Raw genomic sequence first — 56,559 nt, 5'->3', positions numbered from 1 at the left:
GGCAGCGCCCGGACGTGGTTGCCAGCCGCTGGCAAGTGGCGGCGCAGGCGCGGGGCATCGATGTCGCCCATGCCGGTTTCTACCCCAACGTCGACCTGGTCGGCAGCCTCGGCTACATGGCCACCGGCGGCGGGGCGCTGGAGTTCTTGACCGGCAAGAAGCTCAACTACAGCGTGGGTCCGGCGATTTCGTTGCCGATCTTCGATGGCGGACGTTTGCGCGCTGAGTTGGGCGAAGCCTCCGCCGGGTACGACATCGCCGTGGCCAAGTACAACCAGACCCTGGTCAATGCCCTGAAAAACATCTCTGACCAGTTGATCCGCCGCGAGTCCATGGACAAGCAGCAGGCTTTCGCCGCCGAGTCGGTGGCCACTGCGCAGAAGACCTACGACATCGCCATGATCGCCTACCAGCGTGGCCTGACCGACTACCTCAATGTGCTCAACGCCCAGACCCTGCTGTTCAAGCAGCAGCAAGTGCAGCAGCAGGTTCAGGCGGCGCGCTTGAGCGCCCATGCGGAACTCGTGACGGCGTTGGGCGGTGGGCTCGGTGCCGGCAATGACGTGCCGAACACCGAACAGACTCAAGTGCCGAAAACCCCGAGCCTTTTGCGTTGAACACGAACCCTGTGGGAGCGGGCTTGCTCGCGAAAGCGGTTTGTCAGACGGAAAAAATGCTGACTGATACTCCCTCTTCGCGAGCAAGCCCGCTCCCACAGGTCCTGAGTCTGATCTTAATTTTTTTGAGCAGGATTTGATGACTCCCTTGCCCGCACCCTTGCGCTGGCTGTATTCCCTGGAATGGCGCCGGGGGTTCTTCGACTGGGCACGCAGCGACGGCGTGACCTGGGTCTACATTTTCAAGGTGCTGTTCGCGGCATTCCTGACGCTATGGCTGGCCATGCGCCTGGAACTGCCGCAACCGCGCACGGCGATGATCACCGTGTTCATCGTCATGCAGCCGCAAAGCGGCCATGTGTTCGCCAAGAGCTTCTATCGTTTTCTCGGCACCCTGGCCGGTTCGTCGGTGATGGTCGCGTTGATTGCGCTGTTTGCGCAGAACACTGAACTGTTCCTCGGTTCGCTGGCGATCTGGGTCGGTATCTGCACGGCCGGCGCCGCCCGCTGCCGCAACTTCCGCGCCTACGGTTTCGTCCTCGCCGGATACACCGCGGCGATGGTCGGCTTGCCCGCGCTGGCCCATCCGGAGGGGGCGTTCATGGCGGCAGTCTGGCGGGTGCTGGAAATCTCGTTGGGCATTCTCTGTTCGACCCTGATCAGTGCCGCCATCCTGCCGCAATCGGCTAGCGCGGCGATGCGCAATGCCTTGTATCAGCGCTTTGGCGTATTCGCCCTGTTCGTCACCGATGGCTTGCGCGGACGCAGTCAGCGTGAGGCATTCGAGGCCGGTAATGTGCGTTTCATCGCCGAAGCCGTGGGCCTGGAAGGCTTGCGCAGCGTGACTGTTTTTGAAGACCCGCACATGCGTCGGCGTAATGGCCGGCTCAGTCGCCTGAACAGCGAGTTCATGGGCATCACCACGCGCTTCAATGCCTTGCACCAGTTGCTCGAACGCTTGCGCAGCAGCGCAGCGGACACCGTGGTGGCGGCCATCAAGCCGGGTCTGCAGGACCTCGCCGAGTTGCTCGACGGCTTCAGCGGTCGTGCCCTGACCAGCGCCGATGCGGCACGTCTGGTCACAGTGCTGAGCGCCTACAAGGAAGGCTTGCCGGCGCGAGTGCGCTGTCTGCGGGCAACGTTCCAGCAGAGCGAGCCGAGCGATGCCGAACAACTGGATTTCCACACCGCGTACGAGCTGCTCTATCGCTTTGTCGACGACCTGCACGGTTATGCACAGACCCACGCATCCCTGGCCGATCACAGTCACGAACGGGAACGCTGGGACGAGCCGTTCACCCCGCAAACCAACTGGATGGCCGCTGCGGCATCGGGGATTCGCGCAGCATTCATCCTGGTGGTACTGGGCAGCTATTGGGTGGCAACCGCCTGGCCGAGCGGGGCGACCATGACCCTGATCGCCGCTGCGACCGTGGGCTTGTCCGCCGCCACCCCGAACCCGAAACGCATGGCCTTTCAAATGGCGTGCGGGACATTGCTCGGGGCGCTGATCGGCTTCGTCGAGATGTTTTTCATCTTCCCGTGGATCGACGGATTTCCGTTGCTGTGCGTGATGCTCGCACCGGTGATCGTGCTGGGCTCGTTCCTGACTTCGCGGCCGCAATATGTCGGTGTCGGCCTGGGCTTGCTGATCTTTTTCAGCACCGGTTCGGTGCCGGACAACCTCACGGTCTACAACCCCTACACCTTCATCAACGACTACATCGCCATGGTCCTCGGCATGCTGGTGTGCGCAGCGGCCGGGGCGATCATTCTGCCGCCCAATAGCCGCTGGTTGTGGCGCCGGCTGGAGCAGGACCTGCGCGCTCAGGTGGTGTACGCCATCAGCGGCAAGCTCAAGGGTCTGGCGTCGAGTTTCGAAAGTCGCACCCGCGACCTGGTGCATCAGGCCTACGGCTTCGCGGCGGGTCAACCGCAAGTGCAGCGGGACTTGCTGCGCTGGATGTTCGTGGTGCTGGAAGTCGGCCACGCGATCATCGAGTTGCGCAAGGAGCAGGCGATACTGCCGGTGCATCCGGCCTATGCCGAATCCCAGCCATGGCGCCAGGCGATCCGGGTGATGGGGCGTGCGCTGGTGCGGCTGTTCCTGCAACCGAACGGCAGCAACCTCGAGCGTGCGCTGATCGCCGTCGATCACGCGATCAGTCGTGTGCAGTCCACCGACGAGCCCTTCGCTCCCCATTTCGATACCTCGGCGTTGCGCCGGGTGAAGAGCTACCTGCACTTCATCCGCACCTCTCTGCTCGATCCGCAATCACCGCTCGCCGGCTACATGCATGCCAGTGCCAGCGGCAAGCCACAAGGACTTGAACATGCCTCGTGAAATCGCCTTCCACGGCGTGTACATGCCGACCATGACCCTGATGTTTTTCATTGCGGCGGCACTTGCCTGGGCACTGGACCGGTTCCTCTCCGGGTTCGACCTGTACCGCTTCTTCTGGCACCCGGCGTTACTGCGCCTGAGTCTGTTTACCTGTCTGTTCGGCGCCATGGCGCTGACTGTCTACCGTTGACTCTCTATCACTGAGAATGCCCCGATGAAAAAGTTTTTCAGCCTGCTCGCGACCCTGTTGGTGCTGGCCCTCGCGCTGTGGATCGGCCGCTCCTTGTGGGAGCACTACATGAACACGCCGTGGACCCGTGACGGCCGTGTGCGGGCCGATATCATCAACGTCGCCGCCGACGTCACTGGTGAAGTGGTGGACGTGCCGGTGCGCGACAACCAATTGGTGAAGACGGGTGATTTGCTGATGCAGATCGACCCCGAGCACTACCGCCTTGCGGTGAAGCAGGCGCAAAGCCTGGTGGCATCGCGCAAGGCGACCTGGGAGATGCGCAAGGTCAATGCCCATCGTCGCGCCGATATGGACAACCTGGTGATCTCCCGGGAAAACCGTGACGACGCGAGTAATCTCGCCGACTCGGCCCTGGCCGATTACCAGCAGGCCCAGGCGCAACTGGAAGCCGCCGAACTCAACCTGAAACGCACTGAAGTGCGCGCGGCGGTGGACGGCTACGTAACCAACCTCAACGTGCATCGCGGCGATTACGCGCGCATCGGCGAGGCGAAAATGGCCGTGGTCGACATGAACTCGTTCTGGGTCTACGGCTTCTTCGAAGAAACCAAGCTGCCCCACGTGCGCGTGGGTGATAAAGCCGACATGCAACTGATGAGCGGTGAAGTGCTCAAGGGCCATGTTGAAAGCATCTCGCGCGGCATCTACGACCGCGACAACCCGGAGAGCCGCGAGCTGATCGCCGATGTCAACCCGACCTTCAACTGGGTACGACTGGCGCAGCGGGTGCCGGTGCGCATTCACATCGATGAAGTGCCGGAGGGCGTGCTGTTGGCGGCGGGGATTACCTGTACGGTAGTGGTTAAGCAGGATGGTGGGGCTTAGCTGTCGGACCGGTTCGCCTGCTTCGCGAGCAAGCCCGCTCCCACATTTGATCTCCTTCGTGCGCAAATCTTGAGCTCACTGAAGATCCAGTGTGGGAGCGGGCTTGCTCGCGAAGGGTACAACGCGGTCCGTCAGGCAGGCGTCGCGCGTTACTCCTTGCAAAACGTCTCATGCAGATGCCGCCAGATCACCCGGCCATCCGTCTGTTTTTCAAACACGACCGTGGAGCGACGATCCGAGTGCAGCCCGGTCGCATCGGTCTGTTGCTCGCGGTAACTCACGGTCGCGCCGCCATCGTGCAGCGCGATGCCACGCAACTCGCTGAGCGCGATGCGGAACCCGAGCTTCTTGCCGCCCGCCAACGTGAACAATTCGTTCAGCGCGTCAAAATCCAAAACCCGACCGAGCGGCGAGACCATGGAAAACTGCGGCGAAAAACGGGTCAGCAGTTGTTCGAGTTCGGACATGTCCTGTTCTTCGGCCAGCCATTGTTCGATGGCCACGTGGGCCTGGATCACTTCGTCGAAGTATTCGGTGTAGTCGGTCATTGTGCTGTTACCTGAAGTTTTGTAGGGACTGTGCGGGCCTCTTCGCGAGCAAGCCCGCTCCCACAATTGATTGTGTTTCTTCAGGAACAACTCGGTCAAATGTGGGAGCGGGCTTGCTCGTGAAGGTGTCGACGCGGTCTCAGAGCTGCCCACGCAACCCGAACCGCTTCATCAACCCGGATTCGAGCAAGCCCTTGGGCAGCAACGTTGCCATCAGCGGCAACGCACGACTGCCATTGCCGAGACGAAGCAACCGTGGCGGTTTGGCCTGCTGCACAGCCTTGAGCAATCCGGCGGCAAACTCGCTGGCCGGAGTCGGCTTGTCCTGGGAAGCCCTGGCCCGGGCGCGTATGCCTTCGCGCAGGGGAAACCACGGCGATTGTTCACTGATCAGTTGTTCGGCTTCGTGGCCGGCATTTTTGGCGAAACAGGACGCGATGGCCCCCGGCTGGACTTCCATGACCCGCACGCCGAACGGCGCCAGTTCCATGCGCAAGGCATCGCTCAAGGCATGCACGGCAGCTTTCGAGGCACAGTAGGCACCGGCAAAGGGCGTGACCAGTACGCCGGACACGCTACCGATATTCACCACCAGCCCCTTGGCCCGACGCAGCACCGGGAACAAGGCGCGGGTGACGCCGACGATGGCGAACACATTGGTTTCGAACTGGCGCTGCATGGCTGGCACACCACCATCGAGCAGCGGCCCCATGGCGCCATACCCTGCGTTGTTGACCAGCACATCGAGGCCACCGGCCTGTTGGTTGATTCGCTCGCTCAAGGCTTCGAGCGCCGCGGCGTCGTTGACATCCAGTTGCACGGCCGTGAAGCCGGCGGCGGTGAGTGCCGCGACATCTTCGGCCTTGCGGGCACTGGCCCAGACTTCATAACCGGCGACCTTGAACGCATCGGCAAGGGCGCGGCCAATGCCGCTGGAACAACCGGTGATCAACGCAACGGGCATGGCGCATTCCTTGTGCAAAAAAATGGAGGAAGGATCAGTCGGAAAAACTACCGTGCAATCGCTCGGCGCGAAACTCCAGCGTCTCCGGACGGTAGCCTGGGCGCAATGGCGGCAGCGGCAAGCAGTCTTCCCAGTTGCCACCGGCCTGCAATTCGCCGGGGCCACGATAGCGCGGGGCGGTGTATTGATTGTCGGCCAGGTTCACCGTGTCGCCCGGTGCATAGGCCGCAACCCGCCAGCGCAGTTCCGTCAGCGGCACGTCATTGCCGTTATTCAGGGTCAATTGCAATGGGCGGTCGGCGGGACATTGCTGCGGCGCGTAACTGATGCGCAACTCCAGGCGTTGCAATTGCTTGAGTTCGCGGTGGTCCATCCAGATGACCCAGGTAGCGACAATGCCCAGCCCCACGGCGGCGGCCATGGAAACAGGCAAGGCCTTGGCCGGATAGCGCAGCAACAGGATCAGCCAGGTGATGACCAGCAGGACGCCGATGAACATGACGTAGATCTCGGGAATAGAGAGGGTCATCCTACCTAAGCACAGGTGGGGTTGGCGATGGGCGGGGTGTGTCGACGGTACGGAAGACCATCTGTCGGCCCTGTAATTTCTGACAGTAGCCGGGCACTTGATCGACAGGCTTAGATGAGCGGGAGTGATTCCGGAGCGGCTACTGTGCCAGCGACTCTGTCAATCCACCGCCACACCCCGAGCCTGACGGCAAGTGACCCTCGTGGGTTACCCGTACGCGCCGTGGGGTACTGGCGTGACATCGACGGCGTGCCCCCTCAGGCGAGGGTCAACCGTACGGCCCATGATTGGGCGGGCCGCGCGATTGCGCAGCGGGACCCGCGGCTGTTTCCGGACGCTTCGGCAGCGGCCAATCTGCAAACGACGTATGCCCTGTCCGGTGCAGTGTTGAGTACGGACAGCGTCGATGCCGGGTGGCGTGTGGCGCTGTTGGGGGAGGCGGGGCAATCGCTTCATACCTGGGATAGCCGGGGTTCGCAGCGCAGGATGCGGTACGACGCTCTGTTGCGCCCGGTATTGGTGTTCGAGCAGGCGGTGGACGGTGATGCGATTTGCACGGAGCGCTTGGGTTACGGCGCGAGCGATCAGGCTTCTGCCGAGCGCAACCAATGCGGCCAATTGATTCGCCACGATGATCCGGCGGGGACGCAGCGGTTTACCGAGTCTGGATTGCACGGCGCAGTGCTGGAGCAGACGCGGCATTTTCTGAAAGCAGTGTCGCTGCCGGACTGGCCTGAGCCGGTGGCGGATCGCGAGTTGCTGCTGGAACCGGGCGAGGGCGCCATCACTCGTTCGCAGGTCAATGCATTGGGCGAGGTCTCCCAGCAAACCGATGCCAAGGGTCACCGTCAGTTATTCCATCAGACCCTTGACGGCCAGTTGCGCGAGGTCCGCCTGCAACTCAACGGTACATCCACACCAAAAACCCTGGTCAGCGCCATCGACTACAACGCCCACGGCCAGACCGAACGGGAAGTCGCTGGCAATGGTGTGATCGCCACGCTGGAATACGACACGCAAAATGGCCGCCTGACCCGCCTCCAGGTCCGGCGCGGCAACACAGCCCTGCAAGACCTGCGCTACGCCTATGATCCGGTAGGCAATGTGCTGAGCATTGAGGATGCCGCGTTGCCGATTCGCTACTTCGCCAATCAGCGGATCGAGCCGGTCAATCGCTACGCCTACGACAGCCTGGGCCAGTTAATTGAAGCCACCGGCTGGGAAGCGGGCGGCCCCAATAAAGGCCCGCAGTTTTCGACCCTCGATGACCCGGCGCCCCGCGCCAATTATCGCCAGACCTATCACTACGACGCAGGCGGCAATCTGCTGGAGTTGGTCCACGAAGGTCCGCAAAGCCACGGGCATCGACTGGTCGCGGCGGCGCACAGCAACCGTTGCCTGCTGGTACTGGAGGGTGTGGAACCCGGCGAAGAGGATTTTCGCAATGGCTTCGACGGCAACGGCAATCTGCTGAACCTGCAACCGGGCCGGGCCCTGAGTTGGGACCTGCGTAACCAGTTATCCGAAGTGCGGCCCGTGGAACGTGAGGGCGGTGAAGATGACAATGAACACTATGTCTACGGCGCCGACGGTATGCGTGTACGCAAAATCCGTTCAACGCAAACCAATGCTCGAACACTTCTCTCCGAAGTTCGTTATCTACCCAATCTGGAATTACGCACTCATGCTGGCACGGGCGAAGTGTTGCAGGTGATCAACGTCCAGGCCGGACGCAGTAGTGTGCGGGTGTTGCACTGGGAGTCCGTACCGCCGAATGACAATGACAACGATCAGTTGCGCTACAGCCTGAGTGATCATCTGGGTTCCTGCGCCTTGGAACTCGACAGTGCGGGCGAGGTGATCAGCCAGGAGCGTTATCATCCGTTTGGCACAACCGCATGGTTTGCAGGAAGAGGGGAGGTTGAGGCGAGTTATAAAACGGTGCGCTATTCGGGGAAAGAGCGGGATGCGACGGGGCTTTATTATTACGGGTTCAGGTATTACATAGCCTGGTGGCAGCGCTGGTTGAGTCCGGATCCGGCGGGAAGTGTCGACGGGTTGAATTTTTATTGTATGGTACGAAATAATCCTGCCAGTCTTAAAGACTCAGATGGCAGAGAAAGTAATTTTAAGGAGCTTTTTAAGCCTGAGCATGGAGATCTGATTTTTGGACTGTCCAGCGTAGTAAGGAAACGGTATTTGAGTTGGTTCGCGAAATTGACATATCGCGGCGATGTACTGGCGATGTACTTTACAAGAAAGGATGCCGGGAATCTTGCAAGTAGCCTGGGCCGGTTTCGCTCAGCGTATTATGAAGCTAAGTTCTTTATGCGTCTATCCTCTCCCGGAGGCCGGGAGGAACTGGAACGTGTAATTTCCGCTGGAAGTCATGAGCTACGGGAGCGTGCAACCGTTAATGTGCAAAAAGGAAACGACTTTTGGCGGAAGAAGCATGCGCGGATCACCAGTCAAATCGTCGAGATTGAAAACAGGTTTTATGACCGTATAAAGTCAAGTCAAAGTTCGATTGCGTCGAGCAAGGTTTATTGGGGCTTTTCCAAAGAATTTGCATCTGAACTTGCCGGTGGCAGGTATTCTGCAAATGAAACATTTCAGAAATATATCGATGCTGAAGGTACAGTTTTTTATCATAAGTTCCTCAGTCGGGCGAGTAAGGCCGGATTGTCGACGATACTGAAATCTGAGGGTGGGAGTGCCGTTCATTTTATACTTGATGAGTTGGATATGAATCAGGTTGTGAAAAAAACCCAGCCATCGTTAACGTCGTCAGAGTTGCGTTATTTGTACCGCAATCGGTCTAAGGTGGTAGACAAAGTATTGTTTTATCAACAGGGCAAGCTTGTGGACGCACCCTGGAGGACAGACCGGGCGCTGTGGAGTCAATACATACCCAAAAATACATCGGGAGGGACTATGTCCCGGTGATTGTTGTGGTCAATCGAAGGTAATCAATGATTAAAAAAAACATCCAACCCGCTGCGGATAGGGAACGCAGCAGGTCGGATGGGGCCTTACTGATTAATCAATTACTGCGCGATAGTCTTCACCGAAACCCCACGCTCAACCGGCGTAGACCGCCCGTAGATATCCTCGAACCGCTCGATATCGTCCTCACCCAGATAACTTCCCGATTGCACTTCGATGATCTCGAGTGGAATCTTCCCTGGGTTACGCAAGCGGTGAACCGAAGCGATCGGAATATAGGTCGACTGGTTCTCGGTCAGCAGGAACACGTTCTCGTCGCAGGTCACCTCGGCGGTGCCGCTGACCACGATCCAGTGTTCGGCGCGGTGGTGGTGCATTTGCAGCGACAGGCACGCGCCCGGTTTGACCGAGATGTGCTTGACCTGGAAGCGGCCGCCCATGTCCACCGAGTCGTAGGAGCCCCACGGACGGTAGACCTCGCAGTGGTTCTGGGTTTCGCTGCGGCCCTGTTCGTTGAGGGTGTTGACCATCTGTTTCACGCCTTGGACCTTGTCCTTGTGGGCGATCATCATGGCGTCCTTGGTTTCGACCACGACGATGTTTTCCAGGCCGATCACCGACACCAGTTTACCGTTGCCGTGGATCATGCAGTTGCGGCTGTCCTGGATCACCACGTCGCCTTTGCTGACGTTGCCGTTGGCGTCTTTTTCATTGACTTCCCACAGTGACGCCCAGCAGCCGACATCGCTCCAGCCGGCGGTCAGCGGCACGACGCAGGCGCGTCGGGTTTTTTCCATTACCGAGTAGTCGATGGAATTGTCCGGGCAGCAGGCGAAGGTGGCTTCGTCGAGGGTGATGGTGTCGGCATCCTGCTTGCTGCGTTCCAGGGTCAGCACGCAGGTGTCGTAGATGTCCGGATCGTGCTTTTTCAGCTCTTCCAGGAAGCGGCTGGCGCGGAACAGGAACATGCCGCTGTTCCAGAAGTAACCACCGGACTGGACGAACTCGGTGGCGCGCTTCACGTCGGGTTTTTCGACGAAGTGCGAGACGCGGCTGACGCCTTCAGGCAGCAGCGAGTCGTTGGTCGACTTGATGTAGCCATAACCGGTTTCCGGCTTGGTGGCCGGCACGCCGAACAGCACCATTTCGCCGTTCTCGGCAGCGACGGTGGCCAGGGCCAGGGCGCGCTGCAGGGCTTTCTGGTCTTCCAGCACGTGGTCGGCCGGCAGCACCAGCATCAGCTCGTCGCGACCTTCGTTGACCAGCATCATCGCGGTCAGGGCCACGGCCGGCGCAGTGTTGCGACCGAACGGCTCCATCAGGATGCGCTGGGTTTCCAGTTTGCGCGCGGCCAACTGCTCGTTGACGATGAAACGGTGGTCCTTGTTGCAGACCACGATAGGCGTGTCCATACCTTCGAACACCAGGCGTTCCAGGGTTTGCTGGAAGAGGGTGTGCTCGCCGGTCAGGGCCAGGAACTGTTTAGGGAACTGCTTACGGGAAAGCGGCCAAAGACGTGAGCCACTACCACCTGACAAGATCACCGGAATCATGTTGTTACTCCTTGAATATCGATTGGTTAGAGCTACCGCGTTTGTGTCGTTTCACTCTTGTTTTTGTTCCGTGTCCGGATTGACGCCCCGGATCAATGTGGGAGCGGGCTTGCTCGCGAAAGCGGTGTGTCAGTCGACATCGTTGGTGAATGTCAGACCGTATTCGCGAGCAAGCCCGCTCCCACAGAGGGATGCGTCAACCCGGAAAATTGATTAGCGCGTCGACACCGGGCGTTTCACCCAGACCGGCGACAGGCTGCTGCCGTTGCCGGTGACGTACAGCACCGCGGCTTCACCGCGTTCCAGGGCGACCGGTTTCACGTCGCCGACTTTGGTTGCGCCGTCATAGAGCGCCAGGCTGACTTTCACCGGGTTGATTTCACGTTCGCCACGGCCCTTGGCGGCTACGTTCGGGACCACGTCGGTCTTGCCGTCGGCGGTTTTCAGGGTCAGCGTCTTGTCGCTGAGGTTCTGTACGCGTACCAGGGACTTCTGCTTGTTCTTGAACGGCGGCTCCTCGATCAGTTGCGGTGCGCCGCTGGCGTTGTTGACCAGGGTGTAATAGTGATCGCCGGCCAGTTTCACCGGCAGGGTCTGGCTACCGACCTTGGCGCTGTAGTCACCGCCCGGCATGAAGCTGAAGTCACTGCTGGACAGTGGCGCGACGTCACTCAGGTTGGTGCTGCCGACGGTGGCGCTGACTTCGGCGTTGCTGGCGTTGTAGATGCGCACGAAGGTCGAGCCTTTCGGTGCGGTCGGGCCGTAGAGTGCTGCGTCGCCACCAGCGAAGGCCTGTATCGACAGCACGCTGAGGCCGGCAACCAGAGCAAAGCTTTTAGCGAGACGACGCGGAGTTGTAGTGAAAGTCATGGTGTACCTCTCTTTCAGTTTTGCGCCCGGTCGGGCGTCTCGGATTTGTTGTTGATGGCTACGTTTTGTTGGCGCGCGCCGGCTTGTTTAAGCTCTGCGACCCACTGCGGGTCGGCGTCGCCGATTTCGTTGTTCACGGGCAGATATCGTTCAGGAAACTCCCAGATCAGCACCTGTGGCGGGCTGTTCTTGAAGGCATCGCTTTTCAGGTAGCTGAGCATCGGCAGAATCGGGCCGTGGCCGTCTTCGGCGTAATTGACCACGTCACTGTGCAGGGCTTGCTTGAGCGCACCGACGAAGTTCCAGTTGGGGTTGGCGCTGTAGCTGGTGCCGATCAGGGCCACCGGCACTTCGGTGTTGGCGAACAGGGCATCGTCACCGGCCGGTTGGTCATCCGCTGCCACGGTGTTGCGCTTTTGCAGCGACTCTTGCGCCGGCATCAGGTTTTCGAACAGTGGGTCCAGCGGCAGGAACAGACGCAGGTCGCCCTTGTGGGTGATTTTCTCCGCAGGCTCGGTGACGAAACGCTGTGGCTCGCCGCTCAGCGGGTACTTGTCGGCGATGGTTTGGGCCAGGCGGTTGGCGGCGATCTCGGCGCCTTCCGGGGTCCAGTGGGTGTCGGTGCGCAGGAACACTTGCTGGCCATTCTGTTTGGCCTGTTGCAGCGGGCCGAGCAGGTCAGGGGCCGGAATCCGGTCGGCGGCCAGGCGCTGGTGGAAGTCCTTGTAGAGGTTGGCGTGGATGCTCGCCGGTTTCACTTCACCGAGGTGTTCCGGGTACAGGCGCACCTTGGCTGGCACCACTGCCATAACCAGTTGCACGCCTTTTTCCTTCAAGGTCTGGCGCACGCCTTCGACCAGCGCGTAGTTGCCTTGCAGGTTCAGTTCTTCGTTGACTACCGGGTGGAATTCTTCATCGCTGTACAACCACTGGTCGCGACCGAGCACCACGCCCGGACGACCTTCATTGAACAGTTTGAAATCCAGCGCGGCCCAAAGATTGGTGCCCAGGCGCTTGATCGGGAACTCGTCGTCGTAGTGCGTTTCCACGGCTTTGGTCCAGCGACCGTTGAGCACCGTCGCATCGGCGTTGGTGCTGAAGCCGAAGAAGCTGCGCACCGACCACAGACCGAGCACCAGCAGGGTCACCAGGAACAGCGCGATGTAGAAGATACGTAATGAGCGGGTCATGGTCAGATCCCTCAGAACTGGAAGTAAAGGAACGGCGAGAAGCTTTGCGCCGAGAGTTTGAGAATCGAGGCGATGAACAGCAGCAGCACCAGCGCACGCATCACGTAGCGCGACCAGTCAGCGCTCCAGTAGGCCGGTTGCACCTGGGCTTCGACGCCGACGGTGTAGCCAGGCTGATGGATGCTTGCCGGGTTATCCCCTGGCACGGCCTTGATCGTTCCGGCTGTAGCGGCGGCCGGGCCGTCGGCGTCGACGTTCTCGGCAGGCTTGGTCTTGACCGGTGGCTGATTGCTGTAGAAGTCGCGCAGGCCGAAGAACGCCAACGTCACGTAGGCCACGATCAGCGTTGCCACTTGCAGGCCGGTGAGGCTGGCCTGGTTGAGTTCCGACAGCGACCAGTCGCCGAAGCTGAACATCGCGCCATACATGCGCCCCGCAACGTGCAGGTTTTCCGCGCGGAAGATCACCCAGCCCATCACCACCAGCAGGAAGGTCAGTGCCCAGCGAATCGGGTTGAAGCTGCGTGGCGAGGTGTTCAGACCGATGGCTTTTTCAATCGCCAGCCAGGTGCCGTGCCAGGCGCCCCAGACGATGTAGGTGATGTTCGCACCGTGCCACAGACCACCGAGCAGCATGGTCAGGAACAGGTTGCGATAGGTCATCAGCGTGCCTTTGCGGTTACCGCCGAGGGTGATGTACAGGTAGTCACGCAGCCAGGTCGACAGGCTGATGTGCCAGCGCCGCCAGAACTCGGTGATCGACTGGCTGACATACGGCTGCTTGAAGTTTTCCATGAAGCGGAAACCCATCATCAGACCCAGGCCGATAGCCATGTCGCTGTAACCGGAGAAGTCGAAATACAACTGCGCGGTGTACGCCAGCGCGCCGAGCCAGGCATCGCCCGTGGTCGGGTTTTGCAGGGCGAAGCAGTGGTCGGCCACCACCGCCAGGGTGTCGGCGATGAAGACTTTCTTGATGAAACCCTGCATGAACCGCGTGCAGCCCTCGGAGAATTTGTCGAGGGTGTGGGTGCGGTTGTTGAACTGGTCGGCCAGGTCGCGAAAACGCAACACGGGGCCGGCGATCAAGTGCGGGAAGATCGCCACGAATGCCGCGAAGTCGATCAGGTTGCGGGTCGCCGGGGTGTCGCCACGGTAAACGTCGATGATGTAGCTGATGGACTCGAAGACGTAGAACGAGATCCCGATCGGCAGCAGCACGTGGGTCAGGATGAAAGGTTCCAGGCCCACCGATGTCATCATCGCGTTGATGCTGTCGACGCCGAAGTTGGCGTACTTGAAGTAGCCGAGGATGCACAGGTCGACGGCCACACCGAGCAGCAGCCAGCGCTGCGCCGGTTTGGTCCTGACCCCGGCGGCACCGACTTTCAGGCCGATCCAGTAGTTCCACAGCGTGACGCCGGCGAACAGCGCGAGGAAGTCCACACGCCACCAGGCGTAGAACACGTAGCTGGCAATCAGCAACAGCAAATTGCGATAGCGTTGCCCGCTCAGGTAGTACAAGCCGAGAAAGATCGGCAGGAACAAAAACAGGAACACGTTGGACGAAAAAACCATCCCGATCTCTCCTTGTTTGAATCAACAGTCAAGGGCCAACGGCCCCCCCAAACCCCCCATGAAAATCTGAAGGGCGACACATCTTCACTGTGGGAGCGGGCTTGCTCGCGAAAGCGGTGTGTCAGTCGACATCAATGGTGAATGTCAGACCGCTTTCGCGAGCAAGCCCGCTCCCACAAGGGACAGCACTTGGCCTAAGAGCCTTTGCCTTTTTCATTGGCTGGGTCGTAGACCTTGGTCAGGTCGCCGCCGAGGCGGAAGGTCTTGAACGGTTGCATCTTGTGTTTCTTCGCCAGCACCTCGGGCGAGCAGGTGTAGAGCGAGCAGAACGGTTCGAGCCAGGCGAATTTCATGTCCTCTTTCAGGTCGGTCATGTCCTGTTCCTTGCCGTTCTTTTCCTCGAACTCATCCGGGTCTTTCACCCCGGACAGCACCCGGTCACCCAGGCGTTTGAGCGCGCCATTGTTTTCCTGGCGCAGATCCACACCGTTGACCTGGGCGAAACTGGCGATCATCGCCAGCGGTGGCAGGGCGTAGTTGTGGTAAGCCAGGGCCCGTTGCTGACGCTTGAGTTCATTGGGCAGGTAGCCGTCGGCGTCGACCTGGTTGGCGCCGACCTTGTATTCCTTCACCGCCCAGTCGAACAGGTCGCGACGGTTGGTGGCGATGGAGGTGGCCATCACCGACCAGGCGGCCCAGTACGAGTGGTTGTTGGTCTGGTCGAGCGGCAGGTTGTCCCAGTCGCTGACCACCTGGTCGGCCATCTTGCTGAACCAGGCTTCGATCAACTGCGCTTGCTGTTGATGGGTGGCCAGCGGGTGGGAGTCGGAAAACTTCAAGCGGATATACGCCGAAGCCATGCTGCCCAGCGCCCATTTGCGCATCGACTTGCCGGTGTGGTTGAAGTCCTTGGACATCAGCGCGTCGGCCTGGGCCCAGGCGGTCAACCAGTCGAGCGTGCATTCCAGCTGTTCCGGGCGACCGTCACGCATGAACTGCATCACGCGCTTGCTGGTGCCGCGCTCGATCTTGGTGATGTCGGCGGTGCTCTCGCGGAAGGCTTTTTCCGACTGCACGTTCAGGGTCGCGCGGGCTTTGTCCGAGCCTTCGTACTTGCTGCGAAATTGCAACGAGCCGGTGTATGGCGTCGGCATCGCATCGCAGCCTTCGCTTTTGTCGCCCGTCTTGAATTTATCCACAGGCGCAAAATAGCCCTGGGGTGGACGCAGTGGCGCAGCCGCTTGCGTGGCCCCGGCGAACATCGCCAGGCTCAGGAGCGTCGGTGCCAACAGAGTTGAAAAGTTCGGATAGCGCATAGCAGACCTCATTGCCCGACCGAAGCAGTACGCTGCTCGGCGCCCGGGAATACGTTGCGTTTGCAGATTTTCGCTTCGACTTTCTGTGGTGCGGCACCGGCTTCGGGGCCCTGGACTTCAACGGCCAGCAGGTTCTGCGAGGCCCAGTCTTCATCCGTGCGCAACTCGAAAGCGAAACGCCCGTCAGTCTCGGATGTTTCCGGTTTGTCGATCTTGATGTCCTCGTGGCGACCGTTCATGTACCAGAGGGTGGCTTGCAGGGTTTTCACCGAGGTGTCGGCGAAGCGGATGTCGACCTGGTGGCTGCTGTTGCGCAGGTCCATGTTCTTGCTGTTGACCATCAACTCGTTTTTGCCCGGCTTGAGCGTGGCGCTGCCGGACATCTGCGCATCCTTGCCTTCGCAACCGTTGTCCAGCAACGCCATCATCTGGCGGTAGATGGTTTCCTGGTCGAGGCGGTACAGCGGCGAGAATTCCCAGATGAGAATCTTCGGCGGGTTCTTCTGAAACTCGTCGCTGCCCAGGTACTGCAGCATCGAACCTTCCAGGCCGCCGCCGGGGAATGCCACGTTGAGGATGTCGGCACCGATGGCCTCTTCGAGGAACCCGGCGAAGTTGTAGTTCTTGCCGCTGTGGGAGGTACCCACGAGGGTGATTTGCGGATTGCCGGAATCGCCGAACAGATCGCCATCGCCCGCTTCGCCCTTCGGCTCGGTGGTGAACTGATCCATGTACTGGATCGCGTAGCTGGTGCCACAGAGTTGACCGGCCATGTTGTGCAGGGTTCCGGTCTTGCCCATGCGACCCGACTTTTTGGTCTCGAATTCGCGCTTGGGAATGTCGGCGAATTCAGGCAACTGCTTGACCTTCTCGGCGACGATTTTCGCCGTGCGCTGGGCACCGTATGGCGTCCAGTGCTGGTCGCCACGGAAGTAGAAATCGTGGGCGGGCAGGGTGTCGGGCAACGATTCGTTGGTCAGCGGCGAAAGGTCCGGGACCACATAACCCATCTGCGCGAAACGACCGAGCATGGTCTTGTAGTTCTGCAGCGCCTTGTCGTAGTCGAAGCTGGCTTTCTCCGCCGGGTTGAGCTTGTTGCGGTTCACCAGGCCACGGGTCGGCTGGTACACGATGACCAGTTCCACGCCTTTGCTCTTGAACGCATCGTGCAGTTGTTTCATGCGTTTGTAGCCGGCGGGCGTGGTGTCGAATTCGGTGCGCAGGTCTTCCTGGGTGCGGAACAACCAGTCGCCCTGGGCCTGTACCAGCGTGGTGAAGTTCTGCTGGTAACGGGTGGTGTAGTTTTTTGCATCGTGGGCGGCCGGGCACAGGCTGCAGCACGGTTCGGCACTGAACTTCGGTGCCTGGACTTCATCGGCACGCGCACCGCCGCTGGCCGCGAGAATGCCGGCGGTCAGGGCCGACAGGCTGAGTAATTTGATCAAGTGTGGGTGCATAAGATTGTCCTCAGTCCCGCATTTCGGTCTGGCGTTCGACAGGGTCGATCAGCACGGCTTTCTGCTGGCGCACCAGCAGGTCGAGAATTTCATCCTGACGATCGCCAAGGATGCCGGTGAAGCTGATGCCGCTGGATTTGGTCGGTGCGAGCATCGACACGCGATACAGCTCGACACTCAGCGGCGAGTCGATGGACAGCGGCCCGCTGCCGTTGGCCGCCAGCTCACCACCGACCACGATCAGCGACACCTGGGCGTCGAACGGGTCGAGCTTGATGTCACGGTCGGTGTTGCTCAGGTCCTTGATGTGCCCGTAGACGCCGGTCAGGCCGTTGGCCATGGCGACGTTTTCGTAGAGGCGAATGTTCACGCTGTTACGAATACGGATGCCGTGGCGCTTGTTGCTCAGCACACGGTTGCCCCACAACAGGTTGTCGGCACTCTCGTAGAGGGTGATGCCGTCGGTGTGGTTCTGGTAGATCTCGTTGTGGGCGATCAGGTTGTTCACGCTGTTACGGTCGATCACCAGCCCCGAGAGGTGGTTGTCGTAGCTGCGGTTGTTGAAGATGAAGCTGTCGTTGACCTCACGGGAAATAATGATCCCGTGCTTCTTCTTGGTCCCGTACACCGTGTTGTCGGCGATGATCAGACCATGGGAACGGTCGTGCGGGTCGATGCCGTAGACGATGTTGTCTTTGTAGGTGTTGCCCTTGACCACGAAGTCGCGGGTTTCATAGCAGTAGAAGCCGTACCACATGTCCGAGAATTCGGAGCCGACGATCCAGCCGGTCGGTTCAGGACGCTTGAGCACCTTGGCCATGTTCGGCGTGTACTGGGAAATACTCACGCCATAGGACTTACTGTTGGCGTAGCCGAAACTGGCGATCTTGCTGTTGGCGATGTAAGTCTCGGTGCCGCCCCAAGCGAGCAGGAACGGACGGAACTCCTTCGGAGAGTTGAACGTCGCCGGGCCGTTGTCCTTCTCGCGCCAGCCGGTGATTTTGGTGTCGCGCACGAACAGCTGGCCGTCGTTGACCAGGAACGAACCGGCCTCCTGGGACAGGCGCAGTTCCCGGGTCTGCTTGTCGATTTCCAGAATGCCGTGGCGACCGACCACGATCGGCAACTTCGCCAGGTAAACCCCTGGCGCGGTTTCGATGACGTACTTGGGTTGCTTCTTCGCCAGGTCCTTGAGGTTCATGTAGCCGTCGTCGACGAAGATCGCCTGAGGGATGCCGTGCTGACGCACCACCCACTCGGCCATCTTGTTGTCGCCGCCGATGAAGTCCTTCAGGGCGTCTTCCTGCATCATCCGGCGCACGCTGATTTTACCGGCCTTGCTGCGCACGATTTTCGCGGCGATGGCTTCGGCGGTGTAGCCCGAGACATCCGGCAGTTTCGGCGTGGCCAGTTCCAGCGGCGCGGTCGGTGCGCTGCTGACGGTATAGGTCTTGGCCTGTTGCAGTTCCTTGGCGATGGTGGCCGCGTGTGCCGGTTTGGCCGGCTCTACATTGGCCGGCTCTACATTGGCGAAGCCGGCCGAGCTTGCCAGCAGCATCGCGCCGGCCAACAAGGTGAGCGAACCTCGCTTCGAATTGTTCATGTCGGGCACTCCCTTCGCGGCTTGCATCAGAAGCGCCAGATCACGTCGATGAACGCGCGGTGCATATACGAATCGACTTCCTTGCCGTAGGCATCGCCCGGCTTGAACACACCGCCACGGAAGCGCACCAGGGCCGAAGGCTCATCGATGGACTGGCTCAACGCCGCTGGCAACAGGCCTTGCTTGAAGTACTTGGTGACCACCAGGTCCATCTCCTGACCGAGGTCTTTCTCGCCATCGTTCAGCGGCAGCGAAGTGCTGGAGAGGATTGCGCCAGTTACGTCGTCGGTGTTGTTCTCGACGGCGTTGATGCCATTGCTGCCGACCGGCTTGTTGCCGTCGACGCGCCAGAACTTGTGGTAGATCAGGCTGGCGTCGTATTCATCGTTGAGCATCCACGAGCCGAACAGGGTGGCGGTCTGCATGTTGTTCATTTCGCCACGGAAGGCTTCGCCGAAACGGTGTACCCGCGAGCGGGTGCCGGTGTAGTTCGAGCGATTGCTTTCCAGGCCGTTCTGTTGGTAATCGGCGCTGGCGCGGGCATAGGCGGCACCGACTTGCCATTGCGGGTCCAGGCGCAAACGCACGCCGACATCGGTGGCCCAACCGTTAAGGTCATCACCGTGCTTGGCTTCGGTCGGGCGTGTGCCATCGGCATTCAGCGGGTTGACCGTGTCGGTGTCGCCGCGCATGCCGGTGATGCTGCCCCAGTAGTTGACCGTGTTGGTGTTGCGCCAGTTATAGGCATCACTGTCGGCGGTCAGGCCGATCCAGCTGATGTCGCCGTTCTGTTTCTTGTCCAGCGAATCGGCCGGCACACCTGGCTCCGGGAAGTCGAGCTTGCCGTTGTCATGGGTGTGATGACCGCGAATGCCGACCCAGTTGCCGGGCGTCCACTGATACGCGGCATCGGCGTAGGCGTGCAGGCGATCCTTGTCTTTCGGTGCCAGTTCCTTGAGGTCGGTGCGGTACTCGCTGAAGCGTTCGGCGATACCGACGTTGGCGCGCAGCAGGGTGGTATCGAAAGTCCAGTTCAGGGCTTCGATGTTGGTGTCGCGCCATTGGCCGTCGTCATTGCGCAGGCGTTGGCGACCGAGCTTGAGGATCTCGCCGGGGTAGGGCGTGAAGCCGCTGTAGCCGACCCAGAACTCGCGCATGGCCAGGTAGTTTTTCTTGGTCTCGCGATCACCGTTGTCGGTGGTCTGGGCACCATCGGACTGTTGCAGGGTGTCGGTCTCGATGATGTCGGTGGACGTCACCGCCTGACCCATGGCGTAGGCACTCCACGCGCCGCTTTCGCCGTAGACCCAAGGGCGCAGGTCGAGACCGACGCCATTGACGTCGCCACCCGGGGCGGTGCCGAGATCGCGGTCGTCTTCGGACTGACCGGTGATTTTCACTTCGAGGCCAAAGTTCTTGGTTTCAGTGATCGCAGCAAGCGTCGGGCAGGACCAGATCAGCGCGAATGTCAGGCCGATGCCGGCCTTCATGAATGGATTCAATTTCATTTGGATTCCTCGCTGGCTTCTTCTTGCAGGGCGTTCAGCTCCGGCGTGTTCGGGCTCAGGGCACCGCGCACGGCCTGTTCTTGTTTCAACAGGCGTTGGGCTTCGGCCAGCCGGTCGGGTGGCAGTTGCGTTTGGATTGTTTGCGCAAGCTCGGTGGCTTGCGGAGTGTTCTGGGTCAGGGCCAGTTGGCTGAAGACATAGGCATTGAGCGGATCAGGCTTGGTGCCCTTGCCTTGGGAAAACAGTTGGGCGATGGCGAAGTCGGCGCTGTTCTGGCCGTTGCGCGCAGCGGTCAACAGATGGTCGAGCGCTTTCTGCGGATAGACCTTGCCCAGGTAGCCACGGCGATAGATCTGCCCCAGGTAGTAATCGGCGGCGACTTCGCGGCCGACGGCTTTCTGGAAGTGCGCTTCGGCGACCTTGGCGTCGGCCGGCACCAGTTTGCCTTCGTAGTAGAGCTTGCCCAGCAACAGTTCGGCGCGGGGCTGGTCGGCGGCGCGACCGTTGTCCAGGTACTTCATCATCTGGTCGACGTCGCCCAGTTCGGGGAAGTCGTAGAGCAGTTGCGCAAGGGAGACCCACGAGGCCGGGTAGCCCGGTGCGATCGGTTCGAGCAGCGACTGTGCGGTTTTCTCGTCGGTCTTGCCCAGGGACGAATCGGCGAGCACGCGGGCGACGCTGTCGACGCGCTGCGCCGAAACGGTGCCGCGAGCGTGAGCCGCTTGCAGCTGTTTGATCAGCTCGGCCTGTTGCTCTGGCCTGGCCTGTTTCTGATAGACCGTGGCCAGCTCGACGTAGCAGATGTCGTTGGTGTTGAGCGCGGCCTTGCAGATTTTTTCCACATCATTCAGATGCTGGTCATAGGTGCCCTGGGTGCGATAGAGCAGCACTTGCGCCAGACCGGCTTCCGGTTTGTTCTCGGCACGCCATTGGCTGATTTGCTGCTGCGCATTCACGTTGGGAAAGCTGTGCGGGTATTGCAGGTACAGCATTGCGAGCGGGATCAGCGTGTTGCCTTCGCCCGCGGCGGCGGCTTTTTTCAACAGGGTTTCGGCTTCGTGCTGCTCGGCTTCGGTGGAGCCGGGCTTGGCCACCAGCAGACGACCGAGGCGTGCCTGGGCGCGCGGCGAAACGCTGGCCGCGGCGCGGTAAGTCGCCTCGGCCTGTTTCATCTGCGCCGGGTCACGGCTGTCGGCCTGAATGTCGGCCAGACCGACCTGGGCTTCGCTGTAGCCCAGGTCTGCCAGTTGCCGGTAATTCTGCGCCGCGGTGACGGTGTCACCGCGCTTGAGCGCTTCGTTGGCCAGGCGCTGGTCGGGCAGGCCGGCGCAACCGGCAAGGCTCACCGCCAATGCAACGGCACACAGAGACCCCATGTGGGAGCGGGCTTGCTCGCGAAAGCGGTGCGTCAGTCGGCACTGATGTTGAATGTCAGAACGCATTCGCGAGCAAGCCCGCTCCCACAGGGGCTGCGGTGTATTCAGGATAGGTGGAGTCGTCACAGGCATGTCCTCCGGTTACAGACCAACAGCCATGGCTTTGTCGATCAGCCAGTTCAGGTTCGGGCCACGGTCGCTGTTCACTTCCACCGGACGACCGGCGAGGGAGCTGTCCAGGGTTTCGTCCGGCTGGATCAGCACGCGGATGTCGGAGGACAGGTCGGCACTTTTCAGGCTGGTGCTGCTGACGATCTTGCCGGTGCGGGTGTGGTCTTCGCCGGCGATCTGGAAGCGCACCGAAGTACCCGGGCGCACGTCGCTGAACTGGCGATAGGAGAAGCGCGCTTCTACGTTGGCTTCGCCGCCCCGCGGGACCAGCTGGAAGATCACGTCACCCTTGCTGGCGTACTGACCGTTGGCGACCATTTGCTGGGCCACGGTGCAGTCGCAAGGCGAGGTCAGCGTGCCGGTCATTTGTTTGCCGAACAGTTCTTCAACCTTGGCCGGTTGCAGTTGGTCTTCGTCCAGATGGCCCTTGAGCACGTCGAGCATGCTGGTGCTGAAGGTCGCCAGCGGTGCACCTTTGGCGGCTACGCCGTCGGGCTTCACCAGGCTCTGCACGGTACCGTCGCGAGGCATGGTGATGTTCACGCCAGGCACGCTGACCAGGCCGGCCTGGGCGTGGCTGACGAAGTACATGCCGTACACCGATTTGAAAACAAAACCGAACGCGGCCAGGCCAACCACGAAGACCCCGAGGCTGAAGGTCACGGCTTTCATGCGTCCGAACGCAGTCATGCCATGGCCGCCGTCCTTGACCTTGCGCGCCTTGGTGAAGTTGTCGCGCTGCAGGGTCGCGAGCATTTCACCCACGCTGACGATGTCGCCGGCCAGGTGCGAAGTGATCAGGTGGCGCAGGGTCGAGATGTCCCGTGGTTCCAGGTTCTGGAACTGGCAGCCGGCGCGTCCGGTCTCGCGATCGAAGGAGCGGACCTGCAACTCGACGTCCATGGCCAGGCCGAGGTTGTCGATGACGAATTGCAGGCGGGCCTTGTACACGTCACCCATTTTCAGCGGCAATTGACCGGCGTTGAACGCCAGGCCACCGGCGGACAGGTCGATCACCCGGGCTTCGACCGGTGTCCGGTCAGGGCCGAAGAAACGCAACTTGGCCGGGATTTTCACTCGGGCGTGTTGGCGCTGGGCTTCGGATTCGTGCACTACGTTGGCGTTGACGGCGGTATTCATAAAGGCGATTTCCTGGTTAATTCAATAAGGGGGCGGTCAGACCATCAACAGCAGCACGGCGACAAAGATGCTGCCGGCAGAGAAGGTCATGGTCCGAGACGACCAGGTGTTGAACCAACGTTGAAAGCTGGCGAGATCACGGGTCAGAGAAGTGGGCTGGCGAGTCCAGGACTGTTTGTCGAGGCGGAAGAACACGTAGATCTTCACCAGTGCACCGACGATCTGGTTGTAATAGAGAATCGCCGGGTAGGCCGGGCCGATCCGGTGGCCGGAGCACGACAGCAGCACGGTCAGGATCAGGCGGGTGATGCCGATCCACAGCAGGTACACCAGGATGAACGCGGTGCCGTACTTGAAGCTGGCGATCAGTGCCACGGTCAGGCCCAGCAGCGAGGTCCACATCGACACGCGCTGGTCGAACAGCACCACCGAAGTGAACACGCCGAGGCGTTTGATCCCCAGGCCCAGGGCACGGGAGTTCTGCCGCAGGTTGTTGCCGTACCAGCGGAACATCAGTTTGCGGCTGGCCTTGATGAAGCTCTTTTCCGGCGGGTGTTCAACGGTGTTGATCGCCGCGTCGGGCACGTAGAACGTGTCGTAGCCCAGGCGCATCAGGCTGAACCAGCTCGACTTGTCATCGCCGGTAAGGAACTTGAAGCGACCCAGGCGCCAATGTTGCAGCGAGTCGCTTTCCACATCGGCGATGAAGTCCGGGTTGGTGACCACGGTGGCGCGGAACACCGACATGCGGCCAGTCATGGTCAGCACGCGCTTGGACAGGGCCATCGAGCACATGTTGATGTGGCGCTGGGCGAAACGCAGCTTGTGCCATTCGCTCATGATGTAGCCGCCGCGCACTTCGCAGAACTCGTTGGTGGTCAGGCCGCCGACATTGCCGAACAGCTGGAACCACGGCACAGTCTTGAGCACCACGCCCTCGGCCAGCACGGTGTCGCCATCGATCACCGCGACCACGGCGCGATCATCCGGCAGGTGCCGGGAGATGGCGCGGAAGCCGTAGGCCAGGCCATCGCGTTTGCCGGTGCCGGGAATGCGCACGAAGTCGAGCTTGACCCGGGACGGCGGGTTCATCCGGTTCCACAGGCTTTTCACCAGCAGTTCATCGGACATTTCCACGATGGAACAGACCACGGTGGTCGGCAGGCCGCAGTCGATGGCTTCGCGGATCACCGAGCTGTAGACCTGCGCAGTGGTCAGGGCGTCGATGCGGAAACTGGTGACCATCAGAAACACGTGGGACGGGTCAGCCGCTTTGCCCAGCTTGCGCACTTTGCGCCGCAGGTACGGGTAGACGATGTATAGAAAAATCATGCCGCGCACAAAGTGGGTGGCACCCATCGAGTAGCGCCAGATGCCCACGGCGCCAATCAGGAAAATGAAGTCCTTCGACTCGGAGTCGAACGTGGACACGGGCAACGCCATGGCGAGGCCCATCAGTAAACTCAGGTAGAACAGCCAACCGGCGGCCTGGAGTAGGCCGTGTTTTAGCCTGTGCATAATCGGAATCCTAAAGTCAGTTGCAAGCCCCAAGCTTCAAGCCCCAAGCGAGGAGCTTTGAACTTGCGGCTTGGAGCTTGAAGCTTGCGGCTGCTTTACCAGCAGATACCTTCGGCGCGGCCAGTGGTGCTGGTGGCCTTGGACATGAAGCCGACCAGGTCGATCACTTGCTTGCCCTGTGGAACTTCCTGCACCAGCGCGCGGAATTTCTCGTCGCGGTTGCCGAGGATGATCACGTCGGAGTTGTTGATCACCGCGTCGAAGTCGGAGTTGAGCAAGGATGAGACGTGAGGGATCTTCGACTCGATGTAGTCCTTGTTGGCGCCGTGAACGCGGGCGTACTCGACGTTGCTGTCGTAGATGCTCAGGTCATAACCCTTGCCGATCAGCATTTCCGCCAGGTCAACCAGCGGGCTTTCGCGCAGGTCGTCGGTGCCGGCTTTGAAGCTCAGACCCAGCAGGGCGACTTTGCGTTTGTCATGGCTGGAAACGATGTCGAAAGCGTTCTGCACCTGGGATTCGTTGCTGCGCATCAGCGAGTTGAGCAACGGGGCTTCCACGTCCAGGGAACCGGCGCGGTAGGTCAGGGCACGCACGTCTTTGGGCAGGCACGAACCGCCGAAGGCGAAGCCCGGGCGCATGTAGTACTGGGACAGGTTGAGGGTCTTGTCCTGGCAGACCACGTCCATCACTTCGCGACCGTCGACGCCGACTGCCTTGGCGATGTTGCCGATTTCGTTGGCGAAGGTGACCTTGGTGGCGTGCCACACGTTGCAGGTGTACTTGATCATCTCGGCGACCGCGATGTCCTTGCGGATGATCGGTGCGTCGAGCTCTTCGTACAGCGATTGCAGAACGTCGCCGGACGCTTTGTCGAATTCGCCGATGACGGTCATTGGCGGCTGGTCGTAGTCGGCGATGGCGGTGCTTTCACGCAGGAACTCAGGGTTCACGGCCACGCCGAAATCAACGCCGGCTTTCTTGCCGGAGCAGTCTTCGAGAATCGGGATGACCACGTTGGCCACGGTACCCGGCAGCACGGTGCTGCGCACCACGATGGTGTGGCGGGTGGTCTTGTCACGCAGGACGAAACCGATTTCGCGGCACACTGCCTCGATGTAGTTCAGCTCCAGGTCGCCGTTCTTTTTGCTCGGCGTGCCCACGCAGATCATCGACAGGTCGGTGTCGCGAATCGCCTCGGCGAAGTTGGTGGTGCCACGCAGGCGACCGGTCTGGATACCCTGGGCCAGAAGTTCGCCCAGGCCAGGTTCAACAATCGGCGATTTGCCGGCATTGATCATGTCGATCTTGTCTTTGGCCACATCGACGCCAACGACGTCATGACCCCGTGCAGACAGGCAACCGGCACATACTGCGCCGACGTAACCCAAACCGAAAATGCTGATGCGCATCGCAATTACCTCTGTATTGATCAAGCCATTAGATGGCCGGAGTTAATGGTGTTCAGCGGTGATAGTGCACTCGCAAGTACGCCGTGCAGGCGCAACGATGCCGTGTGCTGGCATATAAGTTACGAGTGTCTAAATAAATGCACTCAAGGTGTGCGCAACTAGGCCTTGTTGTTATGAATTGCCCTGTTATGCAGCCGATCCTCTTTTCAAAAGATCCAGGTGCAAAGGTCTTGCACGCCTGATCTCAGGCCGAAAGCCCGTGGATCAAGCGGTCTGGTGCTCGGGTGAGCACGTTTGTAGGGGCGCTGCCTTGGCCTTGTAGGGGATAGTCATATCGCGTTATCTCCTGTCCGCTCGCTGTTGTCCAAATCAGTGATTAGTCGGCACAAGTTATTATTACAACTTCGCTACACGAATCGCTTATCTGCGTAAGTTATCTCGTACACGCTCGGCGAGAATCGTTACCGGTGGTATGAGCGGCGCGTTTGGACATAGTTCCAGTCCACTCATCATGAAATCTGAAATTTTTTGAAATATTGAGAAAGATGGCACTGCTCTCAAATTGATAGCACTTGCCGTTTCGCCCTTTATATATAGGCGGATAATTGGGGTGGATAGTTATTTGCCACTACTGTTAAAAAAAGTCAGTGCCACTACGCAAAAAAATCATTGAAGTCGAGTGAAACTAAAGTTAGGAAACTGAGTGGTGAATTTTTGGCGCCATAAAAATGGCGAAATGGCGGGGGAAGGCTGAAGTTAATCAAGGGTCGGCGCACGAAAGTTGTGGAGGTCGTGCGCCGACTGGATGCATCACTCTGGTGCGTGATCGCGCAGGAACACCAGATTGTCCGGTTTGGATTGTTCGGCGCTGTAGCGATAGCCTTGAACGTCGAATTGCTTGAGGGTCGCCGGATCGTTGATGCGTTCTTCGATGACGAAGCGGCTCATCATGCCGCGGGCCTTTTTCGCGTAGAAGCTGATGATCTTGTACTGGCCGTTCTTCAGGTCCTTGAATTCGGTATTGATGATTCGTGCGTTCAAGGCGTTGCGTTTGACCGCCGAGAAGTACTCGTTGGACGCCAGGTTGAGCAGTACGTCATCGCCTTGATCAACCAGGGCTTCGTTCAGCCATCCGCTGATGCGTGTGCCCCAGAAAGCATACAAGTCCTTGCCCCGGGCGTTGGCCAGTTTGGTACCCATTTCCAGGCGATAGGGTTGCATCAGGTCCAGCGGGCGCAGTAGTCCGTACAGTCCGGACAACATGCGCAAATGCCGCTGGGCATAGTCGAAATCGGCTTCGCTGAAGGTTTGCGCATCCAGGCCGGTGTACACGTCGCCCTTGAAGGCCAGCAGCGCCTGCTTGGCGTTTTCCGGGGTGAACGCGGGCGTCCAGCTGCCGAAGCGCGCGGCGTTGAGCCCGCCGATCTTGTCGGAAACGTGCATCAATTCGCTGATCTGCGCCGGGGACAACTCGCGCAATTGCAGGATCAGCTCCTGGGAATGGTCGAGGTACTGCGGCTGGGTGAAGCGCTGGGTCGCCGGCGGTGTTTCATAGTCGAGGGTCTTGGCGGGTGAAATCACCATCAGCATGAAGTCGTCTCCTTTAATCGTGGCGGCGATTCTAGGGGGTTGTCCTCTCTGACTCCAGCTATCGGGGTCATAGGTGATCAATGGTTCACCACAAACCTTGTGGGAGCGGGCTTGCTCGCGAAAGCGGTATTTCAGTCACCACATATATCGACTGATCCACCGCATTCGCGAGCAAGCCCGCTCCCACAGTGGTTCTGTGTTGCTGCGGGAATTGGGAGTGGATCAGCTATAGTGCCGCGCGGGTTTTGTTATGGAGACATCCCATTGCGTATCGCTTTTCTCATCTCGATCTGGCTACTGAGCTTCGGCGCCATCGCGGCACCGGGCGATGTGGCGACGCTCGATCGCAGCACCTGGCCGGAAAAGCTTGGCAACCCGACACTGTTCGATGTGGCGTCGAGGGCCGAGATCCTCATGTTTTCCAGCGTATTGCTGGCCAGCGAGTCGCTGGATGAGCCCGCCCTGGCACAGCACCTGGGGCTGCGCACGATCAATCTGGAGTCGGTCAACCGGGTTCGCCAGCGCATGTGGCAACGGCTGCTGGACAACTACAACTACGCCCAACAGAGTTGCGACCAGGATGCCTCTTTCTGTTTTCTGGTCGAGGACATGCCTACCCTGCGCGAACAGGCCAGCAAGTTCCAGGTCAGTGCAGACAGCTATTACATCAAGTGGGCCGAGCCGAGCCGTGCGTTCCACACCCAGTACCTGGACGAACAGTTGCGCAAGGCTGCGCTGTTCCCGCAAACCAGCAGCGAAGTCGATCGTTTTGGCGACTATGAGCGCACCGGCGACGAGATGCATGACCGGCTGTTTCTGCTGACCTTCGACAGCGCCGCCAACGCCGCGCCGGACAATACGGCCTGGGTCACCGAGTACCTGCGCAAGTCGAACATGAACGGCACGTTCTTCGTTCTCGGCAAGGACATCCAGGCCCGTTTGGCAGAGCATTCGGTGAGTAACCTGCAGTCGACCTACTCGACCCAGTGCATCGGCGTGCAAGGCTGGGAGTTCCGTTCCCACAGCCACTGGCAGGACTGGCAGGACTCGGTGCGCCGCAGCGCCGAACTGGTCAAGAGCAAACTGCCGGAGAACTACGTGCCACTGTTCCGTCCGCCCGATGGTCAGCGCCGTTCCGATGCCGAAGGCTTCTTCAAGGCTCAGGGTTTGCAGGTAGCGCTATGGGACATCGACGCCCAGGACGGCGCCGGCAAACTCAAGGGCAACCAGAGCGCGCAACGGGTGCTGACCTTGATGCTGCTGTGGCGGCATGGGGTGATCAATTTCAATGCGAAGCAGGATGGCGTGAAAACGGCTTTGCCGTGGCTGGTCACGCAAACGGCGCCTGTCGGGATCGGCTGGGAAGATTGCCAGGATGCATTTCGCTGAAAGCGGCGAAAGCCAGTAAACATTGGGTTTATGGCGATTTTGGAAGGGGATTCGTTGCAGGTGGACTTCCGACTTTAAACGGGTGATGGCAGTCCGCCAAGTGTTATTGGTCACTCTGAAAAATAAACTTCAAAAAAGCGTCAAAGTACTTTTTTCTGTCACACGTTTTGGAGTATTACGAAGACAGACCGCCGAAACCTGCAACACAGGTGGCGTCTCCCAAGACCCAGCTTTGTATGCAGTTCACTTGAGTCCCCGCAGGTGAAGTTCGGCGGCCCTTCGAGGCGCAGCACCGTCAAGGTATTGCGTCGACTGGCTCCCACAAAGGTGACCGAGTATGGATGATCACGGACGTAGCTCTTCTTCCAACCAGCCAATCCTTTATGTACTCGATACCAACGTATTGATTCACGATCCAAACGCGCTGCTCAACTTCGAAGAACACCACGTCGCGATCCCGATGACCGTGCTTGAAGAGCTCGACAAGCTCAAGAGCGGGCCTCACAGCGTTGCCGCAGAATGCCGCCAAGCCATCCGGCTGATCGACAAGACACTGGGCGATGCCTCACCCGAGGATGTCGAGCAGGGTGTTCCGATCCAGCGTGGCAAAAGCGGACCCAAGGGTTTGCTGTCAATTCTGATGATCAGGAATGCCGAGCCGAACCTGATTCTGCCCGAGCACCTCAATGACAACAAAATCATCAACCAACTGATCGACCTGCACGCGCGCGACCCGAAGAAGCCCGTGGTGCTGGTCACCAAAGACATCAACATGCGCCTCAAGGCGCGCGCCTGCGGGATCGAGGCCGAGGACTACAGCACCGACCAACTGGTCGACGACGTGTCCTTGCTGCCCAATGGCTACCACAACATGACCGGCTCTTTCTGGGACCGCGTCAGCAAGGTCGAAACCCGTCAGGACCACGGCCGCACCTGGCACCAGGTGCAGTTGATCGACAACCTGCCGGCGGTGCACATCAATGAATTCATCATTGATGAGCAGGGCTTTGTCGGCTGGATCAAGGAGATTGAAGAAGACCGTTTGCTGATTCTCGACTTGCACCAGGAACCGCTGCTGCACCAGGAGGCCTGGGGCCTGAAGCCGCGTGATATCTATCAGAGCCTGGCGTTGTACGCCTTGCTCGATCCGGACATCCACCTGGTCAACCTCTCGGGTGCCGCAGGCTCGGGTAAAACCATCCTGGCGCTGGCCGCTGCGATTGAGCAGACCATGGTCAGCAAACGCTATCGCCGCATCATTGCCACCCGTAGCGTGCAGGGCCTGGACCAGGAAATCGGCTTTCTGCCCGGCACCGAAGCAGAAAAAATGGAGCCTTGGCTGGGCGCCATCACCGACAACCTCGAAGCCTTGCACATGGATGACGAAAGCACCCATGGCAGCGTCGACTACATCCTCAGCAAAGTGCCGTTGCAGTTCAAATCCCTCAACTACATCCGGGGTCGCAGCTTCCAGCAGAGCCTGATTTTGATCGACGAATGCCAGAACCTTACGCCGCACCAGATGAAAACCATCATCACCCGTGCCGGCGCCGGTTCCAAAGTGGTGTGCCTGGGCAACCTGGCGCAGATCGATACCCCTTACCTGTCCGCGACCAGCTCCGGGCTGACCTACCTCACTGAACGCTTCAAAGACTTCCCGAACGGGGTGCACATCACCCTGCAAGGGGTGCCACGTTCGATCCTGGCCGAATACGCCGAATCGCATCTGTAACTGTCCACTGGAACCGGGCGGCTTCACAGCCGCCCGGTTTTTTTGTGCCCGACACAATCTCCCTTGTAGGAGCGAGCCTGCTCGCGATGGTGTGTCAGTCGACACAGCGGTGAATGACACTCCATCGCGAGCAAGCTCGCTCCTACATTTAGGGGATGGTGGTGACCTGATAATCAGGCGTGCGGAAAATTGACCCGCAGGTTTACAATCGATGCTCCTGATCAGGAGTAATCCCGTGCTGACTCATCTCGATTCCCAAGGTCGCGCCAATATGGTCGACGTCACTGAAAAAGCCGTGACGTTCCGTGAGGCGACGGCCCAAGCGCTGGTACGCATGCTGCCCGAGACCCTGCAGATGATCGTCAGCGGCGGTCACCCCAAGGGTGATGTGTTTGCCGTGGCGCGCATTGCCGGCATCCAGGCGGCGAAGAAAACCAGCGATCTGATTCCCCTGTGCCATCCGCTGATGCTGACCGGCGTCAAAGTCGAGCTCAGTGCCGAAGGCGATGACTCGGTGCGTATCGTGGCGCGCTGCAAGCTGTCCGGGCAGACCGGCGTCGAAATGGAAGCCCTGACCGCTGCCAGCGTTGCCGCGCTGACCATCTACGACATGTGTAAGGCCGTGGATCGCGGCATGACCATCGAAAGCGTGCGTCTGCTGGAGAAGGTCGGCGGCAAGAGCGGACATTTCCAGGCGGAGCAGCCATGAACGTGACCGTGAAGTTTTTCGCCCGTTATCGTGAAGCGCTGGGGCTGGACTCGGTGAAGGTCCAAGGCGATTTCGCCACCGTCGACGACGTCCGCGCACTGCTGGCCCAGCGTGACGGTGCCGAGGTATTGAGCGAGCAAAACCTGATGTGCGCCCGCAACGAAGACCTCTGCCAGCTAGACGAGCCGGTGAGCGATGGCGATGAAGTGGCGTTCTTTCCGACCGTGACCGGGGGCTGATCCATGGCGATTCGCGTGCAGTCCACCGCGTTCGATCCGGGGGCCGAAGTCAACGCCATGCACGATGCCAATGTTGGCGTCGGCGCGGTGGTGAGTTTTGTCGGCTACGTGCGCGACTTCAATGACGGCCTCGACGTGGCCGGGATGTTCCTCGAACACTATCCGGGCATGACCGAAAAAGCCCTTGGCAAGATCGCCATCGAGGCCGAACAACGCTGGCCGCTGCTCAAGCTGGAAGTGTTGCACCGCATCGGCGCCCTGGAACCGGGCGAACCGATCGTCTTCGTCGGCGCCGCCAGCGCTCATCGTCAGGCGGCATTCGACGCCTGCGCCTTTGTCATGGATTACCTGAAAACCCGCGCACCGTTCTGGAAGAAAGAAAACACCAGCGACGGGCCGCGTTGGGTCGAGGGCCGTGACAGCGATCATGCGGCGGCGGATCGCTGGAAGCAGTAAATAGCCTGTTGATTCTCGGCGAGTCTTACCGGCCCCTTCGCGAGCAAGCCCGCTCTCACATTCGACCGTGTTCTTCCTGAAAGAACTCGGTTAACTGTGGGAGCGGGCTTGCTCGCGAAGGGGCCATCAAATACACCCAACCCCTACCTGACTCGCCATCCGACCGTCGGATGCGCGCAACCCCGTTTGCCTGATTGACGGTTAATACATAAAAGTCCAAGATGGAATTATAAGTACAAAAAAAGGTTTCCACCCGTTTCAGCTTTTTCTTCTGTCTTGCCAAACCAACAATAACCGCGAGAAAACGAACATGAAGAAGTTCCCCCTCATCACCGGTCTGGCCCTGAGCCTGTTGGCGTGCAGCTCTGTGTTCGCCGCCGAGAAAACCCTGCGTATCGGCATCGAAGCCGCGTATCCACCGTTCGCCTCGAAAACCGACAAGGGCGAAATCGTCGGTTTCGACTATGACATCGGCAACGCCCTGTGCGCGCAGATGAAGGCCAAGTGTGTGTGGGTCGAGGGCGAGTTCGACGGTCTGATTCCTTCCCTGAAGGTGAAGAAAATCGACATGGCGCTGTCGTCCATGACCATCAACGAAGACCGCAAGAAGTCGGTGGACTTCACCCACAAGTACTATTTCACCTCGTCGCGCCTGGTCATGAAGGACGGCGCGGTGGTGGATGACCAGTACGCCAGCCTCAAGGGCAAGACCGTCGGCGTGCAGCGCGCTACCACCACCGACCGTTACGCCACCGAGGTGTTCGAGCCCAAGGGCATCAACGTCAAGCGCTACAGCAACAACGAAGAAATCTACATGGACCTGGCGGCCGGTCGCCTCGACGCGATTTTTGCCGACACCATTCCGCTCAATGACTTTCTGTCGATGCCGCGTGGCCAGGGTTATGCCTTTGTCGGGCCGGAGCTGAAAGATCCGAAATACGTGGGCGAGGGGGCCGGGATTGCCGTGCGCAAGGGCAACACCGAACTGGTCAGCGAGCTGAATACGGCCATTGATGGCATTCGTGCCAGTGGCGAGTACCAGAAGATTTCCGAGAAGTACTTCAAGTCCGACATCTACGGCGATTGATAGTCCGCTTTCGCGAGCAAGCCCGCTCCCACACTGGTTCTGTGTCCGCAGTTCTAATGTGGGAGCGGGCTTGCTCGCGAAGGGGCCCTGTCAGGCAATACAGCTTTCAGCCCTTCAATTCCTTCAAATGCTTGTACACCGTCGCCCGGCCCATGTTCAGCACATTGGCCACGTAGTTCGAGGCGCTTTTGCCCTTGAACGCGCCTTCGGCGTGCAACGCCAGCACCAGCTCACGCTTGTGATCGCGGGTCAGCAGGTTCAGGCTCAGTTGGCGCTCTCGCAGCCAGGCGTGGAGGAAGGTGTTGATCCGCTCCTGCCAGTCATCTCGGAACAGTGCATCCGGTTGCGGGATCAGCTTGGTCGGCGACAGGAACAGATCCAGGGCCGCCTTGGCATTCTCGAACAGCGAAATATTCAGGTTGATGCACAGCACGGCCAGCGGATGCCCCTCGCTGTCGCGCAGGACGGTGCTGAGGCTGCGAATCTTCTGACCATCCCAATTGAGCTTTTCGTACGGCCCGATGTTTCGTTCGTTGACATCGTCGCTGAGCATGTCTTCCAGCGCCGAGTCGTCGCCGATTTCCCGCTTGGACAGGTTGTTGGCGATGTAGTCGACCTTTTGCGTGCGCAGGTCGTGCAGCACCACTTCGGCGTGGGGGAAAAACAACGTGGCGATGGCGTCGGCGATCGCGTGGAAGTTATCCAGGGACGTGTCGTTCAGGGCCGAGTCTTTTTCGGGGGCGTTCATTGGTGGAACTCCAGGCAGCGTCAACGCCCCATCAAAGGGGCGTTGAAAGTGTGCCGTAATCGTGTGGGCGCGTCACCTGAGGATCAGGATCGGCCGAGGCGGGCGGGGGAGAGCATTTCGGCGTTCAGGCCGAAACGGCCGAGCGATTCGGGCAGCGCCGCACCGCGCACCAGTGCCGCGCTGGCCTGGCCCATGGCCGGCGAAGTCTGGATGCCATAACCACCTTGTGCCGCGACCCAGAACAGCCCCGGCACCTGTGGATCGAAACCGGACAGCAGGTCGCCGTCGCTGACGAAGCTGCGCAGGCCGGCCCAGGTCCGGGTCGGGCGGCGAATGGTCAGGGTCGTGGCCTCTTCGATCTGGTAGATGCCCATGGCGATGTCCAGCTCTTCGGGCTGCACATCGTGGGGGTCGACCGGGTCGGCGTTGGCCGGCGAGCCGAGAAACATCCCGGCGTCGGGTTTCATGTAGAAGGATTCGTCGAGGCTGACCAGCATCGGCCAATGGTGGATGTCCACGCCCTCCGGGCCGGCGAAGATGAACGCGGCACGGCGTTTCGGTTGCAGGCCCAGCGGCTGCGCACCGGCCAGTTCGCCAATCTTGTCGGCCCAGGCGCCGGCGGCGTTGATGATGACCGGGGCGCTGAACGTCTGGGTGCCGGTCTGGACCTGCCATACACCTTGGCCGTCACGGCTCAGGCTGACGACTTCGCTGTCGGTATGCACTTCGCCCTGGTTGCGACGAATGCCGCGCAGGTATCCCTGATGCAGGGCATCGGTGTCGATGTCGCTGGCGGTCGGGTCGTAGATGGCACCGTGGACCTTTTCCCGTCGCAGGATCGGCACCAGCGCGCAGGCTTCGTCGACGCCGAGCAATTGCATTTCCGGCACCGTGGTTCTGGCGCTCTGGTACTGCCGGTTCAATTCGTCCGGGTCACCGGTGAGGTCCACGGTCATTTCGCCGCGCGGGGTCAGCAGCGGGTGTTCGCAGAAACCGCTGGGCGGGTTGTCGAAAAAGTCCCGGCTGGCCAGGGTCAGCGCCCGCACTTGTGGGGTGCCATAGGCTGCGGTGTACAGCGCGGCCGAACGGCCGGTGGAGTGATAGGCCGGATGGGATTCGCGTTCGAGCACGATCACGCGGCCGTGCTGCGACAGCCAGAAACCCGTTGAAGCACCGGCAATCCCGCCGCCGATGATGATGAAATCTGCCTGGCTCATGAACGTCTCCTGATAACGCGCGATGCCAATGGTTCGGTACCTTGTAGGAGCGAGCTTGCTCGCGATGGTGTGTCAGTCGACACAGTGGTGCCTGATCCACCATCGCGAGCAAGCTCGCTCCTACAGGGCGGGGGGGGTTAGTGCTGCAGGCGGTAGATCGCATTGGCCAGCGCAATGTCTTCCAGGCCCAGGCCGATGGAGCGGAAAAACACATGGCGGTCGTAGTCGGGGCGCTGCACCTTCTCGCTGAGCAGGTCGGGCAGGTCGCCGACAATCGCGCTCCTGTCCCAGCCGTGTTGTTCGGCGGCGATCAGCATTTCACCGGCCGAGCCCGGGGTGGTCGGGCGATAGTCGCAAAACACCTGCATGTCGTTGAGGCTCTGCGGTGGCACTTCGTGGGCACGCGGTGCGTTGGTGCTGATGGAGGTGATCAGTGCCGGCTTGCGCAAGCTCGACGGATCGATCACCGGACCGGCGGACGAGGTGCAGAGCATGATCACGTCAGCGTCCTGAACGGCAGCTTCGCGGCTGTCGACGATGTTCAGGCGTGGCTCGATGTTTTTCAGCAGGCTCACGGTTTCGGCATCTTCGTTCAGGCTCGGCGAGTACAGGCTGATGCTTTGCCAATCGCGCAGGCCCTTCACGTAATGCAGGTGCGCCTGGGCCACTTTGCCACTGCCGATGATGGCCAGGCGATTGGCTGCGAGCGGCGCGAGGGCATCGACCGCCACAGCGGTGGTTGCGGCGGTGCGGGCCGTGGTCAGCTCTCCGGCATCGCACAGCAGCAGCGGCTGCCCGCTTTGCATCGACATCAACAGCGTCCACGCCGTCACCAATGGCCCCTGTTCACGGACGATGTATGGCGAAGTCTTGATCCCGTACACGCCGTCTTCGGCCAGCACACCCAGGTAGTTGATGAAGTCGCCGGCACCGTGCGGGAACTCCACCAGTTGCTGCGCCGGTTGCACCGCTTGCCCTGAGGCCAGGTCGCGGAACAGCTTGCGCAGGATCTGCGGCACATCGACTCGCGCCAGATACTCGCGGGCCTGGGCTTGGGTGATCACTTGGGGCGTGCTGGACATGGTCGGCTCCGGGATTCGAGTTAAACTAATTTGTCCATTATGGACTTTTAGTTCTCTTGGGCAAGCTCCTGTTGAAAAAAACGGGCGAAAAAAAAGCGCAGTCCGTTTCCGGCTGCGCTTGTCTTTTCAGCGTCGCTTAATGAGGACGCTTACGCTCAACCGCCCGCAACAGGTGGGTCGGTGGTGTTTCACAGCTGATCTTGCGCCCCAGCTTTTCCTCGATGGACGGTAGCTGGTAGGAGTCGTCTTCACCGGCAAAGCTGATGGACACGCCGTCGGCGCCGGCACGCCCGGTACGACCGATGCGGTGCACGTAGTCGTCCGGCACTTCCGGCAGGGTGAAGTTGATCACGTGGCTGATGCCGTCGATGTGGATGCCGCGACCGGCCACGTCGGTGGCGACCAGCACGCGGATCTTGCCTTCGCGGAAACCTTCCAGGGTCTTGATGCGCTTGTGCTGCGGCACGTCGCCGGACAGTTGCGCGGCGTTGATGCCGTCGCGCACCAGGCGTTCTTCGATGCGTCGCACTTCATCCTTGCGGTTGGCGAAGACGATGACCCGCTCCCAACCGTTGTCGTTGACCAGGTTGTAGAGCAGTTTGTATTTGTCGGCAGCGGCCACCGCGTAGATGTGCTGCTCGACGTTTTCGTTGGCCACGTTCTGCGACTCGATCTCGACGATCGACGGGTCGGTGGTCCATTGCTTGGCCAGGTTCATCACGTCTTCGGTGAAGGTCGCGGAGAACAGCAGCGTCTGACGCTCGGACTTCGGTGGCGTCTGGCGAATGATCTGGCGCACTTGCGGGATGAAGCCCATGTCGAGCATGCGGTCGGCTTCGTCCAGTACCATCACTTCGACCATGTCCAGATGCACGTCGCCGCGCTGGTTGAAGTCCAGCAGGCGGCCCGGCGTGGCCACGAGGATGTCGCAGTGGCGGGCTTCGAGGTGCTTGAGCTGCTTGTCGAAGTCCATGCCGCCGACGAACGTCATGACGTTGAGGCCGGTGTACTTGGTCAGGTCGGCGGCGTCCTTGGCGATCTGCACCACCAGTTCGCGGGTCGGCGCGATGATCAGCGCCCGTGGCTCGCCCATGTAGCGCTCTTTCGGCGGCGGGGTCTGCAGCAACTGGGTGATGATCGAGATCAGGAACGCAGCGGTTTTGCCGGTACCGGTCTGGGCGCGGCCGATGGCGTCTTTGCCCGCGAGGGTGAAGCCCAGCACCTGTGCCTGGATCGGCGTGCAATACGGGAAGCCCAGGTCCTGGATGGCATGCATCAGTTCAGGGGCGAGCTTGAAATCGTGGAAGCGGGTTTTGCCTTCCTGGGGTTCGACGACGAAGTCTTCGAGTTTCCATGGGATGACGGGCGCCTTGGGCTTGGGTTCACGGCGCGGTCTGGCGGGTTTCGGCGTTTCGCTGAGCGGCTGCTCCGGGGCTGTTATCGCCGCAGGCTGGTCAGCTGTTGCGGTCTTCGGATCATGCTTGGGTGCCGCCGTGGCGGTGGCTCGTTCAGACTGAATACCGTCGGTGCGGTGGCCGGGAGCGTGAGACGCAGGGCTGGGAACTGGCGCGAGTTGCTCAGTCTCGCTTTTACCGAACATTTTCTTGAGTGCTTTGAGCACGGTCATCTCATCAATTGGTTAAGGAATGTACGCCGGCCAGTGTAATGCAAGAATCGGGCGCGGCGTAGTGGGATGGATCAAAGGGCGCTTTTAAACAGAAATGCTTAACGCAAGCGCTCGGTGAGCCAGACGCCGATGTCGCGAATTTCTTCGGGTAACACTTCGTGACCCATTGGGTATTCCTGCCATGTCACGGTGACACCATGCTGCTTCAGATACTCGTAAGCGGTACGTCCCATCGAATTTTGCACCACGTCATCGTACTGACCATGCAGTGATAGCACCGGGATGCGTTGCTGGCTTGCCGACAATTCCAGTTCGTCGCTGAAGGTGGGGGCATAAGTAGAGAGGGCAACTACGCCACCCAGTGGTCCCTGCCATTTCAGAAAAGCGGTGTGGAACACCACGGCGCCGCCTTGGGAAAAACCTGCCAGGAAAATCCGCGAGGCGTCTATTCCGCCGGCCCGCTGCGTCTCAACCAATTCGATGATCCAGTTGGCCGACTCTTCGAGTTGTTCACGATTGATCGCGCGCGCCGGGCTCATGGCCAATATGTCGTACCAGCTCGGCATTTCGTAACCGCCATTGATGGTCACGGCGCGGCTCGGTGCCTGGGGCAAAACGAAGCGGGTGCTCAGCAGGCTTTCCTGTAGCGCTTCGGCCACCGGCAGGAAGTCATAGCGGTCGGCGCCCAGGCCATGCAGCCAGATGACGCAGGCGTCTGCGGTCTTGACGGGTTCTAGAATCAAGGGGTTGGTCATGGCTGCTCCAATGTTGTGCGTGCGCGCTCATTAAGTGCGTGATCGAAGTGCGCGTCTGGTTGATCCGTTAAGAAAGTGTCGCAAGGTTACAAGTTTTGCTATTGACCTGCAGCTGAACCGCTTCCGCGGGCGGTGTGGTACGGGCTTTGCTATGGCGAAGCTTGTATGAAAAATCCTACGTCTGTCGGTAACACTATCAGGCCAAGGTTGTTAGTGGGATTGAAAAGAATCCGGTGATGGATGTTCGCCAAAGGCCGCTACGGGCTTCGCGAACGTGAAAGGGCTACAGCCCGTTCGGCCGACTGGTGAGAGTGAGCTTTCCATTATGTGGATTTTCTCCTACTAGACTCATAGCTAACGTCTTACGTCGGTTGACCCCAAAACAAGCCAACACGGGTCGACTACGCCTCAAAAGGGTGCGACTGGACTCACGCTCCGACACAACAAGAGCAAAACTGGAGGTTTGAATGAAGATGTTGAAATCCACCCTGGCTATCGTGACTGCAGCCGCGGTACTCGGTGTCAGCGGGTTTGCCCAGGCGGGCGCAACCCTGGATGCAGTGATGAAGAAAGGTTTCGTGCAGTGTGGCGTCAGCGATGGCCTGCCAGGCTTCTCGGTTCCGGATTCCACCGGCAAGATCGTTGGTATCGATGCTGACTACTGCCGTGCGGTAGCGGCTGCTGTCTTCGGCGACGCGACCAAGGTCAAGTTCAGCCAGTTGAACGCCAAGGAGCGCTTCACCGCGCTGCAATCCGGCGAAATCGACATCCTGTCGCGCAACACCACCATGACCAGCTCCCGTGACGCGGGCATGGGCCTGAAGTTTCCGGGTTTCATCACCTACTACGACGGCATCGGCTTCCTGGTAAACAACAAGCTGGGCGTGAAAAGCGCTAAAGAACTGGACGGTGCAACCATCTGCATCCAGGCCGGTACCACTACCGAGCTGAACGTTTCCGACTACTTCCGCGGCAACGGCCTGAAGTACACCCCGATTACCTTCGACACCTCCGACGAAAGCGCCAAGTCGCTGGAATCCGGTCGTTGCGACGTACTGACCTCCGACAAGTCCCAGCTGTTCGCCCAGCGCAGCAAGCTGGCTTCGCCGAAGGACTACGTGGTTCTGCCGGAAACCATTTCCAAGGAACCTCTGGGCCCGGTCGTGCGTAATGGCGACGACGAGTGGCTGGCCATCGTGCGCTGGACTGGCTACGCGATGCTCAACGCTGAAGAAGCCGGCATCACTTCGAAGAACGTCGAAGCCGAAGCCAAGGCCACCAAGAACCCTGACGTTGCCCGTCTGCTGGGTACCGACGGTGAATACGGCAAAGACCTGAAAGTGAAGAAAGACTGGGTCGTGCAGATCATCAAGCAAGTGGGTAACTACGGCGAAGTGTTCGAGAAAAACCTCGGCAAGAGCACTCCGCTGGAAATCGACCGCGGGCTGAACGCTCTGTGGAACGCTGGCGGCATTCAATACGCACCACCAGTGCGCTGATGGTTCTATCACCCGGTGGGCCAACCGCCGGGTGATGTTCTGTTCCATTATTTCCGGGGCACTTCATGCAAAATTCAATCGGCGCACCAAAGCAGAGGCTCAGCCTCAGCGATCCACGAGTGCGTGCGTGGGTATTCCAGATCATCACGATTATCGGGGTGGTCTCGTTAGGCTGGTTTCTGTTCGACAACACGCAAACCAACCTTCAGCACCGGGGCATTACCTCCGGTTTCGACTTTCTGGAGCGCAGTGCCGGTTTCGGCATCGCTCAGCACCTGATCGACTACACCGAAGCGGACACTTACGCCCGGGTGTTTGTCATCGGCCTGCTCAACACCTTGCTGGTGACCTTCATCGGCGTGATCCTGGCGACGATCCTCGGCTTCATCGTCGGTGTGGCGCGGCTGTCGAAGAATTGGATCATCGCCAAGCTGGCGACGGTGTACGTGGAAGTCTTCCGCAACATTCCGCCATTGCTGCAGATCCTGTTCTGGTACTTCGCGGTGTTCCTGACCATGCCGGGGCCGCGCAACAGCCATAACTTCGGCGACACCTTCTTCGTCAGCGCCCGCGGCCTGAACATGCCCGCTGCGCTGATGGCCGATGGTTTCTGGCCGTTCGTGGCCAGCGTCGTGGTGGCCATCGTCGCCATCGTGCTGATGAGCCGCTGGGCCACCAAGCGCTTCGAAGAGACGGGTGTACCGTTCCACAAGTTCTGGGTCGGCCTGGCGCTGTTCCTGGTGATCCCGGCCTTGTGCGCGCTGATCTTCGGCGCACCCTTGCATTGGGAAATGCCAAAGCTGCAAGGCTTCAACTTCGTCGGTGGCTGGGTACTGATCCCGGAACTGCTGGCCTTGACCCTGGCGCTGACGGTGTACACCGCCGCGTTCATCGCCGAGATCGTGCGTTCGGGCATCAAGTCGGTCAGCCATGGCCAGACCGAGGCGGCGCATTCCCTCGGCCTGCGCAACGGTCCGACCCTGCGCAAGGTGATCATCCCGCAAGCCCTGCGCGTAATCATTCCACCGCTGACCAGCCAATACCTGAACCTGGCGAAGAACTCCTCGCTGGCGGCCGGTATCGGTTATCCGGAAATGGTCTCGCTGTTCGCCGGCACCGTGCTCAACCAGACCGGCCAGGCGATCGAGGTGATTGCCATCACCATGAGCGTGTACCTGGCGATCAGTATCAGCATTTCCCTGCTGATGAACTGGTACAACAAGCGCATTGCGCTGATCGAGCGGTAAGGAAAAGCGCATGAGTACTCATACTTTCAAACCTGACATGCCACCTCCTCACAGCAGCATCGGTGTGGTGGCGTGGATGCGCGCGAACATGTTCTCCAGCTGGCTCAACACCCTGCTGACCCTGTTTGCGTTCTACCTCATCTACCTGGTGGTGCCGCCGATCCTGCACTGGGCCATCCTCGACGCCAACTGGGTGGGCACGACCCGCGCCGACTGCACCAAGGAGGGCGCCTGCTGGGTGTTCATCCAGCAGCGTTTCGGCCAGTTCATGTACGGCTATTACCCGCCGGAACTGCGCTGGCGCGTGGACCTGACGGTGTGGTTGGCGATTGTCGGCGTGGCGCCGTTGTTCATCTCGCGCTTTCACCATAAAGCGGTGTACGGGCTGGGCTTCCTGGTGCTGTACCCGATCTTTGCCTACTTCCTGTTGCATGGCGGCATCTTCGGCCTGACCAACATCGCGACCAGCCAATGGGGTGGCCTGATGCTGACCCTGGTGATCGCCACCGTCGGCATCGCCGGTGCGCTGCCGTTGGGGATTGTCCTGGCCCTGGGCCGTCGTTCGAACTTGCCGGCGATTCGCGTGGTCTGCGTGACCTTCATCGAGTTCTGGCGCGGCGTGCCGTTGATCACGGTGCTGTTCATGTCCTCGGTGATGCTGCCGCTGTTCCTGCCTGAAGGCATGAACTTCGACAAACTGCTGCGGGCCCTGATCGGCGTGATCCTGTTCCAGTCGGCCTATGTGGCCGAAGTGGTGCGTGGTGGTCTGCAAGCGATTCCCAAGGGGCAGTACGAAGCGGCCGCGGCGATGGGCCTGGGCTACTGGCGCAGCATGGGCCTGGTGATTCTGCCGCAAGCCCTGAAGCTGGTGATCCCCGGCATCGTCAACACCTTCATCGCGCTGTTCAAGGACACCAGCCTGGTGATCATCATCGGCCTGTTCGACCTGCTCAACAGCGTCAAGCAAGCCGCCGCCGACCCGAAATGGCTGGGCATGGCCACCGAAGGCTATGTGTTCGCCGCCCTGGTGTTCTGGATTTTCTGTTTTGGTATGTCGCGCTATTCCATGCATCTGGAACGCAAGCTCGACACTGGCCACAAGCGCTGAAGCGCCGTACCTAATTTAGGAAGTTCTTTTATGAGCGAAGCAATCAAACAGCCTGTGGGCCCTGAAGGCATTATTCAGATGCAGGGCGTGAACAAGTGGTACGGCCAGTTCCACGTGTTGAAAGACATCAATCTGAACGTCAAGCAGGGCGAGCGTATCGTTCTGTGCGGGCCGTCGGGTTCGGGCAAATCCACCACCATCCGCTGCCTCAACCGCCTGGAAGAACACCAGCAGGGCCGCATCGTGGTCGATGGCACGGAACTGACCAACGACCTCAAGCAGATCGAAGCGATCCGCCGTGAAGTCGGCATGGTGTTCCAGCACTTCAACCTGTTCCCGCACCTGACCATTTTGCAGAACTGCACCCTGGCGCCGATGTGGGTGCGCAAGATGCCCAAGCGCAAGGCAGAGGAAATCGCCATGCACTACCTGGAGCGCGTACGCATTCCGGAGCAGGCGCATAAATACCCGGGGCAACTGTCCGGCGGTCAGCAACAGCGTGTGGCGATTGCCCGCGCGCTGTGCATGAAACCGAAAATCATGCTGTTCGACGAACCGACCTCGGCACTCGACCCGGAGATGGTGAAGGAAGTGCTCGACACCATGATCGGCCTGGCCGAAGACGGCATGACCATGCTTTGCGTAACCCACGAAATGGGCTTCGCTCGCACCGTGGCCAACCGCGTGATCTTCATGGACAAGGGCGAAATCGTCGAACAGGCCGCGCCGAACGACTTCTTCGACCATCCGCAGAATGAGCGCACCAAGTTGTTCCTGAGCCAGATCCTGCATTGATCGAACCCAGGCACTGAAATAAACCCGGACATGTTCCGGGTTTTTTTTTGCCTGTAGGAGCGAGCTGGCTCGCGATGGACGTCAACGATAACGCTGGTTGGCAGGTACCCCGCGGTGCTCTCGAGTCCATCGCGAGCCAGCTCGCTCCTACAGAGGCATTGCCCTCGTGGAACATGTTGACTACCATGTCAGAAAATTCATCCTATGATTGGATGAGAGGGCGAATTCCGTGTCAGAAATCTCTCCATTGGTAAAACGATCCCTGGTCGATCAGGCTCTGGACCAGCTGCGCCTGCGGATCAACCAGGGCGTTTGGGCTGTGGGCCAGCGTTTGCCCACCGAACCTGAGTTGTCCGCCGAACTGGGCATCAGCCGCAACACCGTGCGCGAAGCCATGCGGGTGTTGGCGTTTTCCGGGTTGATCGAGATCCGCCAGGGCGACGGCAGTTACCTGCGTGCGGTGGTCGATCCGCTCGATACCTTGAAGGCGCTGTCGCGCTGCTCCCTTGAGCAGGCCCGGGAAACCCGGCACATCCTTGAAGTCGAGGCGATCGGCCTGGCAGCCATGCGCCGCACCGATGAAGACCTGGTGGCATTGCGCGAGGCGCTGGGTGTCAGCGGCAGCCACTACCACGGCGATCTCGATACCTACATCGCCTGCGATCTGGTGTTTCACCGTCGGTTGGTGGACGCCGCACATAACCCGACCCTCAGCGAGTTGTATCGCTATTTCTCCAGCATCGTCGGCGCGCAGTTGCGCCAGACCCTGAGCATCGTCCCGCGCCGCCAGGAAGTGTTCGACCTGCATATCGAGTTGCTCGATGCCGTCGAACAACGCGACGCGGAACGGGCCAAAGCCCTGTCGAGGCAGTTGATCAATGAACCTTGAAACCGAGAAGTCCGTGCACCGCGGTGATTTATCCACAGCCCGAAAACGTTCGGCAGAGTTGAACGAGCTGCTGATCGACGCCGAGGCCGATGACGAACAGGTCCAGCAAGCTCATCCGGTCCTGCGTCGGCCGTGGCTGTTGCTGCTGGGCCTGATCCTGGTGGCGCTGAACCTGCGTCCGGCGCTGTCAAGCATGGCGCCGATGCTCAGCGAGGTCTCGAAGACCCTCGGCTTGTCGGCGTCCACGGCGGGATTGCTGACCACGCTGCCGGTGCTTTGCCTTGGCCTGTTTGCGCCACTGGCGCCGCTGCTGGCGCGTCGCTTCGGTGCCGAGCGGGTCGTGTTGGGTATTCTTCTGACCCTGGCTGGCGGGATCATCCTGCGCAGTTCGTTCGGCGAGATCGGCCTGTTTGCCGGAAGCGTGCTCGCCGGTGCCAGCATCGGCGTGATCGGCGTGTTGTTGCCAGGCATCGTCAAGCGCGATTTCCCGAAACAGGCCGGGACCATGACCGGCGTCTACACCATGGCCCTGTGCCTGGGGGCGGCGATGGCGGCGGGTGCGACCGTGCCCCTCAGTGAGCATTTCGACAAGAGCTGGGCGCTGGGTCTTGGTTTTTGGGTTATCCCCGCGTTGGCGGCGGCCGTGTTCTGGCTGCCGCAAGTCGGCCAGAAACACGGCGCGCACAACGTCGCCTATCGCGTTCGCGGTTTGCTGCGTGACCCGCTGGCCTGGCAAGTGACCTTGTACATGGGCCTGCAATCGTCCCTGGCCTACATCGTGTTCGGCTGGTTGCCATCGATTCTGATCGGGCGCGGCCTGACCCCGACCCAGGCTGGGCTGGTGCTGTCGGGCTCGGTGATCGTGCAACTGGTCAGCTCGCTCGCGGCACCCTGGCTGGCGACCCGTGGCAAGGACCAGCGGCTGGCGATTGTGATCGTGATGGCGCTGACCCTCGGCGGCTTGTTCGGTTGCCTGTATGCGCCGATCGATGGCTTGTGGGGCTGGGCAATTGTGCTGGGGCTGGGGCAGGGCGCCACGTTCAGCCTGGCATTGACGCTGATCGTGCTGCGCTCACGGGACTCCCACGTCGCGGCGAACCTGTCGGGCATGGCCCAGGGCTTCGGTTACACCCTGGCGTCCATGGGGCCGTTCGCGGTCGGCATCGTGCATGACTGGACCGGCGGCTGGACGGCCGTGGGCTGGATCTTCGGCGTCATCGGCCTGGGTGCGATCATCGCCGGCCTCGGTGCCGGGCGGGCGCTGTATGTGCAGGTCGAAAGCGAAAAGGCATGAGGGTGAAGGGCATCCATCCCTCACGGTCCGGGACAGCGTCGTGACATCCGGAACCGGTAGATGCCGAACCCTTCGGTCGCAGTCGCACCGAAGGGTTCGGCGTTGCAGGCCTACAGGTATACCACTTCGAAGGTTACCGAACCATCGAGGGTGAAGTCGTCAATCAGGGTGAGGCTGTCGGTAGGATGGATCACGGTTTTTATCCGCAGATCCATCGTCGCGTTGTTCACCATGATTGGTTTGGTGTGGTCAGTGGTGGAGCTGACCGACCACAGTTCATCACGGAAAATTTCTGAGGCGCTCTTCCAGGTTCTCCCCTCATCCATTGAGTAGATCGCTTGGGCGCTCGCCCCATCCGCCAGTGTTTGGGTGATATTCAGGAAAAAATACCCCGGTTTTTCACCTGCGGGCGTCAATCTCATTCCAAAGTAGGTGTAATTCGCAATATCCAGATAGGGATGATTGTCGATGACCCTCAGTGCGACCAGTCTCGGCGCCCCACATGTGAGGTTCAATTGAAGGTCGCGATCTGCTAATTCAGTGGGCTCAGTGGTGTTCAGATTTTTGACCAGGAGCTTGCCGTAGTCCACTACACCGCCGCCGGAAAAACCAGGAGTGCAGGCTTGCGGGGTGATGGTGCCGGTAACAGTCAGGTCAGTCGAAGACGCAAGGGCATAAGGCGCGAGGCTGATCAGAGCGGTTGCGGAGAGTGCTGCGAAGTAATGTTTCATTCTTTTCCTTTTTCGGGGTTTTCCCTGGTTGTACCCGGGCACGTGATGGCCTCCAGTTCGCCAGGGGTGGGTGTTACAGGTAAACGATTTCGATCGTGCCCGAGCCGTCGAGGTGGACGGCGCTGCTCAGATCCAGGTTTTCGGTGGGGGCGATGACCGCCTCGACCGTGACGGCGGCGCTGAGGTTCTGGATCGCGACAGGGCCCGAGATGCTGCCGGCAAGGTCGGTGAACCCCAGGTAGCTGTTTTGGGCGAGTGGAATCGGGCTCGTGCTGGCCGTGCTCCAGGCCGTGCCACCGGTGGTGGAGTCGGTTCGAAACAGCCGCGCATAGCTGTCGGCGCTGGCGCTGCCCGGGTCGAGGGTCAGCGAATACAGGCCGATTTTGTTGTTGCGGCCGTCCACGTCCAGGCCGTAGTAAATTTCGCTGTTCACCGTCGCCGAACCGGTGCGGTTGTCGTGCATGCGCAGGGCGAAATGCGTCGGTGCATCGCAGCCGACCTGCAGGTTCAACCCCTTGGGCGGCAGGCGGGTGCTTTTATCGGTGTTCAGATCGTTTTTGGACATTCGGCCAAAATCCACCAGGCCACCGTTTGACAGGTTCACGTTGCATGCCCCAGGGGCGAAGCTGGCACGCAGGGCGATTTCCCTGGAGCGTCCGGCGGCGACCGCATCGAGCAGACCCGTGGCCTCCCAGACCACCGCGTCGCGCACTTGTGATGCCTGCTCTTGGGCCCAGGCCGTCAATTCAAGCTGTGCCGAAAAGCTCTGCCCCTTGGCAACTGCACCGGCTCGCACCGGGACGATTGCCTGCTCCGGCCGCCACAGCAGGCTCGACGCTGTGGCTTCCGGCGTCTGACCGGTGGCGGAGATCAGCCCCAGGTCGACTGACTGCCCATCGAGTACCGCATGGCTTGCGCGCACAGCGTAGCTGCCCCGGTCGGCCAGGCGAAAACGTTCGGCGGTCGCGGCCATGGCGCGATAGAACACGGTCATGTCAGTGGGTTGTGAGCAGCTCAGGGTCAGGCTCACGCGGCGTTCGCCCAGCGTACGTTCAGGCAGGCTGTCGGCGCGGATCGCACGGTTCATCAAGCCGTAATCGAGTACCGGCTGGCTCACGCTGAGCTGACAGTCGTTGGCGAAGGCCCAGGCGTGCGGTGCCATTGTGCTCAGCGACAGAGCGCCAAGGGTCAGAAACAAGGGGCGGGACAGGTTCATGCGGTCATCCTCAAAGCGCTCGGCACTGGGCGGCGGCGGTTTCGTAGTACGCGTCGGTATCGGCTTTGGCCGGCAGCTCGAAGCTCAATTGGCAGCGGTCCATGCCCGGTGCAGTGATCCACAGGGTCGGGCTGTCCAGTACGTTCGGCAGGAACACCACGCCGCCTTCCTGGGCGAGCGTGACGAACTCGCCGTCTTCGGTATTCACCGTGGCGCCACGGGGCAGTGGCGCACCGTTGGCGGTGGTGACCTTGAGCAACGCACGGCGGGTCTGGGTGATGCCGAAGTCGATTTTGTCGACGGCGCCGCGCCCGGCGGAGACCACCGCCAGCCCATTGTTGATATCGAGGTTGCGCGGCAGCGAACGGGTGTCGACTTCCACTGCGCTGCGACCATAGGCCGTCAGTTGTGACACCACCGCGTTGCCTTTGCTGTCGGTCCAGACCGGACCACTCGGGGTCGAGACCTTGATCGAGTCGGCATCGCCGACCGACACCAGTGCAAAGGTTTCGCGCACTGGGTAGGGCGTGAACGTCACGCCGTCACCGTGCAACACGGCACCCCCGCGCGCGCCCGCCTGATAACTCGAACGCTCGGCATCGGAGCGGGTGTAGTTCAGGTCCAGCTGGCTGTAGCGCGGCAACAGCGAAACACCGGCGGAGGTCTGCACTTGCTTGTCACGCGTGTCGTGTTCGACGCCGACCCGGTAGCTCAGTTGATCGTTGACCTGTTCGCTCAGGCCGACGCCGCTGCGGTATTCACCGCCGGCATTGCGCACCCAGGTGCGCGCCCGGCGGGTTTCACCCAGCGGAATGCTCAGGTTCAGATACACGCTGTCATCACTGCTCTGGGTACCGCTGACTTGCCATTGCGCCGAGGCCGAAACCGAGACGCCGCCGATATTGGTGCCCCACGAGAGCAGCGCGCGGTTGCTGCTTTGCCCGTCGAACGAGGTCGAACGGCTGACACTGCCGCTGAAAGCGCCCAGCCCCGGTGGGGACCAGCTCAGCCCCAGCGTTTGCTGGTCGCGATTACGGGAGTGGCTGCGCTCGGACTCGATTGCGGCCACGGCTTCCGACAGATCGCTGTATCCGAACGTGCGGTGCGAGGTGCTGGCATTCACCGACCACTGTTCACCCACGCGTTGCGATATGCCCAGATCCGCCTGAACACCTTTTGCAGGTTTCCCGGCGCGGATATCGGAGGCTTGCAGGGTGGTCTGGATCTGCGTGTTCTTGCCGGGCTGCAAGCCCAGGCCGGCACCCGCGGCGAGGTAGTCGGTGGCACCAGTGGCGCCGGCACTCAATTGCATCAGCGGGCTCAGTGCGCCGGTCCAGCCACCGCTGACCACCCAAGGGTCGTTGCCCTGGGTGTCGCCGGTGTTGCGTACCTGGCCGGCGGCCAGGGAAAAACCGGGGGCGGGCAAGCCGACCCCGAGCAGGGCCGCGGGGATGGTAAAGCGCTGCTCGCTGCCATCGGTTTCCTTGACCGTGACTTCAACGTCGGAACGATTGTCGAGACGGCGCACGTCGTTTAATGAGAACGGGCCGGCCGGTACCACCGTCGAGTGGATCAACGAGCCGTTCTGGCGGACTTCCACCTGAGCCTGGCTCCTGGCAATGCCTTCGATGGGCGAGCCTTGGCCTTCGCTTTGCAATGCCTGTTCGGTCATCAACTGCACGCCAGTGATCTGCGCCCCGGCCAGTACCGGGTTATAGAGGCTGATCTGGCCTGCCTGCAGCACCGTTTCCTGGCTGGCAAACGTCCGCTGGGCGTAGGCCGCCAGATGTGTGGTGGTCGACACGTCGTTTTGCCAGGTCTGCACCTGGCGGCTGCGCACGATCCAGTCCCCGGCGTTGAAGCCCAGCTCGGTGTTGGCTGACAGGTAGCGACTCGACTGGCCAGCGTTATCGCTGAACAGGCTGTTGACGTCGTAATTGAGCAAGGCGGCGAAGCCACCGGTTTGATAACCCGTGAAGTCCCGGGCCGTCGGCCGTATGGCGTCGGTAGGGGCGATCAGCTTAACACTGAGGTTTGCCGGGTCCTGTTCGATGGTCATCTGCGGCCAGGTGCCGAGCGCATCGAAACAGCGCTGGCCGTCGGCCGGTGCAGCCGGTTCAACCAGGTTGGCGGCGTCGAGCAGGGCACGGTCAAAGCACAGCTCACCTTCGTGGTTGAACGCCGCATCCACCCGTCCACGGGGCTGGCCGTTAACGATGAGGGTGATCGGGTGCTTGCCGGCGCTGAAGCGCGGAGCCTGCAGCAATGAGGTTGCCAAAGCCGGGTCGATGCCGCGTTGCGTCAACATTTTCTGGTCGAACGAGGTCAGCAATGCCGCGCCGCTGAGGTCTTCGGCACGGGCATCGAGCAACAGCAGCGCGTTACTCAGCAGCGCCACGGTACTGGCGCGTAGCGTCGACAGACGAGCGTTTACAGCCTGCTTTTCAGGCATGGCTTCGCCATCACGGTATTTGGATACGGTGTTCATGGAGTTCACTGAGTCATTGCCGCTGTGCTGGCTTGATCCACTGCCGCCGCTGGCTTGCGTCGGGGACGGTAACGACCGTCATCCCGAAAGTTCACGCCCACTCTTCCCTGGGGGCGCTGGTTCTACGGTGGTTCAGGGCTTGAGCGGTGCCTCGAACGGCGGCGCTGCGAAGCCATACACCGTGGCCGGCTGGATGCGCACCTGTTTGGCGGTCTGGGTCGATACCGCGACGCTGAGCTTCTCGCCCGGCAACACGTAGGCCTTTGGCAACATCGCATTGCCCGAAGGCAGCAGTTGTACCTCCTGGGCCAGCCGTACGACGTAAGGCGTATCGTTGCTGACGGTCAGTTGGCCGTTGTTCAACGACCATTGCAGGTCGGTCCATGGCGTGCGATTGGGCTTGAGGCCCTTGGGGTGCAGAATCACCGGCAGGTTCTGGCGCACCGTCACACCCACGCGGGCGCTCCCGGCTTCGGCGCCGGCTTTGCCTTGAGGGATGCCTTCAAAGATCACCCTCTTCAGGCGCTGGGTCACCAGGGGCTTTTCCGATTGCAGGATGAAACGGATCAACTGGCTTTTCGAGGCTTCGACCCGGGCCAGCGGCGGGGTCACGAACACCAGTTGCTCGGTGTCTTCGGGGATGTCTTCCAGGGTGATGTGCAATAGGGCCAGGTTGGCATCGGTGTTGGTCACGGTCACGGAGGCTTCGCCGTCGGCCTCGTTGACGATCACCACGGAGGTGTCGGGGACCATGCCGTCAGCCTGGGCCTGGGCGGCCATCAGCAGCACAAAGCCGCCAAAGCCGATGTAGATCAAATGATGTGCAAACTTGAAAATCTTCTTCATGACGTGTCTCGTTGATTGATCAAGCCGTTGACCGCCAGGCATGTGCGCTGAGCGGTGGAAACAGGGGGGCGCAGGCGATCAGCAGCGCTGTCGCGAGGGCAGGGTGGTGAATGTTCACTGGGCTTTTCTTAATGGTTTATTGGGCAACTAACGGCAGGTTCGTTGCCCGGTATTGAGTTGAGTTACAGGTAGACGATTTGCAGGGTGGCCGAGCCGTCGATTTGTGCTTCGTCGGTCAGGGTGAGGTTTTGGGTTGGGGCAATGAAAGGGGAAACGCGCAGATCCACTCTGACATCCTGCAGGGGGTGGGGAACTCTGATTCCGGTGCTGTCGCCAAAGGCAACCAAATAGCCCGGATAAATAGCGGTGTTTCCATCAGTCCATGACACCCCGCCATCGCTCGATTGCAGTATTGCCGATGGAGTGTCTGCAATAACGTTCATAAAATTCAAGACGTACTCCCCGAGCTTCTCATCTCCGTTGATAAAACCCAGCCCGTAGCGGACGGGAGAGGTCGAGGACTCCGCCCTGTTATCAACTGGCATAATCGCAAACAGGGTTTCCGCATCGCAATTCACGGTAAGTTGAAGAGTTTTTTGCCCGAGTGGGGTGGCAGCATCTGGCTTCAGGTCCTTGGCAGCTATTTTCCCGTAATCAAACACGCCACCGCCGGCAAGACTCGGCGTGCAGGCAGCAGGGGTGATGGTGCCGGTGACGGTCAGGTCAGTGCTGGAGGCGGCGAAGGCGGAAGTGGCAGCGCCAAGCAACAAGGCAGTACCCAGTATCGTCAGTTGTTTGTTCATGGTCGTGTGCTCCTCTCGATGAGCGTTTTCAGGTTGATGGCCAAGGCTGCGGGATGTTGGGTATCGGGCTGCTCAAGGGCGACGCAATGTATCCATCGAGGTGAGGATAAGAAATGCAACAAATACGAAAGCGTCGGTTGGCGTACGAATAAGTGTTGTGGGCTACGTAAGCTTTTGGCTATTCAGGCATGAAATTTCCCTGATTTCGTAGGGCTATTTGTTTTGCTCTGTGGGACTAATCTTTTTGTTTTCGGAGTAATGCCCTGGGGGCTTGAAGGCTCTGAAACTGCTTGGAGCAAGGGTTGTTTCTGGGAGTTGTGGTGGCTATAAAACAGGGCTACTTTCATGGCATGCAGTCATGTAGGAAAAGTCCCTCAATGCGAGTCGTAATTGCTGACGATCATTCTGTTGTTCGCGTAGGAATGCGGATGCTCATCAATGCCAGCAGACAATGCGAAATTGTCGGAGAGGCCGATGGCGTAGACGACCTGATGAATGTGCTTTCAAACACCCCCTGTGATCTGTTGATCACCGATTTTTCCATGCCGGGCGGGCAGCAGGTCGATGGCCTGACAATGTTGAATACCCTGCGCCGTCTATACCCGGCAATGCCGGTGATTCTGCTGACAATGTTTACCAGCGTGGCCACCGCGAGGGCGGCGCTGGCTCAAGGGGCGATGGGCATTGTCGCGAAAAACACCTCGGTGTCCGAGCTGCCGGCGGCAATCAATGCGGTGGGGCTGGGGCGGCGATACATCAGTGAGCCCCTGCGCGAACTGCTGGACAACGCGGACCGTCAGCTGGAGGAATCGCCACTGTCGGTCAAGGAATTGGAGGTGGTCAGAATGTTGGCCAACGGCATGACCGTCAGCGAAATCGCCCACCAGGTTAAACGCAGTGTGTCGACTATCAGTAAACAGAAAAACATGGCCATGCTCCGCCTGGGCATCAGTACTGACGTCGAGCTTTTTGCCTATGCCCGCGACAGCGGTATGGCCCACTAACCGCATTGATCACCCGGTTCTACCAAGCGTTTTAACGTCTCGATGCCGGTGACATGTAGCGCATTGCGTCTTCCGTAACGGCAAGATTGGCGAGCATAGCGACAGTTTCAATCTGTGGAAGTGGTCGCGTCAGGCGCTGGGTTTCAAAGGCCTGTTGCCGGGGTGGACGCCAGCCGCTGATAAGATCGCGGCTTGCTGCCTGACCCGCTGGCCTGGCAAGTGACCTTGTAGCTTGTGGGGCTGGATCTTCGGCGTCATTGGCCTGGGTGCGATCATCGCCGGCCTCGGTGCCGGGCGGGCGCTGTGTGTGCAGGTCAGCAGTGAGAAAATCCAGCCATGATTGGAATCTATAAATAGACAAGTTCCAGGGTTGCCGAGCCATCAATGAACACGTCTTCACTCAAGTCCAGCGTCGAGGTCGGTGCGATGACCGCTTGCAGGGTGATCCGGCTGGACAAGTTCCGGATTGCAATGGGCCCTGCGGTGCTGGCGGGTACATCGGTGAAACCCAGATAACTTCGCGCAGCGATCGGTATGGGGGTTGACCGGGATGCACTCCATGCCCGCCCTCCGGTGGTGGAGTCGGTTCGATACACTTGAGGCAGAGCGTCCACTACGGTGTTGACGGGATCGAAACGCAGCGAATACAAGCCAATCCTGTTGCCGCTGCCGTCGAACTTCAGACCGTAATAGATTTCACTGTTGGTGATGGCCGAGCCTTCTCGATTGTCCCGCATGATCAATGCAAAACGCGCAGGCAAATTGCAGTGAATGCTGAAGTCGAGTGTCTCGTCGCGAAGTTGCGTGCGTTTGTCGACGTTCAGCTCCTGCCGGGAGATTTTTCCGAAATCGACAAGGCCGTTGTTGGAAAATGACGGGGTGCAAGCGACTGGCGTCAGGGTGCCGTTGATCGTCAGCTCAACGACTGACGCCGCATGGGCGCAAATTGTCGTACTCAACAACAGCGCCGTTGCCAGGTTGATGGGGATAGGCTTCAACGATAAAATCCTTTTTTTCAGTGGGCCGTAACGGTGCTGAACCGCGGACGGTCCAGCACCTTGTTCCTTACAGGTACTTCACTTCAAGGGTCGCGGAACCGTCGATGTCGATTTCGTCGGTCAGGTCAAGCGAATCAGCGCGGGCGATGTAGGAATCGATCGCGAAGTCGATAGTGACGTTCTGTGCATTGGCCGGGTCCGTTTCGCCGAGTGCTGCCACGGACAAGAGGTAACCAGGTTTTGCCGAATCTGCTTTCGCCCAGGTTGTTCCATCGTCGGCTGACTCGATCGGGTCCAGCTCGGTTGCACCGTCCATGACCGTAATGACCCTGGGGTGATAGAAGCCCAGCTCTTCGCCTTCATTTCCCAAGCCAAGGCCGAACGAACCGGTAAGGCCCGTATTGGGATTATTGTCAATTGGATTCACTGCGAACTTCGTTGCTGCATCGCAGGTCACGGTCAATTGAAGTGGATCAGTGCTGACCAGGGTGTTCTGATCCGGTAAAAGGTCTCCTGCCGAGATTTTGCCCAGATCAATGACACCACCGCTGGAGAGGGTCGGCGTGCAAGCGACTGGCGTGATGAGGCCTGTAACCGTCAGGTCAGTGCTCGACGCTGCGAGCGCAAAAGGAGCCGCGCTGATCAGTGCCGTTGTGGCGAGTGCTGCGAAGTACTTTTTCATGGGTGAAACTCCTTGCTACTGTTGTTGACCTTGAATGCCCCGGGGCACGTCATTGCACCTCGGGTTCAACAAGGCAGAGTGGGTGTTACGGGTAAAGCATTTCGATCGTCGCCGAGCCATCGAGGTGAACGGCGCCGCTCAGGTCCAGGCTCGCGGTGGGAGCAATGACGGCATCGACCGTCACTGTGGTCGTGAGATTCTGGATCGAGGCCGGCCCTGCGCTGCTGCCGGCATTGTTGGTGAAGCCCAGGTAGCTTTTCCGGGCGATCGGTATGGGGTTCGAGCTGGAGGTGCTCCAGGCCACGCCCTGGGTGGTGGAGTCGGTTCGATACACGCGGGCAAAGCTGTCCGCACTGGCATTGGCGGGGTCGACATTCAGTGAGTACAGGCCAATCTTGTTGCTGCGGTTATCCACACCCAGCCCGTAGTAAATCTCGCTGTTGACCGTCGCCGTGCCTGAGCGGTTGTCATGCATGACCAGGGCAAATTGCGTCGGGGCGTCGCAGCCAACCTGCAGGGTCAAATCCCTGGGAGGCAATCGGGTGCCTTTGTCGGGGTTGAGGTCGTTTATCGATAACCGACCGAAATCCACCAGGCCGCCATTGGACAGTTCCACCTTGCACGCGGCGGGCGCAAAGCTGGCGCGCAGGGTTATCTCCCTTGAATGGCCCGTAGCGACTGCGTCGAACAGACCGGTGGTTTCCCAGACAATGGCATCGCGTACCTGCAACGCTTTTTCCGGAGCCCAGGCTGTCAGTTCCAGTTGCGCCGAAAGACTTTGACCTTGCACCGCCACGCCGCCCCGAACCGGAACGATTGCCTGCTGCGGTCGCCAAAGCAGGCTCGAAGCGGTTTCTTCGGGTACCTGGTCGATGGCGGAAATCAGGCCCAGGTCCACCGGTTGCCCATCGAGTACGGCGTCACCCATGCGCACTGCATAGCTACCGCGTTCAGCAAAGCGGAAGCGCTCGGCGGTCGCGGCCATGGCGCGGTAGAACAGGGTCATGTCGGTGGAATGCGGGCAGTTCAGGTTCAGACTCAGGCGGCGCTCGCCCAGGGTTCGCTCTGCGGGGGCATCGCCGCGTATTGCCCGATTCATCAAGCCGTAATCGAGCACCGGCTGACTCAGGGTGAGCAGGCATTCATCGGCGAGCGCCCAGGCCTGAGGCGCAAGTCCGCTCAACATCAGGGTGCCGAGTGTTAACCGTAAAGGGTGGGACAGCTTCATGGGGGCATCCTTAAAGTGTTCGGCACTGGGCGGTGGCGGTCTCGTAATACACCTGGGTATTGGCCTTGGCCGGCAGTTCGAAACGCAGTTCGCAGCGCTCCAGTCCCGGTGCGGTTATCCACAGGTCTCGGGTGTCCAGGGCGTTGGGCAAAAACACCAATCCGCCTTCTTGAACGAGTGTGACGAACTCACCGTTTGCGCTGCTGACCGTCGCGCCACGGGGCAGGGGGGCACCGTTGTCCGTGGTGACTTTGAGCAAGGCACGACGGGTCAACGTGACACCGAATTCGACCTTGTCGACGGCCCCGCGCCCGGCGGAAACCACGGCCAGTCCGTTGTTGATATCGAGGTTGCGTGGCAGCGAGCGGGTGTCGACTTCTACCCGGCTGCGACCATAGGCGCTCAAGTGAGGAACCACGGCGTGACCTTGCCAATCGGTCCAGACCGGACCGCTGGGGGTCGAGACTTTGATGGCGCCTGCGTCGCCTACCGAGAGCAGCGCGAAGGTGTCCCGCACGGGGTATGGCGATAACGTCAAGCCGTCGCCGTGCAGCACAGCGCCGCCGCGCGCGCCAATCTGGTAGCTGGAGTGTTCGGCATCGGAGCGGGTGTAGCTCAGGTCCAATTGGCTGTAGCGCGGCAGCAAGGAAACCCCCACCGAGGACTGCACCTGTTTGTCTCGCGTGTCGTGCTCAACGCCGACCCGGTAACTCAACTGGTCGTTTACCTGTTCGTTCAAGCCGACACCGCTGTGGTATTCGCCAGCGGAACTGCGTACCCAGGTGCGCGCCCGGCGACTTTCACCTAGAGGAATACTGAAACTCAGGTAAACGCTGTCGTCGCTGCGCTGGGTGCCACTGACTTGCCATTGCGCCGTGGCCGACACCGACACTCCGCCGATCCGGGTGCCCCAGGACGCCAGGGCGCGGCTGCTGTTCTGGCTGTCGAATGTCGTCGAACGATTGAAGCCGCTGCTGAACGCGCCAAGCCCGGGGTGTGACCAGGCCAGCGACAGGCTCTGCTGATCGCGGTAGCGCGACTGGCTGCGCTGCGCTTGAGTATCGAACACGGCCTCCGACAGTTCGCGATAGCCGAAGGTCCGGTGCGAAGTTCCGGCATTGATCGACCACTGTTCACTCATGCGTTGCGAAATGTTCAGGTCGGCCTGAAGCCCTCTGGCGGCTTGGCGGGTGCTGGTGTCGGTCGCTTGCAGGGTGGTCTGGATCTGTGTGTCGGCCGCTGGCAACACACTCAGGCCTGTGCCCGCCGCGCGGTAGTCGGCGGCGCCCGTAGCGCCGGTGCTGAGCAGGACATTCGGGGTGAGTGCTCCGCTCCAGCCGCCGCTGATCACCCAGGGCGCGCCGCTCTGTGCCGCGCCGAGAC

At 60.3% G+C, this 56,559-nt stretch carries 48 protein-coding genes and 1 pseudogene; 19 read left to right on the top strand and 30 right to left on the bottom strand.

The genetic code is table 11. From position 1 onward, the window contains the following. From ACCD00_RS15655 to ACCD00_RS15640, 4 genes are all read left to right on the top strand, one after another. The coding region (locus ACCD00_RS15655) for a TolC family protein (RefSeq protein ID WP_413425857.1) at positions 1–617 on the top strand (617 nt) is incomplete at its 5' end. 139 nt (positions 618–756) lie between these two features. Beyond that, positions 757–2,961 (top strand): FUSC family protein, encoded by a 2,205-nt coding sequence (locus ACCD00_RS15650; RefSeq protein ID WP_413425855.1) that lies wholly within the window; start codon positions 757–759, stop codon positions 2,959–2,961. Continuing rightward, positions 2,951–3,151 carry a DUF1656 domain-containing protein gene (locus ACCD00_RS15645; protein WP_015096751.1) on the top strand — a complete coding sequence of 67 codons (201 nt, stop codon included), beginning with the start codon at positions 2,951–2,953 and terminating at the stop codon, positions 3,149–3,151. The genes ACCD00_RS15650 and ACCD00_RS15645 overlap by 11 nt, the downstream gene beginning before the upstream one ends. Before the next feature lie 24 nt (positions 3,152–3,175). Next, positions 3,176–4,039: an efflux RND transporter periplasmic adaptor subunit gene (locus ACCD00_RS15640; protein ID WP_413425853.1), complete on the top strand. Its 864-nt coding sequence runs from the start codon at positions 3,176–3,178 to the stop codon at positions 4,037–4,039. 149 nt (positions 4,040–4,188) lie between these two features. Here ACCD00_RS15640 and ACCD00_RS15635 read toward each other — a convergent pair whose 3' ends face one another. The 3 genes from ACCD00_RS15635 to ACCD00_RS15625 form a co-directional block, all read right to left on the bottom strand. Next, on the bottom strand, positions 4,189–4,587 hold the full coding sequence (locus tag ACCD00_RS15635) for a DUF4440 domain-containing protein (RefSeq protein ID WP_413425851.1): 399 nt from the start codon (positions 4,585–4,587) through the stop codon (positions 4,189–4,191). Between the two features lie 139 nt (positions 4,588–4,726). After that, complete coding sequence (locus ACCD00_RS15630; protein WP_413425849.1) at positions 4,727–5,551, bottom strand: SDR family oxidoreductase; 825 nt, start codon at positions 5,549–5,551, stop codon at positions 4,727–4,729. 34 nt (positions 5,552–5,585) lie between these two features. Then, positions 5,586–6,050 carry a multidrug transporter gene (locus tag ACCD00_RS15625; protein ID WP_413425858.1) on the bottom strand — a complete coding sequence of 155 codons (465 nt, stop codon included), beginning with the start codon at positions 6,048–6,050 and terminating at the stop codon, positions 5,586–5,588. Positions 6,051–6,224: 174 nt separating this feature from the next. Here ACCD00_RS15625 and ACCD00_RS15620 point away from each other — a divergent pair, with 174 nt between their 5' ends. Further along, positions 6,225–9,026, top strand: a complete 2,802-nt coding sequence (locus ACCD00_RS15620; RefSeq protein WP_413425847.1) for an RHS repeat-associated core domain-containing protein — start codon at positions 6,225–6,227, stop codon at positions 9,024–9,026. A 101-nt stretch (positions 9,027–9,127) separates the two neighbouring features. Here the strand turns inward: ACCD00_RS15620 and ACCD00_RS15615 are convergent, their stop codons facing one another. The 13 genes from ACCD00_RS15615 to yaaA form a co-directional block, all read right to left on the bottom strand. Next, positions 9,128–10,579, bottom strand: a complete 1,452-nt coding sequence (locus ACCD00_RS15615; RefSeq protein WP_413425845.1) for a mannose-1-phosphate guanylyltransferase/mannose-6-phosphate isomerase — start codon at positions 10,577–10,579, stop codon at positions 9,128–9,130. Between the two features lie 213 nt (positions 10,580–10,792). Further along, positions 10,793–11,449: an alginate O-acetyltransferase AlgF gene (locus ACCD00_RS15610; protein ID WP_008018613.1), complete on the bottom strand. Its 657-nt coding sequence runs from the start codon at positions 11,447–11,449 to the stop codon at positions 10,793–10,795. Between the two features lie 14 nt (positions 11,450–11,463). Continuing rightward, on the bottom strand, positions 11,464–12,639 hold the full coding sequence (locus ACCD00_RS15605) for an alginate O-acetyltransferase (RefSeq protein ID WP_413425843.1): 1,176 nt from the start codon (positions 12,637–12,639) through the stop codon (positions 11,464–11,466). 11 nt (positions 12,640–12,650) lie between these two features. Further along, complete coding sequence (locus tag ACCD00_RS15600) at positions 12,651–14,216, bottom strand: MBOAT family O-acyltransferase (RefSeq protein ID WP_413425841.1); 1,566 nt, start codon at positions 14,214–14,216, stop codon at positions 12,651–12,653. A gap of 194 nt (positions 14,217–14,410) precedes the next feature. Continuing rightward, positions 14,411–15,532: a mannuronate-specific alginate lyase gene (locus tag ACCD00_RS15595; RefSeq protein WP_413425839.1), complete on the bottom strand. Its 1,122-nt coding sequence runs from the start codon at positions 15,530–15,532 to the stop codon at positions 14,411–14,413. An 8-nt stretch (positions 15,533–15,540) separates the two neighbouring features. Next, entirely contained in the window at positions 15,541–16,989 is a 1,449-nt protein-coding gene (locus ACCD00_RS15590) for an alginate O-acetyltransferase (RefSeq protein WP_413425837.1), read from the bottom strand. Positions 16,990–16,999: 10 nt separating this feature from the next. Further along, a complete protein-coding gene (algG, locus tag ACCD00_RS15585; RefSeq protein ID WP_413425835.1) occupies positions 17,000–18,592 on the bottom strand; it encodes a mannuronan 5-epimerase AlgG in 1,593 nt (530 codons plus the stop codon). A gap of 26 nt (positions 18,593–18,618) precedes the next feature. Then, entirely contained in the window at positions 18,619–20,100 is a 1,482-nt protein-coding gene (locus ACCD00_RS15580; RefSeq protein WP_413425833.1) for an alginate export family protein, read from the bottom strand. Next, on the bottom strand, positions 20,097–21,608 hold the full coding sequence (gene algK / locus ACCD00_RS15575; RefSeq protein WP_413425831.1) for an alginate biosynthesis TPR repeat lipoprotein AlgK: 1,512 nt from the start codon (positions 21,606–21,608) through the stop codon (positions 20,097–20,099). Before algK ends, ACCD00_RS15580 begins: the two co-directional genes overlap by 4 nt. 9 nt (positions 21,609–21,617) lie before the next feature. Next, positions 21,618–22,787 carry a PilZ domain-containing protein gene (locus tag ACCD00_RS15570; RefSeq protein WP_413425829.1) on the bottom strand — a complete coding sequence of 390 codons (1,170 nt, stop codon included), beginning with the start codon at positions 22,785–22,787 and terminating at the stop codon, positions 21,618–21,620. A 36-nt stretch (positions 22,788–22,823) separates the two neighbouring features. Then, complete coding sequence (alg8, locus tag ACCD00_RS15565; protein ID WP_413425827.1) at positions 22,824–24,305, bottom strand: mannuronan synthase; 1,482 nt, start codon at positions 24,303–24,305, stop codon at positions 22,824–22,826. A 95-nt stretch (positions 24,306–24,400) separates the two neighbouring features. Next, complete coding sequence (locus ACCD00_RS15560; protein ID WP_057395846.1) at positions 24,401–25,717, bottom strand: nucleotide sugar dehydrogenase; 1,317 nt, start codon at positions 25,715–25,717, stop codon at positions 24,401–24,403. An 810-nt stretch (positions 25,718–26,527) separates the two neighbouring features. Continuing rightward, positions 26,528–27,307: a peroxide stress protein YaaA gene (yaaA, locus tag ACCD00_RS15555; RefSeq protein WP_413425825.1), complete on the bottom strand. Its 780-nt coding sequence runs from the start codon at positions 27,305–27,307 to the stop codon at positions 26,528–26,530. A gap of 264 nt (positions 27,308–27,571) precedes the next feature. On the opposite strand from yaaA, the gene ACCD00_RS15550 reads away from it, so the two are divergent. From ACCD00_RS15550 to ACCD00_RS15525, 6 genes are all read left to right on the top strand, one after another. Next, positions 27,572–28,696, top strand: coding sequence for a polysaccharide deacetylase family protein (locus ACCD00_RS15550; RefSeq protein WP_413425823.1), 1,125 nt, complete (start codon positions 27,572–27,574; stop codon positions 28,694–28,696). A 337-nt stretch (positions 28,697–29,033) separates the two neighbouring features. Beyond that, the gene (locus ACCD00_RS15545; RefSeq protein WP_322614769.1) at positions 29,034–30,428 is read left to right on the top strand and encodes a PhoH family protein; all 1,395 of its coding nucleotides are present in this window, start codon (positions 29,034–29,036) and stop codon (positions 30,426–30,428) included. A 235-nt stretch (positions 30,429–30,663) separates the two neighbouring features. Further along, positions 30,664–31,137 (top strand): cyclic pyranopterin monophosphate synthase MoaC, encoded by a 474-nt coding sequence (moaC, locus tag ACCD00_RS15540; RefSeq protein ID WP_007972660.1) that lies wholly within the window; start codon positions 30,664–30,666, stop codon positions 31,135–31,137. After that, positions 31,134–31,376: a molybdopterin converting factor subunit 1 gene (moaD, locus tag ACCD00_RS15535; protein WP_008018597.1), complete on the top strand. Its 243-nt coding sequence runs from the start codon at positions 31,134–31,136 to the stop codon at positions 31,374–31,376. Before moaC ends, moaD begins: the two co-directional genes overlap by 4 nt. A 3-nt stretch (positions 31,377–31,379) precedes the next feature. Continuing rightward, complete coding sequence (gene moaE, locus ACCD00_RS15530) at positions 31,380–31,832, top strand: molybdopterin synthase catalytic subunit MoaE (protein ID WP_007989960.1); 453 nt, start codon at positions 31,380–31,382, stop codon at positions 31,830–31,832. 310 nt (positions 31,833–32,142) lie between these two features. Continuing rightward, positions 32,143–32,919 carry an ABC transporter substrate-binding protein gene (locus ACCD00_RS15525; protein WP_413425820.1) on the top strand — a complete coding sequence of 259 codons (777 nt, stop codon included), beginning with the start codon at positions 32,143–32,145 and terminating at the stop codon, positions 32,917–32,919. A 106-nt stretch (positions 32,920–33,025) separates the two neighbouring features. Here ACCD00_RS15525 and ACCD00_RS15520 read toward each other — a convergent pair whose 3' ends face one another. The 5 genes from ACCD00_RS15520 to ACCD00_RS15500 all read right to left on the bottom strand — a co-directional run bounded on the left by ACCD00_RS15520 (position 33,026) and on the right by ACCD00_RS15500 (position 38,348). Beyond that, entirely contained in the window at positions 33,026–33,667 is a 642-nt protein-coding gene (locus ACCD00_RS15520) for a transcriptional regulator (RefSeq protein WP_413425818.1), read from the bottom strand. An 83-nt stretch (positions 33,668–33,750) separates the two neighbouring features. Beyond that, positions 33,751–34,884, bottom strand: a complete 1,134-nt coding sequence (locus ACCD00_RS15515; RefSeq protein WP_413425816.1) for an NAD(P)/FAD-dependent oxidoreductase — start codon at positions 34,882–34,884, stop codon at positions 33,751–33,753. A gap of 137 nt (positions 34,885–35,021) precedes the next feature. Beyond that, the gene (locus ACCD00_RS15510; protein WP_413425814.1) at positions 35,022–35,966 is read right to left on the bottom strand and encodes an ornithine cyclodeaminase family protein; all 945 of its coding nucleotides are present in this window, start codon (positions 35,964–35,966) and stop codon (positions 35,022–35,024) included. Positions 35,967–36,102: 136 nt separating this feature from the next. Further along, positions 36,103–37,593 (bottom strand): ATP-dependent RNA helicase RhlB, encoded by a 1,491-nt coding sequence (gene rhlB / locus ACCD00_RS15505; protein ID WP_413425812.1) that lies wholly within the window; start codon positions 37,591–37,593, stop codon positions 36,103–36,105. A gap of 98 nt (positions 37,594–37,691) precedes the next feature. Beyond that, entirely contained in the window at positions 37,692–38,348 is a 657-nt protein-coding gene (locus tag ACCD00_RS15500; protein ID WP_413425810.1) for an alpha/beta hydrolase, read from the bottom strand. Between the two features lie 467 nt (positions 38,349–38,815). Here ACCD00_RS15500 and ACCD00_RS15495 point away from each other — a divergent pair, with 467 nt between their 5' ends. From ACCD00_RS15495 to ACCD00_RS15470, 6 genes are all read left to right on the top strand, one after another. After that, positions 38,816–39,847, top strand: a complete 1,032-nt coding sequence (locus tag ACCD00_RS15495) for an amino acid ABC transporter substrate-binding protein (protein ID WP_085715874.1) — start codon at positions 38,816–38,818, stop codon at positions 39,845–39,847. A 65-nt stretch (positions 39,848–39,912) separates the two neighbouring features. Then, complete coding sequence (locus ACCD00_RS15490; protein WP_413425807.1) at positions 39,913–41,094, top strand: amino acid ABC transporter permease; 1,182 nt, start codon at positions 39,913–39,915, stop codon at positions 41,092–41,094. 10 nt (positions 41,095–41,104) lie between these two features. Next, positions 41,105–42,202 (top strand): amino acid ABC transporter permease, encoded by a 1,098-nt coding sequence (locus tag ACCD00_RS15485; RefSeq protein WP_413425805.1) that lies wholly within the window; start codon positions 41,105–41,107, stop codon positions 42,200–42,202. A 30-nt stretch (positions 42,203–42,232) separates the two neighbouring features. After that, positions 42,233–42,997, top strand: coding sequence for an amino acid ABC transporter ATP-binding protein (locus tag ACCD00_RS15480; protein ID WP_008018587.1), 765 nt, complete (start codon positions 42,233–42,235; stop codon positions 42,995–42,997). Positions 42,998–43,226: 229 nt separating this feature from the next. Then, positions 43,227–43,886, top strand: a complete 660-nt coding sequence (locus tag ACCD00_RS15475) for a FadR/GntR family transcriptional regulator (protein ID WP_413425803.1) — start codon at positions 43,227–43,229, stop codon at positions 43,884–43,886. Then, positions 43,876–45,180: a CynX/NimT family MFS transporter gene (locus ACCD00_RS15470; protein WP_413425801.1), complete on the top strand. Its 1,305-nt coding sequence runs from the start codon at positions 43,876–43,878 to the stop codon at positions 45,178–45,180. Before ACCD00_RS15475 ends, ACCD00_RS15470 begins: the two co-directional genes overlap by 11 nt. A gap of 110 nt (positions 45,181–45,290) precedes the next feature. Here the strand turns inward: ACCD00_RS15470 and ACCD00_RS15465 are convergent, their stop codons facing one another. From ACCD00_RS15465 to ACCD00_RS15445, 5 genes are all read right to left on the bottom strand, one after another. Beyond that, positions 45,291–45,911, bottom strand: a complete 621-nt coding sequence (locus tag ACCD00_RS15465; protein ID WP_413425799.1) for a DUF1120 domain-containing protein — start codon at positions 45,909–45,911, stop codon at positions 45,291–45,293. A gap of 73 nt (positions 45,912–45,984) precedes the next feature. After that, complete coding sequence (locus ACCD00_RS15460; protein ID WP_413425797.1) at positions 45,985–47,127, bottom strand: DUF1120 domain-containing protein; 1,143 nt, start codon at positions 47,125–47,127, stop codon at positions 45,985–45,987. A gap of 10 nt (positions 47,128–47,137) precedes the next feature. Next, entirely contained in the window at positions 47,138–49,615 is a 2,478-nt protein-coding gene (locus tag ACCD00_RS15455) for a fimbria/pilus outer membrane usher protein (RefSeq protein WP_413425795.1), read from the bottom strand. A gap of 132 nt (positions 49,616–49,747) precedes the next feature. After that, entirely contained in the window at positions 49,748–50,461 is a 714-nt protein-coding gene (locus tag ACCD00_RS15450) for a fimbria/pilus chaperone family protein (protein WP_413425793.1), read from the bottom strand. A 182-nt stretch (positions 50,462–50,643) separates the two neighbouring features. Beyond that, positions 50,644–51,264: a DUF1120 domain-containing protein gene (locus ACCD00_RS15445; protein WP_413425791.1), complete on the bottom strand. Its 621-nt coding sequence runs from the start codon at positions 51,262–51,264 to the stop codon at positions 50,644–50,646. 377 nt (positions 51,265–51,641) lie between these two features. Between ACCD00_RS15445 and ACCD00_RS15440 the strand changes: the two genes are divergently transcribed. Both ACCD00_RS15440 and ACCD00_RS15435 read left to right on the top strand, forming a co-directional pair. Further along, a complete protein-coding gene (locus ACCD00_RS15440) occupies positions 51,642–52,268 on the top strand; it encodes a response regulator (RefSeq protein ID WP_413425789.1) in 627 nt (208 codons plus the stop codon). Between the two features lie 58 nt (positions 52,269–52,326). Further along, positions 52,327–52,491 (top strand): annotated as a pseudogene (locus tag ACCD00_RS15435) (hypothetical protein); the annotation flags it as partial. Between the two features lie 124 nt (positions 52,492–52,615). Here ACCD00_RS15435 and ACCD00_RS15430 read toward each other — a convergent pair. The 4 genes from ACCD00_RS15430 to ACCD00_RS15415 form a co-directional block, all read right to left on the bottom strand. After that, positions 52,616–53,266 carry a DUF1120 domain-containing protein gene (locus ACCD00_RS15430; protein ID WP_413425787.1) on the bottom strand — a complete coding sequence of 217 codons (651 nt, stop codon included), beginning with the start codon at positions 53,264–53,266 and terminating at the stop codon, positions 52,616–52,618. A 67-nt stretch (positions 53,267–53,333) separates the two neighbouring features. Next, entirely contained in the window at positions 53,334–53,948 is a 615-nt protein-coding gene (locus tag ACCD00_RS15425) for a DUF1120 domain-containing protein (RefSeq protein ID WP_413425785.1), read from the bottom strand. A gap of 85 nt (positions 53,949–54,033) precedes the next feature. Then, positions 54,034–55,176, bottom strand: coding sequence for a DUF1120 domain-containing protein (locus ACCD00_RS15420; RefSeq protein ID WP_413425783.1), 1,143 nt, complete (start codon positions 55,174–55,176; stop codon positions 54,034–54,036). A gap of 10 nt (positions 55,177–55,186) precedes the next feature. After that, positions 55,187–56,559 (bottom strand): fimbria/pilus outer membrane usher protein (locus ACCD00_RS15415; RefSeq protein ID WP_413425781.1); only part of this gene is annotated, 1,373 nt, incomplete at its 5' end.

It is taken from the genome of Pseudomonas sp. Pseusp3 (assembly GCF_047304225.1).
GTDB classification, from domain to species: Bacteria; Pseudomonadota; Gammaproteobacteria; order Pseudomonadales; family Pseudomonadaceae; genus Aquipseudomonas; species Aquipseudomonas fluorescens_CD.
The sequence above is the reverse complement of the archived record's forward strand: the minus strand, read 5'-3'. Positions and strand labels throughout refer to the sequence as shown.

Excerpts from the sequence above, each read along its gene's own strand:
- ACCD00_RS15590 (WP_413425837.1), bottom strand. The coding sequence starts at position 16,989 with ATGCACCCACACTTGATCAAATTACTCAGCCTGTCGGCCCTGACCGCC.
- ACCD00_RS15650 (WP_413425855.1), top strand. The coding sequence starts at position 757 with ATGACTCCCTTGCCCGCACCCTTGCGCTGGCTGTATTCCCTGGAATGG.
- ACCD00_RS15510 (WP_413425814.1), bottom strand. The coding sequence starts at position 35,966 with ATGTCCAGCACGCCCCAAGTGATCACCCAAGCCCAGGCCCGCGAGTAT.
- ACCD00_RS15545 (WP_322614769.1), top strand. The coding sequence starts at position 29,034 with ATGGATGATCACGGACGTAGCTCTTCTTCCAACCAGCCAATCCTTTAT.
- ACCD00_RS15570 (WP_413425829.1), bottom strand. The coding sequence starts at position 22,787 with ATGAATACCGCCGTCAACGCCAACGTAGTGCACGAATCCGAAGCCCAG.
- ACCD00_RS15490 (WP_413425807.1), top strand. The coding sequence starts at position 39,913 with ATGCAAAATTCAATCGGCGCACCAAAGCAGAGGCTCAGCCTCAGCGAT.
- ACCD00_RS15560 (WP_057395846.1), bottom strand. The coding sequence starts at position 25,717 with ATGCGCATCAGCATTTTCGGTTTGGGTTACGTCGGCGCAGTATGTGCC.
- ACCD00_RS15445 (WP_413425791.1), bottom strand. The coding sequence starts at position 51,264 with ATGAACAAACAACTGACGATACTGGGTACTGCCTTGTTGCTTGGCGCT.
- ACCD00_RS15515 (WP_413425816.1), bottom strand. The coding sequence starts at position 34,884 with ATGAGCCAGGCAGATTTCATCATCATCGGCGGCGGGATTGCCGGTGCT.
- yaaA (WP_413425825.1), bottom strand. The coding sequence starts at position 27,307 with ATGCTGATGGTGATTTCACCCGCCAAGACCCTCGACTATGAAACACCG.
- ACCD00_RS15615 (WP_413425845.1), bottom strand. The coding sequence starts at position 10,579 with ATGATTCCGGTGATCTTGTCAGGTGGTAGTGGCTCACGTCTTTGGCCG.
- ACCD00_RS15595 (WP_413425839.1), bottom strand. The coding sequence starts at position 15,532 with ATGCGCTATCCGAACTTTTCAACTCTGTTGGCACCGACGCTCCTGAGC.
- algK (WP_413425831.1), bottom strand. The coding sequence starts at position 21,608 with ATGCCTGTGACGACTCCACCTATCCTGAATACACCGCAGCCCCTGTGG.
- ACCD00_RS15640 (WP_413425853.1), top strand. The coding sequence starts at position 3,176 with ATGAAAAAGTTTTTCAGCCTGCTCGCGACCCTGTTGGTGCTGGCCCTC.
- ACCD00_RS15440 (WP_413425789.1), top strand. The coding sequence starts at position 51,642 with ATGCGAGTCGTAATTGCTGACGATCATTCTGTTGTTCGCGTAGGAATG.
- ACCD00_RS15470 (WP_413425801.1), top strand. The coding sequence starts at position 43,876 with ATGAACCTTGAAACCGAGAAGTCCGTGCACCGCGGTGATTTATCCACA.
- ACCD00_RS15500 (WP_413425810.1), bottom strand. The coding sequence starts at position 38,348 with ATGACCAACCCCTTGATTCTAGAACCCGTCAAGACCGCAGACGCCTGC.
- algG (WP_413425835.1), bottom strand. The coding sequence starts at position 18,592 with ATGAACAATTCGAAGCGAGGTTCGCTCACCTTGTTGGCCGGCGCGATG.
- moaD (WP_008018597.1), top strand. The coding sequence starts at position 31,134 with ATGAACGTGACCGTGAAGTTTTTCGCCCGTTATCGTGAAGCGCTGGGG.
- ACCD00_RS15645 (WP_015096751.1), top strand. The coding sequence starts at position 2,951 with ATGCCTCGTGAAATCGCCTTCCACGGCGTGTACATGCCGACCATGACC.
- ACCD00_RS15635 (WP_413425851.1), bottom strand. The coding sequence starts at position 4,587 with ATGACCGACTACACCGAATACTTCGACGAAGTGATCCAGGCCCACGTG.
- rhlB (WP_413425812.1), bottom strand. The coding sequence starts at position 37,593 with ATGACCGTGCTCAAAGCACTCAAGAAAATGTTCGGTAAAAGCGAGACT.
- ACCD00_RS15600 (WP_413425841.1), bottom strand. The coding sequence starts at position 14,216 with ATGGTTTTTTCGTCCAACGTGTTCCTGTTTTTGTTCCTGCCGATCTTT.
- ACCD00_RS15485 (WP_413425805.1), top strand. The coding sequence starts at position 41,105 with ATGAGTACTCATACTTTCAAACCTGACATGCCACCTCCTCACAGCAGC.
- ACCD00_RS15420 (WP_413425783.1), bottom strand. The coding sequence starts at position 55,176 with ATGAAGCTGTCCCACCCTTTACGGTTAACACTCGGCACCCTGATGTTG.
- ACCD00_RS15520 (WP_413425818.1), bottom strand. The coding sequence starts at position 33,667 with ATGAACGCCCCCGAAAAAGACTCGGCCCTGAACGACACGTCCCTGGAT.
- ACCD00_RS15625 (WP_413425858.1), bottom strand. The coding sequence starts at position 6,050 with ATGTTCATCGGCGTCCTGCTGGTCATCACCTGGCTGATCCTGTTGCTG.
- ACCD00_RS15630 (WP_413425849.1), bottom strand. The coding sequence starts at position 5,551 with ATGCCCGTTGCGTTGATCACCGGTTGTTCCAGCGGCATTGGCCGCGCC.
- ACCD00_RS15425 (WP_413425785.1), bottom strand. The coding sequence starts at position 53,948 with ATGAAAAAGTACTTCGCAGCACTCGCCACAACGGCACTGATCAGCGCG.
- ACCD00_RS15495 (WP_085715874.1), top strand. The coding sequence starts at position 38,816 with ATGAAGATGTTGAAATCCACCCTGGCTATCGTGACTGCAGCCGCGGTA.
- ACCD00_RS15465 (WP_413425799.1), bottom strand. The coding sequence starts at position 45,911 with ATGAAACATTACTTCGCAGCACTCTCCGCAACCGCTCTGATCAGCCTC.
- ACCD00_RS15480 (WP_008018587.1), top strand. The coding sequence starts at position 42,233 with ATGAGCGAAGCAATCAAACAGCCTGTGGGCCCTGAAGGCATTATTCAG.
- ACCD00_RS15610 (WP_008018613.1), bottom strand. The coding sequence starts at position 11,449 with ATGACTTTCACTACAACTCCGCGTCGTCTCGCTAAAAGCTTTGCTCTG.
- alg8 (WP_413425827.1), bottom strand. The coding sequence starts at position 24,305 with ATGCACAGGCTAAAACACGGCCTACTCCAGGCCGCCGGTTGGCTGTTC.
- ACCD00_RS15525 (WP_413425820.1), top strand. The coding sequence starts at position 32,143 with ATGAAGAAGTTCCCCCTCATCACCGGTCTGGCCCTGAGCCTGTTGGCG.
- ACCD00_RS15450 (WP_413425793.1), bottom strand. The coding sequence starts at position 50,461 with ATGAAGAAGATTTTCAAGTTTGCACATCATTTGATCTACATCGGCTTT.
- ACCD00_RS15580 (WP_413425833.1), bottom strand. The coding sequence starts at position 20,100 with ATGAAATTGAATCCATTCATGAAGGCCGGCATCGGCCTGACATTCGCG.
- ACCD00_RS15460 (WP_413425797.1), bottom strand. The coding sequence starts at position 47,127 with ATGAACCTGTCCCGCCCCTTGTTTCTGACCCTTGGCGCTCTGTCGCTG.
- ACCD00_RS15455 (WP_413425795.1), bottom strand. The coding sequence starts at position 49,615 with ATGAACACCGTATCCAAATACCGTGATGGCGAAGCCATGCCTGAAAAG.
- ACCD00_RS15605 (WP_413425843.1), bottom strand. The coding sequence starts at position 12,639 with ATGACCCGCTCATTACGTATCTTCTACATCGCGCTGTTCCTGGTGACC.
- moaE (WP_007989960.1), top strand. The coding sequence starts at position 31,380 with ATGGCGATTCGCGTGCAGTCCACCGCGTTCGATCCGGGGGCCGAAGTC.